The sequence below is a fragment of the Leisingera sp. JC1 genome (genome assembly GCF_001679925.1).
Lineage (GTDB): Bacteria > Pseudomonadota > Alphaproteobacteria > Rhodobacterales > Rhodobacteraceae > Leisingera.
Genome location: NZ_LYUZ01000090.1, coordinates 1 through 53,681, shown reverse-complemented (window position 1 = coordinate 53,681; position 53,681 = coordinate 1). Strand labels below are relative to the sequence as shown.

General features: G+C 63.1%; 49 protein-coding genes, 1 pseudogene and 1 riboswitch. Of the genes and pseudogenes, 30 read left to right on the top strand and 20 right to left on the bottom strand.

From position 1 onward, the window contains the following. The 3 genes and pseudogenes from A9D60_RS26105 to A9D60_RS12415 all read right to left on the bottom strand — a co-directional run. A pseudogene (locus A9D60_RS26105) lies at positions 1-165 on the bottom strand (IS5/IS1182 family transposase); the annotation flags it as partial. A gap of 99 nt (positions 166-264) precedes the next feature. Further along, on the bottom strand, positions 265-720 hold the full coding sequence (locus A9D60_RS12420) for an ester cyclase (RefSeq protein WP_065267903.1): 456 nt from the start codon (positions 718-720) through the stop codon (positions 265-267). Positions 721-882: 162 nt separating this feature from the next. Beyond that, complete coding sequence (locus A9D60_RS12415) at positions 883-1,659, bottom strand: methyltransferase domain-containing protein (protein ID WP_065267902.1); 777 nt, start codon at positions 1,657-1,659, stop codon at positions 883-885. Positions 1,660-1,804: 145 nt separating this feature from the next. Here A9D60_RS12415 and rpiA point away from each other — a divergent pair, with 145 nt between their 5' ends. The 5 genes from rpiA to A9D60_RS12390 all read left to right on the top strand — a co-directional run bounded on the left by rpiA (position 1,805) and on the right by A9D60_RS12390 (position 6,495). After that, positions 1,805-2,593 (top strand): ribose-5-phosphate isomerase RpiA, encoded by a 789-nt coding sequence (rpiA, locus tag A9D60_RS12410; RefSeq protein ID WP_065267901.1) that lies wholly within the window; start codon positions 1,805-1,807, stop codon positions 2,591-2,593. 238 nt (positions 2,594-2,831) lie between these two features. Next, complete coding sequence (gor, locus tag A9D60_RS12405; protein ID WP_065267907.1) at positions 2,832-4,187, top strand: glutathione-disulfide reductase; 1,356 nt, start codon at positions 2,832-2,834, stop codon at positions 4,185-4,187. Positions 4,188-4,268: 81 nt separating this feature from the next. After that, positions 4,269-5,420, top strand: coding sequence for an FtsH protease activity modulator HflK (gene hflK, locus A9D60_RS12400; RefSeq protein WP_065267900.1), 1,152 nt, complete (start codon positions 4,269-4,271; stop codon positions 5,418-5,420). After that, on the top strand, positions 5,420-6,301 hold the full coding sequence (gene hflC, locus A9D60_RS12395) for a protease modulator HflC (protein WP_065267899.1): 882 nt from the start codon (positions 5,420-5,422) through the stop codon (positions 6,299-6,301). Before hflK ends, hflC begins: the two co-directional genes overlap by 1 nt. Continuing rightward, a complete protein-coding gene (locus A9D60_RS12390) occupies positions 6,301-6,495 on the top strand; it encodes a DUF2065 family protein (RefSeq protein ID WP_065267898.1) in 195 nt (64 codons plus the stop codon). The genes hflC and A9D60_RS12390 overlap by 1 nt, the downstream gene beginning before the upstream one ends. Before the next feature lie 88 nt (positions 6,496-6,583). Here A9D60_RS12390 and A9D60_RS12385 read toward each other — a convergent pair whose 3' ends face one another. Beyond that, positions 6,584-8,743, bottom strand: a complete 2,160-nt coding sequence (locus A9D60_RS12385) for a methyl-accepting chemotaxis protein (protein WP_065267897.1) — start codon at positions 8,741-8,743, stop codon at positions 6,584-6,586. Between the two features lie 338 nt (positions 8,744-9,081). Here A9D60_RS12385 and A9D60_RS12380 point away from each other — a divergent pair, with 338 nt between their 5' ends. Further along, positions 9,082-10,518 (top strand): Do family serine endopeptidase, encoded by a 1,437-nt coding sequence (locus tag A9D60_RS12380; RefSeq protein WP_254656687.1) that lies wholly within the window; start codon positions 9,082-9,084, stop codon positions 10,516-10,518. Between the two features lie 371 nt (positions 10,519-10,889). Here A9D60_RS12380 and A9D60_RS12375 read toward each other — a convergent pair whose 3' ends face one another. The 3 genes from A9D60_RS12375 to A9D60_RS12365 all read right to left on the bottom strand — a co-directional run bounded on the left by A9D60_RS12375 (position 10,890) and on the right by A9D60_RS12365 (position 12,696). Continuing rightward, on the bottom strand, positions 10,890-11,558 hold the full coding sequence (locus A9D60_RS12375) for a Crp/Fnr family transcriptional regulator (RefSeq protein ID WP_065267895.1): 669 nt from the start codon (positions 11,556-11,558) through the stop codon (positions 10,890-10,892). An 88-nt stretch (positions 11,559-11,646) separates the two neighbouring features. After that, positions 11,647-12,186 carry a peptidoglycan-binding domain-containing protein gene (locus tag A9D60_RS12370; protein ID WP_065267894.1) on the bottom strand — a complete coding sequence of 180 codons (540 nt, stop codon included), beginning with the start codon at positions 12,184-12,186 and terminating at the stop codon, positions 11,647-11,649. 69 nt (positions 12,187-12,255) lie between these two features. After that, positions 12,256-12,696, bottom strand: a complete 441-nt coding sequence (locus tag A9D60_RS12365; protein ID WP_065267893.1) for an OB-fold nucleic acid binding domain-containing protein — start codon at positions 12,694-12,696, stop codon at positions 12,256-12,258. Between the two features lie 166 nt (positions 12,697-12,862). Between A9D60_RS12365 and A9D60_RS12360 the strand changes: the two genes are divergently transcribed. The 3 genes from A9D60_RS12360 (at position 12,863) to A9D60_RS12350 (ending at position 15,961) form a co-directional block, all read left to right on the top strand. Continuing rightward, the gene (locus A9D60_RS12360) at positions 12,863-13,186 is read left to right on the top strand and encodes a 2Fe-2S iron-sulfur cluster-binding protein (protein ID WP_039187507.1); all 324 of its coding nucleotides are present in this window, start codon (positions 12,863-12,865) and stop codon (positions 13,184-13,186) included. Continuing rightward, complete coding sequence (locus tag A9D60_RS12355; RefSeq protein WP_141117912.1) at positions 13,186-13,992, top strand: FG-GAP repeat domain-containing protein; 807 nt, start codon at positions 13,186-13,188, stop codon at positions 13,990-13,992. Before A9D60_RS12360 ends, A9D60_RS12355 begins: the two co-directional genes overlap by 1 nt. A 244-nt stretch (positions 13,993-14,236) precedes the next feature. Next, complete coding sequence (locus A9D60_RS12350; RefSeq protein ID WP_065267906.1) at positions 14,237-15,961, top strand: DUF1217 domain-containing protein; 1,725 nt, start codon at positions 14,237-14,239, stop codon at positions 15,959-15,961. A gap of 277 nt (positions 15,962-16,238) precedes the next feature. On the opposite strand, the gene A9D60_RS12345 is transcribed toward A9D60_RS12350, so the two are convergent. Together A9D60_RS12345 and purD are read right to left on the bottom strand one after the other, a co-directional pair. Beyond that, entirely contained in the window at positions 16,239-16,724 is a 486-nt protein-coding gene (locus tag A9D60_RS12345; RefSeq protein WP_065267891.1) for a GNAT family N-acetyltransferase, read from the bottom strand. Between the two features lie 227 nt (positions 16,725-16,951). Continuing rightward, positions 16,952-18,217: a phosphoribosylamine--glycine ligase gene (gene purD, locus A9D60_RS12340; RefSeq protein ID WP_065267890.1), complete on the bottom strand. Its 1,266-nt coding sequence runs from the start codon at positions 18,215-18,217 to the stop codon at positions 16,952-16,954. 135 nt (positions 18,218-18,352) lie between these two features. On the opposite strand from purD, the gene xseA reads away from it, so the two are divergent. Beyond that, complete coding sequence (gene xseA, locus A9D60_RS12335) at positions 18,353-19,849, top strand: exodeoxyribonuclease VII large subunit (protein WP_065267889.1); 1,497 nt, start codon at positions 18,353-18,355, stop codon at positions 19,847-19,849. Positions 19,850-19,868: 19 nt separating this feature from the next. Here xseA and A9D60_RS12330 read toward each other — a convergent pair whose 3' ends face one another. Beyond that, complete coding sequence (locus A9D60_RS12330; protein WP_065267888.1) at positions 19,869-20,264, bottom strand: hypothetical protein; 396 nt, start codon at positions 20,262-20,264, stop codon at positions 19,869-19,871. Between the two features lie 131 nt (positions 20,265-20,395). On the opposite strand from A9D60_RS12330, the gene A9D60_RS12325 reads away from it, so the two are divergent. From A9D60_RS12325 to A9D60_RS12310, 4 genes are all read left to right on the top strand, one after another. Beyond that, on the top strand, positions 20,396-21,037 hold the full coding sequence (locus tag A9D60_RS12325; protein WP_065267887.1) for a lysoplasmalogenase: 642 nt from the start codon (positions 20,396-20,398) through the stop codon (positions 21,035-21,037). A 77-nt stretch (positions 21,038-21,114) separates the two neighbouring features. Further along, the gene (gene ftsY / locus A9D60_RS12320; RefSeq protein WP_065267886.1) at positions 21,115-22,323 is read left to right on the top strand and encodes a signal recognition particle-docking protein FtsY; all 1,209 of its coding nucleotides are present in this window, start codon (positions 21,115-21,117) and stop codon (positions 22,321-22,323) included. Positions 22,324-22,359: 36 nt separating this feature from the next. Next, entirely contained in the window at positions 22,360-23,262 is a 903-nt protein-coding gene (locus A9D60_RS12315; RefSeq protein WP_065267885.1) for a DMT family transporter, read from the top strand. A gap of 29 nt (positions 23,263-23,291) precedes the next feature. Further along, a complete protein-coding gene (locus tag A9D60_RS12310; protein ID WP_065267884.1) occupies positions 23,292-23,903 on the top strand; it encodes an inner membrane-spanning protein YciB in 612 nt (203 codons plus the stop codon). Between the two features lie 105 nt (positions 23,904-24,008). On the opposite strand, the gene A9D60_RS12305 is transcribed toward A9D60_RS12310, so the two are convergent. Continuing rightward, positions 24,009-24,698: a glutathione S-transferase N-terminal domain-containing protein gene (locus A9D60_RS12305; RefSeq protein ID WP_065267883.1), complete on the bottom strand. Its 690-nt coding sequence runs from the start codon at positions 24,696-24,698 to the stop codon at positions 24,009-24,011. Between the two features lie 136 nt (positions 24,699-24,834). Then, a riboswitch (SAM riboswitch) is annotated at positions 24,835-24,913 on the top strand. A 61-nt stretch (positions 24,914-24,974) separates the two neighbouring features. Here A9D60_RS12305 and metZ point away from each other — a divergent pair. Beyond that, positions 24,975-26,165, top strand: coding sequence for an O-succinylhomoserine sulfhydrylase (gene metZ / locus A9D60_RS12300; RefSeq protein WP_065267905.1), 1,191 nt, complete (start codon positions 24,975-24,977; stop codon positions 26,163-26,165). 95 nt (positions 26,166-26,260) lie between these two features. On the opposite strand, the gene A9D60_RS12295 is transcribed toward metZ, so the two are convergent. After that, the gene (locus tag A9D60_RS12295) at positions 26,261-27,511 is read right to left on the bottom strand and encodes a M24 family metallopeptidase (RefSeq protein WP_065267882.1); all 1,251 of its coding nucleotides are present in this window, start codon (positions 27,509-27,511) and stop codon (positions 26,261-26,263) included. Beyond that, the gene (locus tag A9D60_RS12290) at positions 27,508-28,296 is read right to left on the bottom strand and encodes a HalD/BesD family halogenase (protein WP_065267881.1); all 789 of its coding nucleotides are present in this window, start codon (positions 28,294-28,296) and stop codon (positions 27,508-27,510) included. Before A9D60_RS12290 ends, A9D60_RS12295 begins: the two co-directional genes overlap by 4 nt. Positions 28,297-28,406: 110 nt before the next feature. On the opposite strand from A9D60_RS12290, the gene A9D60_RS12285 reads away from it, so the two are divergent. The 13 genes from A9D60_RS12285 to A9D60_RS12225 all read left to right on the top strand — a co-directional run bounded on the left by A9D60_RS12285 (position 28,407) and on the right by A9D60_RS12225 (position 44,379). Further along, entirely contained in the window at positions 28,407-29,261 is an 855-nt protein-coding gene (locus A9D60_RS12285) for a LysR substrate-binding domain-containing protein (RefSeq protein WP_065267880.1), read from the top strand. A gap of 112 nt (positions 29,262-29,373) precedes the next feature. Then, positions 29,374-30,477: a GTP cyclohydrolase FolE2 gene (folE2, locus tag A9D60_RS12280; protein ID WP_065267879.1), complete on the top strand. Its 1,104-nt coding sequence runs from the start codon at positions 29,374-29,376 to the stop codon at positions 30,475-30,477. Positions 30,478-30,781: 304 nt separating this feature from the next. Further along, entirely contained in the window at positions 30,782-31,177 is a 396-nt protein-coding gene (locus A9D60_RS12275) for a hypothetical protein (RefSeq protein WP_065267878.1), read from the top strand. Between the two features lie 55 nt (positions 31,178-31,232). After that, entirely contained in the window at positions 31,233-31,601 is a 369-nt protein-coding gene (locus A9D60_RS26605; protein WP_175392958.1) for a hypothetical protein, read from the top strand. Between the two features lie 47 nt (positions 31,602-31,648). Beyond that, entirely contained in the window at positions 31,649-33,097 is a 1,449-nt protein-coding gene (locus A9D60_RS12265) for a TrkH family potassium uptake protein (protein WP_065267876.1), read from the top strand. A 207-nt stretch (positions 33,098-33,304) separates the two neighbouring features. Continuing rightward, positions 33,305-34,543, top strand: a complete 1,239-nt coding sequence (locus A9D60_RS12260) for an aspartate kinase (RefSeq protein ID WP_065267875.1) — start codon at positions 33,305-33,307, stop codon at positions 34,541-34,543. A gap of 268 nt (positions 34,544-34,811) precedes the next feature. Then, positions 34,812-37,052, top strand: coding sequence for a phosphoenolpyruvate--protein phosphotransferase (ptsP, locus tag A9D60_RS12255; protein ID WP_065267874.1), 2,241 nt, complete (start codon positions 34,812-34,814; stop codon positions 37,050-37,052). A 158-nt stretch (positions 37,053-37,210) separates the two neighbouring features. Then, entirely contained in the window at positions 37,211-39,505 is a 2,295-nt protein-coding gene (locus A9D60_RS12250) for a bifunctional salicylyl-CoA 5-hydroxylase/oxidoreductase (RefSeq protein ID WP_065267904.1), read from the top strand. Further along, entirely contained in the window at positions 39,502-40,227 is a 726-nt protein-coding gene (locus A9D60_RS12245) for an SDR family NAD(P)-dependent oxidoreductase (RefSeq protein ID WP_065267873.1), read from the top strand. Before A9D60_RS12250 ends, A9D60_RS12245 begins: the two co-directional genes overlap by 4 nt. Continuing rightward, a complete protein-coding gene (locus A9D60_RS12240; RefSeq protein WP_065267872.1) occupies positions 40,224-40,676 on the top strand; it encodes a MarR family winged helix-turn-helix transcriptional regulator in 453 nt (150 codons plus the stop codon). The genes A9D60_RS12245 and A9D60_RS12240 overlap by 4 nt, the downstream gene beginning before the upstream one ends. Further along, positions 40,673-41,479: an enoyl-CoA hydratase family protein gene (locus A9D60_RS12235; protein WP_065267871.1), complete on the top strand. Its 807-nt coding sequence runs from the start codon at positions 40,673-40,675 to the stop codon at positions 41,477-41,479. The genes A9D60_RS12240 and A9D60_RS12235 overlap by 4 nt, the downstream gene beginning before the upstream one ends. Before the next feature lie 124 nt (positions 41,480-41,603). After that, complete coding sequence (locus A9D60_RS12230; protein ID WP_065267870.1) at positions 41,604-42,764, top strand: acyl-CoA dehydrogenase family protein; 1,161 nt, start codon at positions 41,604-41,606, stop codon at positions 42,762-42,764. A 1-nt stretch (position 42,765) separates the two neighbouring features. Continuing rightward, a complete protein-coding gene (locus A9D60_RS12225) occupies positions 42,766-44,379 on the top strand; it encodes an AMP-binding protein (protein ID WP_065267869.1) in 1,614 nt (537 codons plus the stop codon). A gap of 44 nt (positions 44,380-44,423) precedes the next feature. Here A9D60_RS12225 and A9D60_RS12220 read toward each other — a convergent pair whose 3' ends face one another. Genes A9D60_RS12220 through A9D60_RS12195 form a run of 6 tightly spaced genes read right to left on the bottom strand, consistent with a single transcriptional unit; the run spans position 44,424 to position 50,265 of the window. After that, entirely contained in the window at positions 44,424-45,398 is a 975-nt protein-coding gene (locus tag A9D60_RS12220) for a GDP-L-fucose synthase family protein (protein ID WP_065267868.1), read from the bottom strand. 4 nt (positions 45,399-45,402) lie between these two features. Beyond that, positions 45,403-46,521 carry a GDP-mannose 4,6-dehydratase gene (gene gmd / locus A9D60_RS12215; protein WP_065267867.1) on the bottom strand — a complete coding sequence of 373 codons (1,119 nt, stop codon included), beginning with the start codon at positions 46,519-46,521 and terminating at the stop codon, positions 45,403-45,405. Between the two features lie 52 nt (positions 46,522-46,573). Then, positions 46,574-47,767 (bottom strand): DegT/DnrJ/EryC1/StrS family aminotransferase, encoded by a 1,194-nt coding sequence (locus A9D60_RS12210; RefSeq protein WP_065267866.1) that lies wholly within the window; start codon positions 47,765-47,767, stop codon positions 46,574-46,576. Beyond that, positions 47,764-48,540 carry a glycosyltransferase family 2 protein gene (locus tag A9D60_RS12205; RefSeq protein WP_065267865.1) on the bottom strand — a complete coding sequence of 259 codons (777 nt, stop codon included), beginning with the start codon at positions 48,538-48,540 and terminating at the stop codon, positions 47,764-47,766. The genes A9D60_RS12210 and A9D60_RS12205 overlap by 4 nt, the downstream gene beginning before the upstream one ends. Then, positions 48,533-49,330 (bottom strand): NAD-dependent epimerase/dehydratase family protein, encoded by a 798-nt coding sequence (locus A9D60_RS12200; protein ID WP_065267864.1) that lies wholly within the window; start codon positions 49,328-49,330, stop codon positions 48,533-48,535. Before A9D60_RS12200 ends, A9D60_RS12205 begins: the two co-directional genes overlap by 8 nt. Positions 49,331-49,332: 2 nt before the next feature. Then, positions 49,333-50,265 carry a hypothetical protein gene (locus A9D60_RS12195; RefSeq protein ID WP_065267863.1) on the bottom strand — a complete coding sequence of 311 codons (933 nt, stop codon included), beginning with the start codon at positions 50,263-50,265 and terminating at the stop codon, positions 49,333-49,335. A gap of 391 nt (positions 50,266-50,656) precedes the next feature. On the opposite strand from A9D60_RS12195, the gene A9D60_RS12190 reads away from it, so the two are divergent. Then, positions 50,657-51,808 carry a tyrosine-type recombinase/integrase gene (locus tag A9D60_RS12190; RefSeq protein ID WP_083194186.1) on the top strand — a complete coding sequence of 384 codons (1,152 nt, stop codon included), beginning with the start codon at positions 50,657-50,659 and terminating at the stop codon, positions 51,806-51,808. Positions 51,809-52,033: 225 nt separating this feature from the next. After that, positions 52,034-52,801, top strand: coding sequence for an alpha/beta fold hydrolase (locus tag A9D60_RS26100; RefSeq protein WP_141117911.1), 768 nt, complete (start codon positions 52,034-52,036; stop codon positions 52,799-52,801). A 669-nt stretch (positions 52,802-53,470) separates the two neighbouring features. Here A9D60_RS26100 and A9D60_RS12180 read toward each other — a convergent pair. Beyond that, a partial coding sequence (locus tag A9D60_RS12180; protein WP_141117855.1) for a transposase occupies positions 53,471-53,681 on the bottom strand: 211 nt, incomplete at its 5' end.

The following is a 53,681-nucleotide window of genomic DNA, read 5'->3' as shown; positions in this document are numbered from 1 at the left end:
GGGGCGGCCGAAATCGGTGTAGACCGCCTCGAAATCGGCATCCAGACTGGCCAGCGCGTCGTTGACCACCTGCCTGATCTTGCGGAGAGGGTGCCGTGCTGGGATGCGCTCTTCCAGATCGACATAGCTGAAAAGCGATCCGCTCGCTTCGTCCGTCCCGCGCATCACCATCCCCCGCCGAAATTGTGCTGAGGGTGAATCATGTTCCTCAGGCCGCGTCGAGAGCCGACTTCTTCAGCAGCCTGCTAATGATTGTCGACGAGGTTAGGTTCCCGGAATGGTCGAGCCCCGATAGGACACCGGAATTTCTGTCGCTCCGATTTGGGCAAGCAAGTTGATCATATCGATCACGCTTCGGCGTTCGACAATCATCCCGTCCTTAATGCGCATGATTTGGATTTCATCTACTGCGACGCGTTTTCCGCTGGCCGGTACGCCAAGAAACTCTCCAGTATGAGTACCGCGATAGATCATCTGCGTTGCGACACTGTCGCCTTCGGCAAGTACTTCTCCTAGCGTGATTTCGACGTCAGAAAATGAAGTTGTGAAAATTCGCACGCGGTGTTTCCACTCCTCGGGTCCGACAGGGGGATTAGAGTAAGAGTTGTGCAGGACTGCGTCCCGAGCCACAAATTCATCAAACTTCACTGTGTCACCCTGACCAAGTGTCATTACCTCTCGATAGTAACGTTCTACAAGCGACTTGTTCTCTTCCAACATCTTTACCCTCCAGTTCGCGCATCCAAGGGGTAACATAACCGTTGCTTGAAGTCTGCTTTGTCCCGCACTGCAGGCATTCAGGAAAGCCGCAGAGAACAGCCGTTTCGGGACAGGGTTTCCTAACGCGCGGAGCAACCCCTTGCCCGCTGGACGGACACCGGTTCAGACCCGCCGGGCGGTGCAGACGAAATGGGTGAGGGAGAAGAAGAAGCGGCCCTCTGCCGCCAGTTCCTCCTGTTCCTGGGCCCAGGCGGCGGCGTCGTCTTCATCCGTGGCGCCGGTCTGTACTGCAAAGGCGCGGATCAGGCGGATCATCACGGCGGCCAGCCCGTCCGGGCGCAGATCGGTGTCGCAGATGGTGACAGGGCGCATTGAGACCATTTCAAAGCCGCTGTCGCGCAGTTCCTCAGGCAGCCGGGCGGGCACGGTGCGGTCGGCCAGGTGGTTGTCCCAGATATCCAGGAAGCGCTGCATCCGGGCGCGGTTGTCGCTGTGCCAGGCAAAGGTGTCGAAATGGATGTCGCCGACCACCAGGCGGCCGTTTGGCTGCAGCACACGGTGCACGGCGCGCAGCACCGGGCGGCGGCTGGTGATGTATTCAAACACCTGCACCGAGACCGCCTTGTCGAAGCTTTCCGCCTCAAACGGCAGGGTTGCGGCGTCGCTTTCGGTGAGGGTGGTGTTGGCGCGCCCCTGCAGCCGCTGGCGGGCGGCGGCGAGCATGTCGGGGCTGGCGTCCAGCCCGGTGACATGACCCTGGGGGCCGACGGCGCGGGCGAGTTCCAGCGTCAGCAGGCCGTTGCCGCAGCCGAGATCCAGGATACGGTCGCCCGGCACGGGTGCCAGTGCGTCGAAACTGGCGCGCCGCCGCCGTGTGATATCGCCGCCCTGGTAGCCGTCCTCCAGCACGCGGGTGGTGTCCTCGTCGAATTGCAGCATTGCTGTCCCTCCATCCGGGTTAGAGGACTAGGGCGATTTGAGCGGATTTCCAGCCGGGCGGCGGGCGCAGGGGCCAAAAGCCCTCTCGCGCGCGGGCGGCCGGCCGCCTATAACGGTGTTTGAACCGTATGCATGGAGACCTGAGATGACCGGCGAGCTGTCCCCCATCGACAAGGCGAAATTCGTGGCCGCCAAGCGGGCGGCGGAGATGGTCGAGGACGGCATGCGGGTGGGGCTGGGCACCGGGTCGACCGCGGCCTGGCTGGTGCGCTGCCTGGGCGATCTGGTGCAGAACGAGGGGCTGCGGATCACCGCGGTGCCAACCTCCAGCCGCACCGCGGCGCTGGCGCGGGATGTGGGCATCCATGTGGTTTCGCTGGATGAGGCCAAATGGCTGGATGTGACCATTGACGGCGCCGATGAGGTCGATCCGGACCTGAACTTGATCAAGGGTGGCGGCGGCGCGCATCTGCAGGAGAAGATCGTCGCCACCGCGTCGGACCAGATGGTGGTGATTGCGGACGCCAGCAAGATGGTGGACACGCTGGGCGCCTTCCCGCTGCCGTTGGAGGTGCTGCCGTTCGGCTGGCAGAGCAGCCAGGCGCTGATCGAGGAGACGCTGGTGTCGATGGATGTGATGGGGCGCCGCTCCACCCTGCGCATGAACGGCGAGGCGCCGTTCATGCGCGACGAGGGGAATTACATCCTGGATCTGCACCTGAAGCGGATCGGCAATGCGCGGCAGCTGGCGCTGGTGCTGAACCAGATCCCCGGCGTGATAGAGAACGGGCTGTTCATCGACATCTGCGACACGGTGGTGATCGGCTTTGGCGACGGGCGGGTCGAGGTGCGTGACATCAACGAAGGCACCGTCGAGAAAGACAAGCTGGATTTTGTCGAGAGCGACAACCTGTTCACCGATCTGATGGATTGAGACCCGCGGATCCGCAAATGTCAGGCCCGGCCAGGAGGCCGGGCAGCACCCGTCCCGCCCCCGCCGGGGCGCGAAAGGTGCCGCCCTGAGTGTTCCCATACAGGTTGTCCGCCTCACAACCCTGTGCAAATTCAATGCAAAAGGTTGAATGCGGCGCCGGAACGCCCACTTGGGCATATGGCGTTTGGTGGTCCGTTATGGGATACACCTGATCAAGAAATGCAAAGGGCGGAACTTCATGAGCTTTGATTACGATCTGTTTGTCATCGGCGGCGGCTCCGGCGGGGTGCGGGCAGCGCGCGTTGCGGCGCAGGAAGGCGCCAAGGTGGCGCTGGCGGAAGAGGACCGTTACGGCGGCACCTGCGTGATCCGCGGCTGCGTGCCGAAGAAGCTGATGGTGTTCGCGTCTGAATACTCCGGCATGGTCGAGGATGCCCGCGCCTATGGCTGGGACATCCAGGCAGGCGGGTTCGACTGGGATGCCTTCAAGGGCAAGCTGCATGGCGAGCTGGACCGGCTGGAAGGCATTTACCGCAATATCCTGAAGAACAATGGCGTCGAGAGCTTTGACAGCCGTGCAAAGCTGGCCGATGCCCACACTGTGGAGCTGGCCGACGGCACCCGCAAGACCGCCAAGCACATCCTGATTGCCACCGGCGGCTGGCCGACAGTGCCGGAATTCCCGGGCTCCGAGCTGGCGGTCACCTCGAACGAGATGTTCCACCTGGACAAGCTGCCGGAAAGCCTGCTGATTGTCGGCGGCGGCTATATCGCCAGCGAATTTGCGGGCATTATGAACGGGTTGGGCGTCAAGACCACCCAGTTCTACCGTGGTGCGCAGATCCTGCGCGGTTTCGACGATGAGGCGCGCGGGCTGATCAGCGAGGAGATGTGCCAGGCGGGCATCGACGTGCATCTGGGCACCAATGTGCTGGAGATGCACAAGGAAGGCGACAAGATCCGGGTGAAGTCCACCAACGGCCAGGAGCGGCTGTTCGACAAGGTGATGTACGCCACCGGCCGCCATCCCAATGCCGACAACCTCGGCCTTGAGGAGATCGGGGTGGCGCGCGGCCGCAAAGGTGAGATCATCGTCGATGAGTACAGCCAGACCTCGGTCCCGTCGGTCTATGCGATCGGCGATGTGACCGACCGGGTGGCGCTGACGCCGGTGGCGATCCGCGAGGCGATGGCCTTTGTCGAGACCGTGTTCAAGGGCAATCCGACCAGCCCCGACCATGAGCTGATCCCGACCGCGATCTTCACCCAGCCGGAGATGGGCACCATCGGCCTCAGCGAGGAAGAAGCACGCGAGCAGGAGCCGGTCGAGATCTATGCGACTTCCTTCAAGCCGATGCAGCAGGCCTTTGCGGGCCGGGCGCAGCGGGTGCTGATGAAGCTGATCGTCAGCAAGGCTTCCCGCAAGGTGCTGGGCTGCCATATCGTCGCACCTGGCGCGGGCGAGATGATCCAGCTGGCCGGTATTGCCGTAAAAATGGGTGCAACCAAAGAAGATTTCGACCGCACGGTTGCGGTGCACCCGACAATGTCGGAAGAGTTGGTGACATTGAAAACTCCGGTGCGCTCGGCCTGAACGGGCAAACCGGCAACAACAGACCTCACATGCGGCCCTTTCAGAAGAGGGGAAGGGCGGCAGCAAAAGGATAGGAGACAAATGGCGGGCAATAGCGGTGGCCCATGGGGGGGCGGTGGCTCCTCCGGCGGCGGAGGCGGCAACCGGGGCAACAACGGCGGCAACAACGGCGGTGGCCGTAAGCCGGACGATCCCCAGATCCCCGAAATCGACGAACTGGTGAAGAAAGGCCAGGAACAGCTGCGCGTGCTGATGGGCGGGCGCGGCGGCTCCGGCGGGCGCGGCGGCCGTGGCGGCGGCGCTGGCGGCGGTGCGCCGCTGTTCACCAAGGGCACCCTGGGGCTGGCGGTCATCGCCGGCGCAGTGCTGTGGGGCTTTGCCAGCATCTACACCGTCAAGCCGGAAGAACAGTCGGTGGAACTGTTCCTGGGCGAGTATTCCTCGACCGGGCAGCCGGGCCTGAATTTTGCGCCCTGGCCGCTGGTCACCAAGGAAGTGATCCCGGTGCGGGTCGAGCAGACCGAGAATATCGGCTCCGGCGCCCGCGGCTCTGACGCCGGGCTGATGCTGACCGGCGACGAGAACATCATCGACGTGGATTTCCAGGTGGTGTGGAACATCTCTGACCCGGCGCGGTTCCTGTTCAACCTGCGCGATCCGCGCTCGACCATCAACGCGGTGTCGGAATCGGCGATGCGCGAGATCATCGCCCAGTCTGAGCTGGCGCCGATCCTGAACCGCGACCGTGGTGCCATCACCGCCCGTCTGGAAGAGCTGATCCAATCGACGCTGGACAGCTACGACAGCGGCGTGAACATCGTGCGTGTGAACTTTGACGGCGCCGACCCGCCGGAGCCGGTGAAGGACGCCTTCCGCGAAGTGCAATCTGCAGGCCAGGAACGCGACCGGCTGGAAAAACAGGCTGACGCTTATGCCAACCGCAAGCTGGCAGGCGCCCGCGGCCAGGCCGCGCAGACGCTGGAAGAGGCCGAGGCCTACCGTGCGCAGGTCGTGAATGAGGCGCAGGGTGAGGCGAGCCGCTTCACCGCCGTTCTGGAGGAATACCAGAAAGCGCCGGAAGTGACCCGCAAGCGCCTGTACCTGGAAACCATGGAAGAGGTTCTGGGCCGGGTCGACAAGATCATCCTGGATGACAACGCAGGCGGTGAAGGCCAGGGCGTCGTGCCCTATCTGCCGCTGAATGAGCTGCGCAAGCCGCAGGAGGGCAACTGATGCGGAAATCTACTCTAATTCTGCCCCTGCTGGTGGTGCTGGGCATTGCTCTGCTGTCCTCGATCTTCATCGTGGACGAGCGGGAAAAGGCGCTGGTGCTGCGCTTTGGCCGGGTGGTCGATGTCAAGGAAACCCCGGGTCTGGCGTTCAAGCTGCCGGTCATCGACAATGTGGTCAGCTATGACGACCGTATCCTGAGCCTGGAAGTCGGCCCGCTGGAGGTCACCCCGCTGGATGACCGCCGCCTGATCGTGGATGCGTTCTCGCGCTACCGGATTGCTGACGTGGAAACCTTCCGCCAGGCGGTGGGCGGCGGCGGCATCGGCGGTGCCGAGCTGCGGCTGGACAAGATCATGCGGGCGCAGACCCGTGAGGTGCTGGGCTCGGTGAGCTCCAACGACATCCTGTCCTCGGACCGTTTCGCGCTGATGCTGCGGATCCGCAATGGCGCCATCACCCAGGCACGCCAGCTGGGCCTTGAGGTGATCGACGTGCGGCTGAAGCGCACCGACCTGCCGCAGGCCAACCTGGAAGCCACCTTTGCCCGGATGCGCGCCGAGCGTGAGCGGGAAGCGGCGGACGAGATCGCCCGCGGTGAAGAGGCGGCGCAGCGCGTGCGCGCGCAGGCCGACCGGACCGAGGTTGAACTGGTGTCGGAAGCGGAGCGCGAAGCCGAAGTGATCCGCGGTGAAGCGGACGCCGAGCGCAACGCGATCTTTGCGTCGGCCTATGGCCGCGACGCGGAGTTCTTCGAGTTCTACCGCTCGCTGAACGCCTATGCGAACTCGCTGCTGGCCGGGAATTCCTCGCTGGTGCTGTCGCCGGACAATGAGTTCTTCAACTACCTGAAGTCCTCGGGCGGCAAGGCGGCAACCCAGTAATGGGGTTCATCCTGTTGGCCCTCGGGCTGGTGTTGATTGCAGAGGGGCTGGTGTACGCACTGGCCCCTTCGCTTGTGGAGCGGCTGCTGGAAATGCTGCGCACCCTGACGGAGGAGCAGCGCCGCAATGCCGGGCTGGCGGCGCTGGCGCTGGGTCTGATCCTGGTCTGGCTGGCGTTCCGGCTGGGGATCTGACGGCCCGGTCCCGGCGGTATTCGGGCAAACAAAAACAGCGCGGGCTGGCAGCAGTCCGCGCTGTTTTTTTTTGTGTTCCGGCGGGCGGTCAGGCTGCTGAAGCCAGCCCGGTTTCTCCGTCGTCCTGCGGCTGCCAGCCGGCGGCGGGCTCAACCGTGAAGCCGCCGACGGCCTGCACCAGGCTGCCTGCCTCGCGGCGCAGCAGCTGGCTTGCGGCGGCGGTTTCTTCCAGCATCGCGGCGTTCTGCTGGGCGTTCCGGTCCAGGGCGGTGATTGCCGTGTTCACCTCAGTCAGGCTGCCGGCCTGATCGGAAGCGGCATCGGAGATTTCCCGCACCTTGCCGACGATCTGATCGACAACCTTCTGGATAACCGCCAGGGCGTCACCGGTCTGTTCCACCAGGCCGACGCCGGTGTCGACCTCGCGGCCGCTGTTCCTGATCAGCTCATTGATTTCCCCTGCTGCGCCTGCGGACCGCTGGGCGAGGTTGCGGACCTCCGAGGCGACCACGGCAAAGCCGCGCCCGGCTTCGCCTGCGCGGGCGGCTTCGACCCCGGCGTTCAGGGCCAGAAGATTGGTCTGGAACGCAATGTCGTCGATCAGGTCGGTGATCCTGGCAATGGCCTGCGACGAGTCCGCAACCCGGCGGATTGCGCGGATCGACTCGCTGGCGAGGTCATGGGCCGACAGCGCCTGCTGCTGCGCATCGCTCACATAGCTGTTGGCCTGCCGGGCGTTTTCCGCCGTGCTTTGCACCGCTTCGTTCAGGGTCTGCAGGGAGCCTGCGGTTTCCTCAAGCGAAGCGGCGGAGTGTTCGCCGCGGCGGGAGGCGTCTTCTGCGGCGCCGGCGATTTCATCGGAGGTGCTGAGCAGAGTGCGGCTGCTGTTGGTCAGCTGGCCGACCATTTCGCTGAGGTTCGCATTGAGCGTGTCGATTGTCCCGGAGATCTCCTTGAACACGCCCTGGTGGCCGCTTGGCATCCGGTGGGTCAGATCGCCCTGTGACAGGGCGCTCAGCGCTTGCATCACGTCGCCGACGCCGCGTTCCGCTGCCTCGCCGATCTGGTTCACGCCGCGGGCCAGGACGGCAAAGCCGCTGTCGCTGCCGCCGGTGCTGATCCGTTTGGAGAAGTCGCCTGCACCGCAAGCCGAAATCACCTCGGATACCTCGCCCATCAGCTGGTCCTTCTGCCTGAGGTCGTTGCGGAACACGTCCAGAGCGCTGGCGATGGAAGCGACTTCGGTGATGCGGGAGGCAGGCAGATCCTTGGAGTAATCCCCTGCCATCAGACCTTGCAGAACGCTGCTGGCCCGGGTCAGAGGCCGGGAAATGCCAAGGGCGAGCTTCAGGCTGATCAGGATGAACAGGGCGAGGCCGCCGAGGCCGGCCGCAAGGGCTGTCTTACGGGACGACTGTTCCACCAGGTTTGCCTTAGCATGGACGTCTGCCAGCAGCATGCGGGACTGATCGCGCAGGGACATCAGGACAGGCTCCGCCTCAGCGAACCTGGTGGAAAGCTCCTTGCGCAGCTGCTTTTCGGCCATCGATTCACCGGCGAAGGACTGGAAGGCGTTCTGGTACGTTTTCAGGAGGGTTTCGATTTCGGTGCGTTGCGCCTGATCGGTATAGTAACTGCCCGGAAATTCGAGGAATTCCGCAACACGGGCATCCAGGCGGCCGAGGTACTTGTCTGCGCCGCGCAGCATGAAGTCCTTTTCATGGCGGCGCATCATCAGCATCTTGACTTGCATCTCCGGGCGGTTGAGGTCCTTGAGCCTGGTTTCGACTTCGTGGACTGCGCTGCGGAGGCCGCCCTGCAGGCCGGATTTCTCATCCAGTCCCAGACGGCGGTGGCTGTCCGCAAGCTGCAGGAAGCCGGCGCCATAGGCGTCGATTGAGGTTTTGAGGGCGGCAAACTCCTTTTCATGGCCGGCGAAGCCCTGGATTGCGGCGCTCTGGGTGCGGGCAGACTCCAGGGCTGTGGTCAGATCCGCCATCACTTCGGCGTGGCGTTCGGCGCTTTTTTCATTGCGCCGCAGCAGAAAGTCTTTCTCCGCCCGCCGGGCTGACAGGAATTCGATCTCCAGATCGTCCAGTGTTGCGGCGAGGGATTCGATCCTGTCCATTTCTGATAATGTGCTGCTTCGGGCTGCATCGGTGTAACGGGCAATGCCGAGCTGGGCGAACATGACTGCGGCGGCCAGCACGACGATGGAGAGGATTGCGGTCTTGATAGAGGTCTTCATCAATTTGAAGGCTCCGGTATTGTGAGAGAGTGGAGGTCCATCGGTAGGGCTGTATTCCTAAGAAACGGTGCAAACCCGGTCGGAGTCCGGTTCAATGGCACGCGCAGCGCTGATCCGGCTCCGGCAGCGGGCCCGCGGGTCTTCACGCTGGCTTGAAAGCGTGCATCATTGGTTGCGTGCCGGGCGGAAGTTCCTACATTGGGACCATAAGACTCTGCCCGATGATGACGGCGTTTGCGCCGGTCCGGGACGGAGGCCAAGAATTGAATATGACAAGGAGTAGATCCGTGCAGCCACAGGCAATTGCAATTTCCGGCCGGGCAGGCAGCAGCGGCGCGATGATCCGGCTGGCCTGGCTTACGGTGCTGGCCGCGGCGGTCCTGCTGATGCAGGCGGTATCCGCAATGGCCCGGCCCGAAAGCCTGGCGCCGCTGGCCGATAAGGTCAGCCCGGCGGTCGTCAACATCACCACCAGCACCGTCGTGGAGGGGCGCACCGGGCCGCAGGGCATCGTGCCGGAAGGCTCGCCGTTTGAGGATTTCTTCCGTGAATTCCAGGACCGCAACGGCAATGGCAACCGGCCGCGCCGGTCGTCGGCGCTGGGCTCTGGCTTTGTGATTTCCGAGGACGGTTACATCGTCACCAACAACCACGTGATCGACGGCGCCGACGAGATCGAGATCGAGTTTTTCCCGGGTGAGGGCCAGCCCAAGGAGCTGCTGCCCGCCAAAGTGATCGGCACCGACCCCAATACCGATATCGCGCTGTTGAAGGTCGAGGCGCCGGCGGCGCTGAAATACGTCAAGTTCGGCGACAGCGACACCGCCCGCGTCGGCGACTGGGTGGTGGCGATGGGCAACCCGCTGGGGCAGGGGTTCTCTGTTTCCGCTGGCATCGTATCGGCCCGCAACCGCGAGCTTTCGGGCTCTTATGACGACTACATCCAGACCGATGCGGCGATCAACCGGGGCAATTCCGGCGGGCCGCTGTTCAACATGGACGGCGATGTGGTCGGGGTGAACACCGCCATCCTGTCGCCTAACGGCGGCTCCATCGGCATCGGCTTCTCAATGGCGTCGAACGTGGTGGTCAAGGTGGTGGAGCAGCTGAAGGAATTCGGCGAGACCCGCCGCGGCTGGCTGGGCGTGAAAATCCAGGATGTGGATTCGGATCTGGCGGAGGCGATGGGGCTGGAGAAGGCCCGCGGCGCGCTGGTGACTGACGTGCCGGAGGGGCCTGCCAAGGAAGGCGGCGTGCTGGCGGGTGATGTGATCGTCAGCTTTGACGGCGCCGACGTGAAGGACACCCGCGGCCTGGTGCGCCAGGTCGGCAATGCCGAAGTCGGCAAGACCGTGCGCGTCGTGGTCTACCGGGAAGGCAAGACCGAGACGCTGCGGATCACACTGGGCCGCCGTGAGGATGCAGAGCGCGGGCCTGTCAGCGACAGCGGCAGCGGCGATGCGCCGGGCAGCACCGAGAAGGAACTTCTGGGTCTGTCGGTCGGCGTGCTGACCGAGCAGATGCGCGCTGAGCTGAACGTGGCCGAGGATGTCGAGGGGCTGGCGGTTCTGTCGGTGGATGAGACGTCTGAGGCCTGGGAGAAGGGCCTGCGCGCGGGTGACGTGATCACCGAGGCAGGCCAGCAGAAGGTTGTCACGATCAGCGATCTGGAAGCGCGTGTGAGCGAGGCCAAAGAGGCCGGGCGCAAGTCGCTTCTGCTGCTGGTGCGCCGCGGCGGCGAACCTCGCTTTGTGGCGCTGAACCTGTCGGAGTGATCCGGGTCAGGGACCGCTGATAAACCAGGGAAGGCCGGGCAGTTGCCCGGCCTTTTGCATTCTGCGGTTCAAGACTTTTCTGAAAAGTCTTGGCAGTAGTTTTCAGAAAACTTTTTTGCCCGCTCCTGTCGGAAACGGTCCGGAAAACATGTGTGTTCCGGTGCGGGAAAGACGGCGGGTGTGTATAAGGGGAAGAGCCATGTGCTGGCGGGCACATGGCTCTTTTTGGACAGGCGGCCATTGGGATGGAACGGATAACGGCCGTCTATGAGGCACTTATGGCGCGGTGGGGGCCTGTGTTCTGTGACCGGGATTACAGAGCGCGGATTTTGGTGCGGAAAACCGCAGATTTTCCGGCGGCGGCAGCTGGATCAGATTGAATCCGGCTCCGCCAGCACCGCCAGTTCGCTGCGGTCGAGGATCTGCACGCCGCCGCGGCTGATGCCGACGAGGCCGCTGCGCTTCCAGGCGGCGAGCGTCTTGGACACCGCCTCGCGGGTGGCGCCGACAAATTCGGCCAGTTCCGCCTGCGACAGGGCCACGCGGCCGTCGCTGCTTTCGGGGGCGAGATACAGGAGCTTGCGCGCCAGCCGCACCGGCATCGGCAGGAACACCTGCTCGTTCAATTGGGTGTTCATCCAGCGCATCCGCTGGCCCGCCAGCCGCAGCAGGTCGGCGGCGAGGTCGGGGTGCTGGCGGATCTGCGCCAGCACGTCGCCGCTGCGCAGGCGCAGGACCCGGCTGGGTTCGGCGGCGATCGCGGTGGCGGTGCGCTCGCCGGGGTCAAACAGGGTGATCTCGCCGAACACGGCGCCGGGGCGCATCATGTCGAGCGACAGCTTGCGGCCCGAGGCGGAGAGCACCGAGAACTCCAGCGCGCCTTCGGCAATCGCATAAAGCGCATCGCCCGCGTCGCCTTGCTCGAACAGCACTTCGCCCTGGCGCAGGCGCACTTCGGTGGCCTGGCTCTCCAGCATCCGGCGCAGCGGGCCGGAGGCACCGGAGAGAAAGCCGGTGTCCGGCAGGCGGGTGGTCAGCATGGTGTTTGTCTCATTTATGTCTGGTGCCCGGTGCCCGGACCTTAGCAGAGGGCGGGGCAGCTGGGAACCGGGCAGCGGACCGGGTGGTTCAGCCTGCGACGGCTATCAGCCCCAGCCTGCGGGCGGAGGCCAGCGTCAGGGTGCCGCTGTCCAGCCCCAGCGGCGCCTGGTAGCGCTGCACCGCCGCGCGGGTGGCGGCATCCATCTGGCCATGCACAGGGCCGCGGTAGAAACCGCGCGCGGCCAGCGCCCGCTGCACGGTGCGGATGAAGTCCGGGGTCATCATTTCGGGGCAGGGGATTTCGATCCACTGTTCCCGCCGCGGCCGCACGATCTGCTGGCTGGTCTCGGTGCGGAAGGTGGCGGGGCGGATGACCTTGCCGCTGGCGTCCAGCTGCGCCGGTTCGGCCAGCACCTGGCTGGTCACGGTTTCAATGACGGCGGGGGAGGKGTGCTTGCTCCAGCAGGTGCCGGGGGTGGCACCGGGCGGCGCATAGCGGCCTGCGCGGGAGGTTTCGCTGCCGGGGCTGCCGGGCTGCGGCTGAACGCAGGCGGGCAGCGCCGCCAGGGCCGCCAGCAGCAGGGCAGGCGCCAGGCGCCGCGCGAAAGTCAGGTTGGATGGCATCATGCCCGGTTGCCTCATGCCGGCGCCTCTGTCTGTCCCGCTGGCGGGGGGCGCCGTTGCTTTGGCGGCAGCCTAGCCGAGTTCGGGGGGCGGCGCAAAGGCCGGATCGTCCTGGCGCCCCTGATCCGCCAGCAGGAGGTCGAGCATCGGCGAGATGTCCTCCACGTCTTCGGCGATCACATGGGTGACGGAATGCGCCCGCTGCAGCCGCCCGGTGACCCGCAGCATCCGCCCGGAGATCACCGCGCGGCGGAAGGCCTCGTAGATCTTGCGCCAGACGATCACGTTGACCACGCCGGTCTCATCCTCGAGGGTGACGAAAATCACCCCCTTGGCGGTGCCGGGGCGCTGGCGCAGGATCACCAGGCCCGCGACGGTGACGCGGGCGTTCTCCGGCGGCTCCTGCAGCCGGGCCGCGGGCAGGCAATGGGGCGGGCGCGGCCAGGGGGACGGGCTGGTTTGCGGGCTGGCCTGCGGATTGAGCGCGGCATAGGCTTGAGCGGGGACTGGCATGAGGAAAACGGCCCTGCGGTTGAGAATATTTGAACGTGAACAAATATAGAACATGAAGCGTTAAAGTCCAGCAGCGGCAGGGCTGCGTCGCAATTGGGGGTGGCACCGGCGCGGGCGCTTGGCTACACAGTCGCGCAAGTACCGGAAAAGGGAAGAGAGCTGACGAATGGCAAAGATCACTTATATCGAGCACAACGGCACCGAGCACGTGGTGGATGTGGCCAGCGGGCTGACCGTGATGGAAGGCGCGCGCGACAACAACATTCCGGGCATCGAGGCCGATTGCGGCGGCGCCTGCGCCTGCTCCACCTGCCATGTCTACATCGCGCCGGACTGGGTCGAGAAGCTGCCCGCCAAGGACGACATGGAAGAGGATATGCTGGATTTCGCCTATGAGCCCGATCCCGCCCGCTCGCGCCTGACCTGCCAGATCAAGGTGAGCGACGCGCTGGACGGTCTGGTGGTGCATATGCCCGAAAAGCAGATCTGATGACTGCGGGGCCGGCGGCGCGGCGGCGTCCGTTGCGTGTCCGGCCCCGTTCCGCCCGCCGCGTTTGGCGGGCGTTGTGCTTGGGGCTGGCCTTGGCCGGCCCTTCTGCGCTGGCGGCTGAAGACAGGATTGTCTCGGCCCGCTACAGCGAACCCACCACCCGTTATGGCCATGCGGTGCTGGGCGATGATGTGGAATACGGCGCGCTGGTGCTGAAGGTGGAAAATACCGGTACAGGCTGGGGCACCGCCAAGGCTGTCTATCAGACATCCGAAATCCTGATCCGCCTGCCGCTGGATCATGTGTTTGAAGATATCGCGCCGCGGCTGGCGGATGTGGACGGCGACGGCAATCCCGAAGTGCTGGTGGTCGAGACCGATGCGGCCGCGGGCGCCCAGCTGGCCATTTATGGCGCGCGCGGTGAAAAACTTGCCGAAACCCCGCATATCGGCACAAGCCACCGCTGGCTGGCGCCCATCGGTGCCGCGGACCTGGATGGCGATGGATATGTCGAGATTGCCTATGTCGACCGGCCGCATCTGGCGAAAACACTGCGCATCTGGCGGTTCCGGGACGGCGCGCTGCACGAAGTGGCCAGCAAGCCCGGGCTGACCAATCACCGCATCGGCGAGGACTTCATCACCTCCGGCCTCCGCAACTGCGGTGAGGGGCCGGAACTGGTGATGGTGAGCGGCGGCTGGCGCCGGATCATGACCGCGCGGCTGCGGGATGGTGAAATCACTGCCCGGGATATCGGTTCCTTTGATCCTGACACCAGGCTGACGGACGCACTGGCCTGCCGCTGAACACAACTTGCGCAACCGGGCTGCGCCGCGCCTTGCGCGGCGCCCGGCCCAACGGCGCGGCCCATCTCCGGATGGGCTGAAGCAGGCGGGAGAACCGCGCCCGGCCTCGGATCAGATCTTTGCTGCGTCCTCCGGCGTATCCGCGCTGGCGTTACCGAAATATTCATTCCCTTTGGATAGCCTGCGGCAAATGGGAAAGTGCCGGCGGCGCCGGCCGGGGCATGTTTTCACAGGAGACACGCGCGTGAGTTTTACACCCTATGTGTTCGGCACCGGTATCGCCGGCTGGACCTTCCTGCAGCGGACCCAGGCCCAGCAGCAGGAAGTCTATGAAAAGTCACCCATTCTGGACCGTCAGGTGCAGGATTTCAAAGAGCGCATCAGCAGCATCCAGAGCTCGGAGCAGCTGCTGGATGATTACAGTCTCCTGCAGGTGACGCTGGGCGCCTTTGGCCTGGATGAGGACATCAGCAACCGCGCCTTCATCCAGAAGGTGCTGGATTCCGACCTGAGTGATTCCAAGTCCTTTGTGAACCGCCTCAACGACAGCCGCTATCTGGCGCTGGCGAAAACCTTTGGTTTCAACAGTCCGGACGGCCCGCAGCTGCCCAGTGCCAAGGGCGGCAGCGAATTTGCGGGTATTTCCACCGCGGATGACCTCCTGTCCAACTCTACCCTGCTGAAAAAGGCGCTGGACAACGTGGGCCTGAAGGGGATGGAAAACAACCAGTTCTTCCTGCAGAAGGTGCTGGAATCGGATCTGAGCGATCCGGACTCTTTCGCCAACAAGCTGACCGACACACGGTTTGCCGATTTTGCCAAACAGTTCGAGTTCGGCAAGCCGCCGGAATATGACAGCAGCATCCAGGCACTGGTGTCGGAGTTCAACCAGCATACCGACGGGCTGGCCAGTGCCGATGACCTGCTGGAAGATGAAGAGCTGCTGCAGGCGGTGGTCGAGACCTTTGATCTGGAACGCACAAACAAGGATTTTCTGCGGCGGGTGCTGAATTCGGACACCACGGATCCGGATTCCTTTGTGAACCAGCTGGAGGACACGCGCTATCTGAACGTCTCCCGCGCCTTCGGCTTCGGCTACCCGGACATCGATGCGATGACCGACCCGGATGAACTGCTGCAGAACCCGGAGCTGCTGGCCGATGCGCTGGACCAGTTCAATGTCAGCGACCGGGGCGAGACCTTTTTGCGGCAGGTGCTGGAGTCCGACCTGAGCGATCCGAATTCCTTTGTGAATCAGCCGGACAACATTGCCTATTACGATTTTGCCGAGGCGTTCCAGGGAACCTGGCCGGATCATGTCAGCAAGATGCAGGTGTTCTCCAACGAGATCACCGAAAAGCTGGACAGCTTGTCTTCCGCAACCGAGCTGGTGTTTGACCTGAGCCTGTTCGAGGCCTCGCTGGACATCTTCGGGCTGAGCCACCGCGACAGCGATTTCAATGTCATGATCAAGACATTGGATTCGGATCTGTCTTCGGAAATTTCCTATGCCAATCTGCACCATGATAACAACATGAAAGCAATGGCTTACGCCTTCTCCTTCAACAAGGGCGAGGTCGCGCAGGACTATCCGGACGGCTTTGCCGATGAGCTGGCAGACCTCTACACGACCCGCCAGTTCGAGATCGAGATCGGCAATTCCGATCCCAACATGCGGCTGGCGCTGGCGCTGGAGCGGGAACTGCAGGCGGTTGCGGATGAGGGCGGCAGCGAAAACGCCCATTGGTACAATATCATGGGCTCGCCGCCGCTGCGCACCGTGTTCGAAACCGCACTGGCGCTGCCGTCCGGTTTTGGCCAGCTGGACCTCGAGCGCCAGCTGGTGGAGATGAAGGACCGGGCCTTCTCGTCCTTTGGCATCACCCATCCGGCGGACTTGCTGGAGCCGGACATGCTCGACCAGTTCCGCAGGCGGTTCCTGCTGATGACGGATCTGGGCGGTTTCTGAGGCTGGTGGCAGCCCGCCCCCGAAGTGCCGGCAGGATGATCTGAAACCTGCCTGGGTGCCGCAGCCGGCCCGTGTCCGCGGCGCGCGGGCAGCCCGCTGCGGAACGCCGCCGCATTTGCGGCCTCTTGAAATGCGCCGGTCATCGCATTGCCATCGGCGGGCGGGAAGCGATGCCTGAGTAGAGCCGTCAGGCCGGGATGCAGACTTTTGTCCCTTGCGAAAGGACCGGCTGGGTTCAGAGATGGCTCCGCTGATGAGCTAATAAGCAGCCCGTTGCTCAGCCTTCAGCTCTTCCCCCTTGTACCTCTTTCTCCATGGTCACCGAGGTCGGTCTGGTGAACCCGGGGTGCGCGGTCTCGCCCGTCTTGCGGAACCCCATCCTGGCAAAGGCCGCGTGGTTTTCCGTCAGTTCGACCCTCGTCTGCAGCCGCAGCACCGGCAGGCTCAGCGCCTTGGCGCGGGCTGCGGCCAGCTTCACCAGTGCCCGCGCCAGCCCGGTGCCGCGATGGTTGCCGTCTACCGCGAGCTTTCCCAGGTAGAGGCAATCGGGGCGGGGCGTCAGGAACACGCAGGCCGCAGGCGGTGTGCCAATGGCCCAGACTTCGCCGCGGCGGCATTGTTCTTGCAGTGCAGCGAGGGTCAGGCGGTGCATGGAGGAGGGGGGATCGATGCGCCCCTCCATAAAGGCAAAGCTGCGCTGGATCAGATCCAGCACATCCCTCAGGCAGGGATCGCCGGGCTCAAGCCGACGCGGCGCAGTCAAAGGTCCGGCCCTCCGGCAGCCGATCCGGGCTGCGGCAGGCGGCTGAGGGCGGGTGCACGCGTCATCAGGCTGTCCTTTCCGGCCGGCAGGATATCCCGGTGCTGCACCCCTGGCAAACCGCGGGCGCGGGCGGACAGGCCGCCGGGCGCGGCAGCGCCCGGCCACGCCCAACTGTGAGGATCAATCTGTGATTGGTCCGGAGCAGGCGGGAGGGCCTGCCTGCCGGATTACTTCAGCGCGCGCCAGCCGATGTCGCGGCGGAAAAAGCCCTGGGGCCAGTCCACCCCGTCCACCATCGCATAGGCACGGTCGCGGGCCTCCTGCAGGGTTTCGCCGCGGGCGGTCACGTTCAGCACCCGGCCGCCAACCGCCAGCACTTTGCCGTCCTGCGTCTTGGTGCCTGCATGGAACACCATGTTGCTGCTGTCCTCGGGCAGCGCGTCCAGGCCCTTGATCTCGGAGAACTTCTCGTAAGAGCCCGGATAGCCCTCAGCCGCCATCACCACGGTGATCGCGTGGTCGTCGGCCCAGTTGACCTGCGCTTCCGCAAGGCGGCCCTCAGCCGCGGCGTGCATCAGGTCCAGCGCCTGGGCGCCGAGGCGCATCATCAGCACCTGGCATTCCGGGTCGCCGAAGCGGACGTTGTATTCCACCAGCCGCGGCTGCCCGTCCTTGATCATCAAGCCCGCATAGAGCACGCCCTGATAGGGCATGCCGCGTTCCGCCATCACCCGCATGGTGGGCTTCACGATCTCATCCATCGCCTTTGCCTCGACCTCAGCCGATAGGACCGGTGCGGGGGAGTAGGCGCCCATGCCGCCGGTGTTGAGGCCGGTGTCGCCCTCGCCGACGCGCTTGTGGTCCTGGGCGGAGCCGATTGCCAGCACGTCCTCGCCATCCACCAGCACAAACAGGGAGGCCTCTTCGCCTTCCATGAATTCCTCGATCACCACCTCGGCGCCGGCACCGCCGAAGACGCCGCCGAACATGTCGTCGATGGCCGCCATGGCCTCGTCTTCAGTCATGGCGATGATCACGCCCTTGCCCGCGGCAAGGCCGTCCGCCTTGACCACGGTGGGCACGCCGTTAGCACGCACATGCGCCTTGGCGGCCTCGGCATCGGTGAAATGGCCGTAGCCTGCGGTGGGGGCGCTGGCCGCGTCGCAGATTTCCTTGGTGAAGCTCTTAGAGGCCTCAAGCCGGGCAGCGGCTTCGGAGGGGCCGAACACCAGCAATCCTGCCTCGCGCAGCCGGTCGGCGACGCCTGCCGCCAGCGGGGCCTCGGGGCCGACAATCACGAAGTCGATGGCGTTTTCCTCGGCGAAGGCCACCACCGCGCCGCCGTCCTCAATGTCAAAGGCCGCGCAATCGGCGATCTGGGCGATGCCTGCGTTGCCCGGCGCCACGATCAGCTTGTCGCATTTGGGGTTCTGCATCACGGCCCAGGCCAGTGCATGTTCACGCCCGCCGCTGCCGAGGATAAGGATGTTCATTGGCGCATTCTCCGATCTGCCTGAGCCCTGTAGCCCGCGGGACGCGACCCGGGGCTTGCCTTGCTTGCCGCGCGTTCTATGCTGCGCGCGACTTCAAAACAAGACCGGCCAAAGGCCGCAGGAGAGCAGCCCCCGATGTCCGACCTGTTTGACGATCCGCAGCCGGGCCAGAATGCCCCGGAATTCACCGTTTCCGAGATTTCCGGCGAGGTGAAACGCACGCTGGAGGGCACGTTCGGCCGGATCCGGGTGAAGGGCGAGGTGGGCCGGGTGTTCAAGGCGCGTTCCGGGCATCTCTACTACGACATCAAGGATGACCGCTCTGTGCTGGCCTGCACGACATGGAAGGGGCAGATCAGCGGATTGTCGGTGGTGCCGGAGGAAGGGCTGGAGGTGGTTGTGACCGGCCGGCTGACCGCCTTTGGCGCGCAGTCCAAGTACAATATGAACGTGGATGAGGTTGCGGTTGCGGGCCAGGGCGCGCTGATGGCGCTCTTGGAAAAGCGCAAGAAGCAGCTGGAGGCGGAGGGGCTGTTTGCGCCGGAGCGGAAAAAACCGCTGCCCTATCTGCCGCAGATCATCGGGGTGGTGACCTCGCCCTCGGGCGCGGTGATCCGCGATATCCTGCACCGGTTGCGCGACCGCTTTCCGCGCAAGGTGCTGGTCTGGCCGGTCGCAGTGCAGGGGCAGAACTGCGCGCCCGAAGTGGCCCGCGCCATCGAAGGGTTCAACCGCCTGACACCGGGCGGCGCGCTGCCGCGGCCCGATCTGATCATTGTTGCGCGCGGCGGCGGCTCGATCGAGGATCTGTGGGGTTTCAACGAGGAGATCGTGGCCCGTGCCGCCGCGGCCTCGCAGATTCCGCTGATCTCTGCCGTTGGGCATGAGACCGATACTACGCTCATCGACTTTGTTTCCGACCGCCGGGCGCCGACCCCGACTGCGGCGGCGGAGCTGGCAGTGCCGGTGCGGCTGGAACTGATGGCGTGGAGCGAGAACCAGGGCGCGCGGCTGACCCGTGCTGCGGGGCAGGCGGTGCAGCTGAGGCGCCAGCGGCTGAACGATCTGGCCCGCGCACTGCCCAAACCCGATACGCTGCTGGAAACTCCGCGGCAGCGGCTGGACCGGATTACCGACCGGCTGCCCGGCGCGCTGATTTCCGGTGTGCAGCGGCGGCGGCTGCATCTTAGTGAAACCGCGGCGTCCTTGCGCCCGGCCACCCTGCGCCAGTTGGTCGAGGGGCGGCGCGACCGGCTGCAGAACCTTGCCTCGCGCCTCAGCCTGCGGCCGATCCAGCGGGAAGTTGCGGCGCAGAAAGACGCCTTGACCCGCTTGGCGCAGCGGCTGGATGCGGCGCAGGCCGCGCGTATTGACCGCCAGCGCCAGGCCCTGACCGCCACCGGGCGGCAGCTGGAAATCCTCAGCTACAAGGCAACGCTGGAGCGCGGCTATGCGGTGGTGCGGTCTGGCGATGAGATCCTGACCACCAGGGCTGCCGCCGCCAAGGCGGGCGCCTTGCGGATCGAATTTGCAGACGGCACGCTGGATCTGGAGAGCGGGGCGGCACAGGCGCCGAAGACGGACGCGCCGAAACCTCCGGCAGAGGGCGGCGGTCAGGGTTCGCTGTTCTAGCGGAGCATCTGCAGCGGCCTCAGGTGCCGACCTCGGGGCCGTAACAGAGCATATCCTCGCCGATGTCCTCGGCCTCGTACAGCTCGGTGGCGGCGGGGTCATCCTCGAACCGCGCCGTCAGCCCGCGCGGGGTCAGCTCAAAGGTCCAGCACTGCGGGTCGTCGCGGTTCTCGTAGACAAAGCAGATCTGGCCTGCCTCTTCGTACCAGCTGCCTTCCTGGCATTTGCCGTCCAGGAAAGACCAGACAACCCGGCGGTTCGGCAGGTAGCGCTCAACCCCGTACATGGCGCCGCCGAAGCCATAGAACAGCGTGCGGCCCTGGGTGTAGCGGTCAAACTCGCGGGCGCTCAGCGGCTCCCCCGCCGCCAGCGGGGCGGGCAGGGCAGCGAGCAGGAGAATCATCACAAAGCGCATGAGGGCATTGTGCCTCAGGAGCAGCGGATGCTCCAAGCCTTGCGTTTTCTGAGCAGGCTCCCGCGGGGTCACCTTTGACCGGGGGCAGCGTGCGCGGACAGAGTTGCGGAAAATCAAAGGGGAGGCAGGTGATGACGGCGGAACTGATGCTTTGGGCGGGGGCTGCGGCCTGTGCGCTGATCTACCTGCTGATGGCTGCGCAGCCGCCGGGGGTCCTGCGCAGCCTGTTGAAAACCGCTTCTGTGGCCTTGCTGGCGCTGGCGGCGCTGCTGATGGGGGCACCCTGGCTGCTGGCCGTGGCGCTGGGCCTGTGCGCGCTGGGCGATCTGTTCCTGTCGCGCGACGGCGAGGGGGCGTTCATGGCGGGTGTCGGCGCCTTTGCCGCGGGGCATCTGGCCTATGCGGTGCTGTTCCTGACGCGGGAGGCAAGCGACCCGGCGCGGCTGCTGCAAATGCCGGGGATGGTAGTCGCGGCAGTTCTGCTGGTGCTGGGACTGGTCATGGCACGCATCCTGGCGCCGCGGGCCGGGGCGCTGAAAGGCCCGGTGCTGGCCTATTTCCCGATCATCCTTGGCATGGGGGCGGCGGCGCTGACGCTGCCGTCCGGCTCTTGGGCCTTTGCCGCAGCCTCAGCCTTCATGCTGTCGGACATGGTGCTGGCGGCGGAAACTTTTGTGCTGCCGGAGGACCACCCGCTGCGCCGGATCACGCCATATGCCGTCTGGCCGCTGTACTGGGGGGCGCAAGGGGGCTTTCTGGCGGCATTTTCCTGAGTTTCGCGGCGCCTAGCGCTTTGCACTCCGGCTGAAACCGCATTAGGTGGGGTGCAGACCCTTTTGCGGAGACCAAGATGGCGTTTTTCTCAAAGCTCAAGGAGCGGCTGTTCAAATCCTCCTCCAAGCTCGAGCAGGGGCTCGATGCGATTGTCGAGGAGGGCGCGGAGAGCGGTGCGGCGGATGCTGCAGAGACTCAAGCTGAGGCCCAGTTTGAGGCGCTGGCGGAGTCCCCGGCAGTAACGCCCGAGCAGCCCGCACCGGCACCGGTGCCGCAGCCCGAACCTGTTGCTGAGCCGGAGCCTGCGCCAGAGCCCGAACCTGCGCCTGCGCCGCAGCCGGTGGCAGCGCCCAAGCCCGCACCGGCACCGCAGCCTGCGCTGGAGCCTGAGAAGAAATCCCCGGGCCTGCTGGGCCGTCTGATGGGCCGCTCTGCTGCGGCAGAGCCGCGCCGGGCGCTGGATGACGATATGCTTGAGCAGCTGGAGGAGCTGCTGATCGCCGCCGACATGGGGGTGGACACCGCGCTGCGGGTGACCGCCAACCTGGCCGAGGGGCGGATGGGCAAGAAGGTTTCCAGCCGCGAGATCAAGGAGCTGCTGGCGCAGGAAGTCGCGCGCATCATGGAGCCGGTGGCAAAGCCCTTGCCGATCTATGCCAAGCGCCCGCAAGTGGTGCTGGTGGTCGGGGTGAACGGCTCCGGCAAGACCACCACCATCGGCAAGCTGGCCAGCCAGTTCAAGGGCGCAGGCAAGAAGGTGGTGATTGCCGCGGGCGACACCTTCCGTGCCGCTGCGGTGGAGCAGCTGCAGGTCTGGGGCGACCGCGCGGGCGTGCCGGTGCTGACCGCGCCTGAGGGCTCCGACCCGGCCTCCTTGGCGTTTGATGCGATGACCAACGCGCAGGAGGATGGCGCAGACCTTCTGATGATCGACACCGCAGGACGGCTGCAGAACCGCGCCGACCTGATGGAGGAGCTGGCGAAGATCGTCCGTGTCATCCGCAAGAAGGACGAGACCGCACCGCACAATACCCTGCTGGTGCTGGATGCCACCACCGGCCAGAACGCGCTGAGCCAGGTCGGCACCTTCCAGCAGCTGGCCGATGTCTCTGGCCTGGTGATGACCAAGCTCGACGGCACCGCCAAGGGCGGCGTGCTGGTGGCCTTGGCGGACAAGTTCGGCCTGCCGATCCACGCCATCGGCGTCGGCGAGCAGATCGACGATCTGGCGCCGTTTGATCCGGAGGAATTCGCGGCAGCGCTGACCGGGCTGGAGAAATCCTGAACCGCCGCATTTCCCGGCTGAGCAAGGGCATTTGATTTGAGCGATTGGCTGATCTCCCTGGAAGGCACCGAGGCCGGGCATCAGGCAGCGCTGTTTCTGGCCATCTGGGCGGCCTTTCTGCATGCGGTCTTCGGTGCACTGCAGAAGGGGCGGCATGACCCCTGGCTGTCACGCGGGGCAATCGACTTTTCCTACTGCGTGATGGCGGCGCCGTTTGCGTTTTTTGTGGTGCCCTGGCCCGAGCCGCATATGTGGCTGATCTTCGCGGGTGCCTGGGTGATCCATGTGCTCTACAAGCTGTTTCAGGCGCTGGCCTATACCAAGGGCGCCTATACGGTGGTTTATCCGGTGGTGCGCGGCACCGGGCCGCTGTTTGCGGTGATCGGGGCCTACTGGCTGTTCGGCGAGACATTCACACTCACGCAATGGCTGGGGGTCGGGGTGCTGCTGGCCGGGATCTTCGGGCTTGCCATCTACAACTTCATCTTTCTGGTCACCGCGCGGGAGACGCTGGGGATTGCGCTGCTGCTGGCGGTCATCACCGGGCTGTTCGTGGCGCTGTACACCACCTATGACGCCTATGGGATCCGGGCGACGGCGGATCCGTTCACATTCCTGGCATGGTTTTTCATGATCGACGGGCTGGTGTTTCCGGTGATTGCCTTCACCCGCTGGCGGACCATGCCTGCGCCGCCCGCGCCGGGGCCGCTGATGGTGCGGGGCTTCTTTGGCGGGCTGGTGGCCTTTGCCTCCTTTGGCGCCATCATGCTGGCGACCCGGCTCGACAAGGTTGGCGAGGCGGCGGTGCTGCGGGAGACCTCGACGGTGTTTGCGGCGCTGATCGGCTGGCTGGTGCTGAAGGAAACCGTGGGGCCGCGGCGGATTGCGCTGATGGCTTTGATCGCGCTGGGCGCCGYGATAGTGGAAATGGGCGGCTGAGACCGCGTGCAGAACTGACAGGAGGCCCCATGGCCGAGAAGAAGATCAACCCGACCCTGAAGATGCTGCTGGAATTGGGGCCGATTGTCCTGTTCTTCATCGGCTATCTGAAGCTGAAGGATGAGGTGTTTCTGATCGGCGGCAGCGAATACAAGGGCTTCATCGTCATTACCGCGGCGTTCATCCCGCTGATGGTGGCCTCCACCCTGGCGTTGTGGAAGCTGACCGGGCATCTGTCGCGGATGCAGTTTGCCACGCTCATTCTGGTGGTGCTGTTCGGCGGCATGTCGGTGTGGTTCAACGACGACCGCTTCATCAAGATGAAGCCGACGATGCTGTATCTGCTGTTCGGCGGATTGCTGGGGATCGGCCTGCTGCGCGGGCAGAGCTGGCTCAAGGTGGTGATGGAGGAACTGATGCCGCTGAAGCAGGAGGGCTGGATGATCCTGACGCGGCGGCTGTGCGCGTTCTTCTTTGGCCTCGCGGTGGCGAATGAGCTGATCTGGCGCAGCCAGAGCACCGACACCTGGGTCTATTTCAAGACCTTCGGGCTGCCGGTGGCGATGTTTGCCTTCTTCATGCTGCAGGGGCAGCTGTTCCAGAAATACGGGCTGGAGGAAGAGGCCGGTCCGGCGGAGTAACCGGCGGCTGGCAGGGGCGGGCTCCCGCGCCTTGGCACCTCATCACAGATGAGGCGCTCAAGCCTTGGGCCGGGCAGCGCACCTGCGGTGCGGTGCGGGTGCGATTTAGTTGCCCTGCCCGAAAATCACCTGCTGGGCTTTGGTATCGGACCGGTCGGCGCGCAGGTCCGCGTGCAGCGCCCGGCCGGCCACAACGCCGGGGCGGGACCACATCAGATCCAGCCAGCGGGCCAGATGCGGCTTGTCTTCAAGGGTCTGCTGCTGGCCTTCCCAGAGCGAGGCCCAGGGCCAGATCGCCATATCGGCAATGGTATAGTCGGCCCCCGCCGCATACTCATTCTCCGCCAGCTGCCGGTCCAGCACGCCGTAGAGGCGGGCGACCTCGTTGCGGTAGCGGTCCTTGGCATAGGGCAAGTCCTCGGGCGCGTATTTCAGGAAGTGATGCGCCTGTCCCGCCATTGGTCCGACACCGCCCATCTGCCACATCAGCCATTGATCCACGATGAGCCGCGCGCGTTCGTCCGCGCCGTAGAACCGCCCAGCCTTGCGGGCGAGGTATTGCAGGATGGCGCCGCTTTCGAACAGCGAGACCGGCGCGCCGTCCGGCCCGTCCGGATCCACGATGGCGGGCATCCGGTTGTTGGGGGAGATCTTCAGGAACTCCGGCGCGAACTGATCGCCCTTGCCAATGTCGATCAGGGTGACGTCATAGGGCAGGCCCATTTCCTCCAGTGCGATGGAGATTTTCCAGCCGTTCGGCGTGGGCCAGTAATAGAGCTGGATCGGGTCCTGCATCGCGTGCCTCCGTCAGTGTGCCCGGCCACAGGAGCACGGGGCGCGGGGGCCGGGCAAGGGGCAGGGCGGCTCACATCCCTGTGAAAGCCGGACATGCTGCCGCTTGACCGAATCCCGCAAGATGCGTAAAGCCCAAGCATCACATCGTGGCGATTTGTTACCGGATTGCGGGCCACGTTAAACAATCCCGCTAAAGAGGTCAGGACGTGAAGGACCCCCTTTCGCTTGGCCGATTGGGGGTTTTTTGTGCGCTATGGGCGCGAGGAGACAGAAGAGATGAGCGACAACTGGAACAAGCGCACCAAGCTGGTGCATGGCGGCACCCGCCGCAGCCAGTACAACGAGGTGAGCGAGGCGATCTTCCTGACGCAAGGGTTCGTCTACGACAGCGCCGAGCAGGCCGAGGCGCGGTTCATCGAGACCGGCCCGGATGAGTTCATCTATGCCCGCTACGGCAACCCGACCGTCGACATGTTCGAAAAGCGCATCGCGGCGCTGGAAGGGGCAGAGGATGCCTTTGCCACCGCATCGGGCATGGCGGCCGTGAACGGCGCGCTGACCTCGCTGGTGAAGGCGGGGGATCATATCGTGTCCGCGAAGGCGCTGTTCGGCTCCTGCAACTATATCCTGGCCGATGTGCTGGGCCGCTTCGGGGTAGAGGTGACCTTTATCGACGGCACCGACCTGGACGCCTGGAAGGCGGCGGTGCGCCCGGACACCAAGGCAGTGTTTTTCGAGAGCATGTCGAACCCGACGCTGGAGGTGATCGACATCGCGGGTGTGGCGGAGATCGCGCATTCGGTTGGTGCAACTGTTGTGGTGGACAACGTGTTCTCGACACCCGTGTTCTCCGACGCCATCGCGCAGGGCGCCGATGTGGTGATCTATTCCGCGACCAAGCATATCGACGGCCAAGGCCGGGCGCTGGGCGGGGTGGTACTGGGCTCCAAGGACTATATCCGCGGCACGCTGGAACCCTATATGAAGCACACCGGCGGATCGCTGAGCCCGTTCAATGCCTGGGTGATGCTGAAGGGGCTGGAGACGATTTCGCTGCGTGTGAATGCCCAGGCCGAAACCGCCCTGAAAATCGCCGAAGCCCTGACCGGCCACCCGGCGCTGGAGCGCACCATCTATCCGGGGCTGAAGGACCATGCGCAGAACGCGCTGGTGCAGACCCAGCTGGGCGGCAAAGGCGGCACCGTTTTGTCGCTGGACCTGAAGGGCGGCAAGGAGGCTGCGTTCAAGTTCCTGAACGCGATGACCATCCCTGTGATCTCCAACAACCTCGGCGACGCGAAATCCATCGCCACACATCCGGCGACCACCACCCATCAGCGTTTGACCGACGAACTGAAGGACGAGCTGGGTATCACGCCCGGCCTGGTGCGTTTCTCGGTGGGCCTTGAGGATGCGGACGACCTGATCGCCGACATCAAGGCGGCGCTGGAAGCTGCGCAGGGCTGAAGCTCCGGCGGAGGTTCATCTTTCCTGAAATACTCTCGGGGGTGAATTGAGCCGCTGGCTCAAGAGGGGGCAGACAGCCCCCTTTTTTTGCCGGATCACATCTCCCAGGGAAAACTGTCGAGCCGCAGCGGCCCGTCGGCGGTGACCAGCACCTGGGTTTCCAGCTTGACCGACTCGGAGCCTTTCTCGCCGATCAGGCTTTCGATGCAGATCACCATGTTCTCCTCGAACTCACCTCCGTGGGCGCCGTCGAAGTCCACATGCAGCGGCACCACCGGCCATTCATCGGCCATGCCGACGCCATGCGCGGCCAGCGAGTAGCGGTAGGGTTGATAGGGTTCGGGGATCTGCCAGCTCTTGGTGTTGAATTCGGCAAAGCTGAGGCCGGGCTGCAAGAGCGCCATGTTGTGGTCGATTTGAGCCCGCGCCGCCGTATACAGCCGCTTTTGCGTATCATTCATCGGCACATAGCCGCAGGTCCAGCTGCGCGAGAGGTCGGCGCAATAGCCGTAGGGGCCGATCATGTCCGTGTCAAAGGAGATCATTTCACCCGCGCGGCATTCGCGGGCGGAGCATTCCTTGTACCAGGGGTTGGTGTTGGGGCCGCAGGTGAGCAGTTTGGTTTCCAGCCATTCGCCGCCGGAGCGGGCATTCTCGAAATGCAGATGCGCCCAAAGCTCCTGCTCGGTGACGCCGGGCACGGAGTGTTCGTAGATCCGGGCCATGCCGGCCTCGCAGACGCGGATGGTCCACCGCATCAGTTCGATTTCATCGGCGGATTTGATGGCGCGGGCGGTTTCCGTGATTTGGCCGCCGTCGATGACCTGGATGCCGTGTTCTGACAGGGCGTGCACGCCCTCGGGCTCCATCCGGTCGACGCCCAGCCGCGGGTTGCCGCCGCCGTATTGCTTGATCAGATCCGCGATCTCCGCCGCCCATGGCGCCAGCCTGTCCGCGGCTTTGTCGCCTGCGCACATGAACATCCAGCCGATGGCATTCCTGACCTCGTCAATGCCGGGCAAGCCGTTGTTCAGATGCTCGCAGCCCTTGAATTCGAACATGATGCCGGGGCCGCCGTTCAGGATCAGCGCGTAGCGGATCGGGTTATGGGCGGTCCAGATAGACATGTTGGAACAGTCAAAGGCATAGCGGATGTTGACCGGGTCATAGAGCAGGAGACCCGCCACGTCCTGCCGCGTCATCTCATCGCGCAAGCGTTGCAGGCGGTAGGCGCGGGCGCGGTCCAGAACGTCCTGGCCCAGGGGTGACTTCAGCGGTTTGTCTGAGCCTTCTGCGTTCAGGAAGGTGCGTTTGCGCTCGTCCTTGAAAACGGCCAGTTCGGTCATGACGCGCGGCCGTAGAAGCCGATGTTTTCCTCGTCCGAAAACCGCACGCCCGGGTTTTCGTAGAAGGTGAAGACTGCGATCACACGGGTCTTGTCTCCTTTCACCGTGCCTACCCGGTGGGGCGAGTTCTTGCCGCGGAAGATATTGAGGGTGCCGGGATCAAGGGTAATCACGCGCATATTGGGATCTTGGCCCGCCAGCAGCCGTTCGACGCCTTCGTAGTTCGGGTCGTCATCCGTGCGCAGTTCCGGGCTGTAGATGAATTCGCCGCCTTCTTCAGGCGCTTGCAGCAGCATGGTGGTGGTGAATTCGGAGCGGTCGAAATGCCAGTTCAGCGCCTGGCTTGCGCCGTAAGACATGATGTTCAGCCGCGCCAGCGGGTCGTCCATGGTGTAGAGCGCGGGCTTGTCCATGGTGGCGGCGAGGAATTCTGCAAAGGGCGGCCAATCGTACAGACGCAGCACGGGCGAGTCCGGGAACTGGTCGGCGCAAAGGGTGAAGTTCGAGGTCTCGACCTTTTGCAGCGCCGGGTGGTCCGGTGCCAGGCCGTCGACCGCGTCCTTGAAGTAGATGTTGTGCCAGCGCTTGTGGTGGAAGCTTTCGGTCTCGAACTTGCCCTTCAGCGCATCAGCGGCGCCCTGGGCGACCTCCGGCTTCATCAGACCTTCGAGGCTGAACATGCCGTCGGCGGCCAGCTCGGCACGGCAGCGGTCCACCAGGGCCTGCCATTCCGGGGTGCCGGGGCGGTCGAGCGGGTAACGGTTGAGATCGAGAATATCGCGCATGGGGTGTTCCTTGGGGTCTTTCGGGCTTTTCCCAAGCCTGCGCGCCGGGCAGGGATCTGACCACTATAAAATATCTTGGCGAGCATAAGAATTTCTTGCACTGTGCCGCCATGAAACTGCCGCCCTTGAACGCCCTGCGCGCCTTTGAATGCGCTGCCCGCACCGGGAGCTTTTCGGCTGCCGGGGCGGAGCTGGGCGTCAGTTCTGCAGCGGTGTCGATGCAGGTGAAGAACCTGGAGGACTGGCTGGGGCTGAAGCTGTTCACCCGCCGTGCCAATCAGGTGCGGCTGACCGATGCGGGGCGGGATTATTACCAGAAGGCGGCGATATCGCTGGCGGAGATTGCCAGTTTCACAGAGGCGCTGACCGAGGGCGGCACCCGGCGGCCGCTGGTGATCTCGGCCACGCCCGCGCTGGCGCAGCTGTGGCTGCCGGAGCGGTTGAAGAATTTTGCCGAGGTGCGGCCCGATGTGCCTGTTCGGCTCAGGATCGAGGATGACCGGATTGATTTGGAGGCGGAGGGGATTGATGCGCGGCTGACTTATGGCGGCGAACACCCCGAGCACCGGACGCAGCCCCTGTTCAACGACCGGCTGGTGCCGGTTGGTGCGGACCCGCAGATGGACATCCGGACGGCGCCGCTGGTTGAGGTCAGCTGGGGTGAGACGATTTCCTCGGTGCCGGGCTGGCGGCAGTATTTCGTGCAGCACGGGATCACGCGCGACGGTACAGCGGCGGCGGTTACCGGGCAGTCGGTGCCGTCGGTGGTGGCGCTGGTGCAGGCGGGGCTGGGTATTGCGCTGCTGCCGGAACAGGTTGTGGGCGGGGAAATCCGCGCGGGCAGGCTGCACCGCCTGGACGGCCCGGCGCTGGAAATGCCGCGCCCCTATGTGCTGGTGACGGCGCATTACAAGTCGCGTTCGCGCCGCTTACGGACCCTTGCGGAGGTGCTGGGGGTCCGATAAGGCGCCGGTTCTGCCGCAAATGGCGGATCCGTTTTGAAAATTGCCGCGTAACAGTATATGAGGGTGGCCTGCCGCACCCTATATGGGGCCCGTATCACTGGGGGAAACGCCGATGAACATTCACAACCGCGACGCTGCCGAGGCGCCGGACCGCGAGGCAGCTGCTGCCGCGCTGGATGTGCTGCGGGCCTGGGCCGGCACCGTGACCGAGACCGAGATTGCCGAGCTGGACCCGGCGGTGGCACGCCTGCTGCCCGGCCGTGAGGTTGGCAATTATCCGGAATTGTCGCGGACTTACCCCGAGGATTTCAAATCCGACGAAGCCTATCGTGCGACACTGCCTGACCTGCAGAACGGGCCGACCAGCCTGATCCGCGGCGCTAAGGAGCAGATCCAGCATGTGGGGATTTCGAATTTCCGCCTGCCGATCCGTTTCCACACCCGCGACGACGGCGATCTGACGCTGGAAACCAGCGTGACCGGCACCGTCAGCTTGGATGCGGGTAAAAAGGGCATCAACATGTCCCGGATCATGCGCACGTTTTACAAGCACGCGGAGCGGACCTTCAGTTTTGAGGTGATGGCGAACGCGCTGGATGACTACCTGAGCGACCTGGACAGCCCGGATGCGCGCATCCAGATGCGGTTCTCCTTCCCGGCCCGGGTCAGCAGCCTGCGTTCCGGCCTGAGCGGCTACCAGTACTACGACTTTGCGCTGGAGTTGGTGGACCACGACGGGGTGCGTGAGAAGATCATGCATCTGGACTATGTCTATTCCTCGACCTGCCCGTGCTCGCTGGAGCTGTCGGAGCACGCCCGTCAGGCGCGCGGCCAGCTGGCGACACCGCATTCGCAGCGCTCTGTGGCGCGGATTTCGGTGCAGTCGGTGCCCGGAAGCGACTGCCTGTGGTTCGAGGACCTGATCGAGCTGTGCCGCAAGGCGGTGCCGACCGAGACCCAGGTGATGGTCAAGCGCGAGGACGAACAGGCCTTTGCCGAGCTGAACGCCGCCAACCCGATCTTTGTCGAGGACGCGGCGCGGCTGTTCTGCGAGGCGCTTCAGGGCGACGCGCGGATCGGCGATTTCCGGGTGGTGGCCAGCCACCAGGAAAGCCTGCACAGCCATGATGCTGTCAGCGTGCTGACCCAAGGGCCGCTGTTCAAGGCGATGAGCCTGGATCCGAAACTGTTCTCCACCCTGATCCACCAGGGCTAAAGGGGACTGGCCTGCCTGATTTTCAGGCGGGTTTCCGCTGGGTCAACCGATCGGCCCTCCGGTAATTTCTGCATTGCCGCATTTTTTACGCCGCAACGCAGCGCTTCATGCTAGCGTCAATGCGAATCCCCCCGGCCGTCCTGCCGGGGGTGAGGGGAGCTTGCGCGCAGGTGTCTGCAATTGACGGCCCGTTTTCCGCTGCATCAGGCCCGGGATGCCCCCGGCGGCCGCTCCCGTATTTCTTTGCCCGGGAACCGCAGCAACGTCCCGGAGCAAGTGCAGTGCAGGACTTTAGGAGTAACAAATGACGAGCTTTCACAATATCCCCGGCCTGACGGTCAAGACGCATGAATGGGCAGGCTATGCGGCCGGGCTGCAGCTGAAGCTGTGGCGCCAGGCGGCAGAGGCCGCGCTGCAGGCGCCGCTGGCGCAGATGCAGCTGGCCCAGTCGATGCTCGAAGCTCAGCGGCGGCTGTTGCAAGCGGGTGTTCCGGTTGTGGCAGGGGATGCCGCTGCCGCAGCTGAGGCCGCCCCGGAAGCGAAGACTGCTGCAGCGGTAGAAGCGGAGGAGCCGGCAGCGGCCAAGGCCGGAAAGCCCGCTCCGCGCAAGGCTTCGGCCCGTAAACCCGCAGCGCGCAAAATAACCGCGCAAGACGCCGGCGCGCAAACGGGCTGCTCCGAAGGCCGTGCAGCCTGCTGAAGCGCCCGCGGAACCCAAGCAGGCGGCCGTCAAACCGGCGGCTGCAAAAGCAGAGATGCAGAAGCCGGCAGCGGTCAGTGCCGAAGCCGTCAAGGAAACGGTGAAACCTGCGCCTGCTGTTGAAGCAGTCAAAGCAAACGGAAAAACAGCCGGAGAGAAGGCGGAGGCGAAGCCTGCGGAGTTCCGCAGTGTCACCGCCCGCCGCGGTGAAGGTGCACAGGAAGGTGCTAAGGGCGGCATCGGGGGAACGGCAGCACCCGCGGCAAAGCCGGCAGCGGCCCAACCCCCGGCGGTCCCGGCGGTCCCGGCGGATTCCAAAGTGCAAAAGCCGCAAGGCGAGCCGTCCAAGCGCCCGCGCAAGCCGTCAMCCCCGCCGCAGATGCCGCAGCGCAACGCAACGGGCACCAGCGGCAGCGGCGACTGACGCCGCCCACTTGACACTGACTGCGCGGGGGGCCAACGCTGCGCCGCATGTTGGATCTCCGCCCGGTTGGGTATGTCATCGGCCTGCTGGTCGTCATTCTGGGAGCCATGATGGTGTTCCCGCTGCTGGTCGATCTTTACGATGGCCGGGGCGAGTGGCCCGTGTTCCTGGAGAGCGCCGTGTTCACCGTCCTGGTGGGCGGGCTGCTGTCGCTGAGCTGTGCCAACGGGGTGAAGGAGGGGCTGAGCATCCGCCAGACCTTCCTTCTGACCACGCTGGTCTGGGTGGCGCTGCCGCTGTTCGGGGCCGTGCCGCTGATGCTGGGGGCAACCGAGCTGCGGTTTGTCGATGCGTTTTTCGAGGCGATGTCGGGGCTGACCACCACCGGCTCAACCGTTATTTCCGGCCTGGATGATCTGCCGCGCGGGCTGCTGTTGTGGCGCGGCATCCTGCAATGGCTGGGCGGCATCGGCATCATTGTTGTGGCGATGGTGTTCCTGCCCGAGCTGAGGGTTGGGGGGATGCAGATCTTCCGGTCCGAAGCCTTTGACACCATGGGGAAAATCCTGCCGCGTGCGCAGGCGATTGCCAAGCAGATCTCCTTGATCTACGTGACGCTGACGCTGATGTGCATGATCGTCTACCTGATGCTGGGCCTGGAGGGATTCGATGCGCTGGTGCATGCGCTGACCACCATGTCCACCGGGGGGTTTTCCAACTACGACGCCTCTTTCGGCACCTTCTCGGGGCCTGCCGAATATGCGGCTTCGGTCTTTATGATCATCGCCGCGCTGCCGTTTGTGCGCTATGTGCAGCTGATCAACGGCCATGCGGAGCCGTTGTTCCGCGACAGCCAGATCCGGACGTTCCTGGCCATCATTCTGCTGCTGGTCGCAGTCACGACCAGCGTGCTGGTCTATGTGTTTCCGCACCATCCCGAACAGGCGTTCCGCGAGGCGCTGTTCAATATCACCTCGATCATCTCCGGCACCGGCTATGCCAGCGTGGATTACATGGGCTGGGGCAGCTTCCTGATCATGGTGTTCTTTTTCATCGGGCTGATTGGCGGCTGCGCGGGCTCCACGGCCTGTTCGGTGAAGATCTTCCGCTATCAGCTGCTGTTCTCGGCGATCCGGGTGCAGATTCAACGGATCCGGTCTCCGCATGGGATCTTTGTCCCGCGGTTTGAGGGGCGGGCGGTCAGTGCTGATGTTCTCAGCTCGGTGATCTCCTTTTTCATGTTCTTCGTTGTGACCATCGGCATCGTCGCCTGGATGCTGGCGCTGACCGGGCTGGATTTCGTGACCTCGGTCTCTGGTGCGGCGACGGCGGTGGCCAATATCGGGCCGGGGCTGGGGGATATCATCGGTCCTGCGGGCAATTTCTCTTCTCTCAATGATCCGGCGAAGTGGATTTTGAGCGTTGCAATGCTGATCGGGCGGCTGGAGCTGATGGCGGTTTACGCGATCCTGACGGTGCGGTTCTGGCGCGCCTGACGAAAGGCGGGCGGATCACCCTCCCAGGGATGCAGCCGGATTGGCAGAAATTGCGCAGCTGGCGCCTTGTGGCGCTTTGCCGCGCTGAAATCCCTGGCAGGGCCGCAGCTTCCTTGCCCGGAAGACCCGCGCGCCCTTGCCCTTGGGGGGCGGCTCGCATATGAGGCACGGGACCGAAACCCGCAAGCGCAGGGAGACCCGTTCCATATGCCCGTACTTGTGATGAAATTCGGCGGCACGTCTGTCGCCAACCTGGACCGCATCCGCCGCGCCGCCAAACGCGTCGGCGTTGAGGTGGCCAAGGGCTATGACGTGATCGTCATCGTCTCTGCCATGTCCGGCAAGACCAATGAGCTGGTGGGCTGGGTCGACGAGACCTCGCCGCTGTATGACGCGCGCGAATATGATGCCGTGGTGTCCTCTGGCGAGAATGTGACCGCGGGCCTGATGGCGCTGACGCTGCAGGAGATGGATATCCCGGCGCGCAGCTGGCAGGGCTGGCAGGTTCCGCTCAAGACCAGTTCTGCGCACAGCCAAGCCCGGATTGAGGAGATTCCGCCGGAAAACATCAATGCCAAGTTTGCCGAGGGCATGAAGGTGGCGGTTGTTGCCGGCTTCCAGGGTATCAGCCCCGAGGGCCGCATTACCACTCTGGGCCGCGGCGGTTCCGACACCACCGCGGTGGCTTTTGCCGCTGCGTTCGATGCGGAGCGCTGTGATATCTACACCGATGTTGACGGCGTCTATACCACCGACCCGCGGATCTGCGGCAAGGCGCGCAAGCTGGACAAGATTGCGTTTGAGGAAATGCTGGAGCTGGCCTCGCTGGGGGCCAAGGTGCTGCAGACACGCTCGGTTGAACTGGCAATGCGCTACAATGTGAAGCTGCGCGTGCTGTCGAGCTTTGAGGAACAGTCCGACGAGGCCGGAACCCTGGTCTGCGACGAGGAGGAAATCATGGAATCCAATGTTGTAAACGGCGTTGCCTACTCCCGCGATGAGGCCAAACTGACCGTGCAGTCGGTGGCCGACCGCCCGGGGATCGCGGCGACGATCTTCACCACGCTGTCTGAGGCGGGTGTGAATGTCGACATGATCGTGCAGGACGTTTCGGAGGATGGCCGCACCGACATGACCTTCTCCTGCCCGACCGACCAGGTGGCCCGCGCCGAGAAAGCGCTGCTGGCGATCAAGGAGCAGGGTGAGCTGAACTATGCCGAGCTGCTGGCCGACAAGGATGTCGCCAAGGTGTCGGTGGTCGGAATCGGCATGCGTTCGCAGTCGGGCGTGGCTGCCAAGATGTTCAAGGTGCTGTCGGATGAGGGCATCAACATCAAGGTGATCACCACCTCCGAGATCAAGATCTCGGTGCTGATCGACCGCAAATACATGGAGCTGGCCGTGCAGGCGCTGCATGACGCGTTCGAGCTGGAAAAAGCCGGCTGACCGCGGCCAAGAAGACGTCCAGTTAATCGCAAAGGCGCCGGTCAGGCGCCTTTGTCATTTTTGCCGGATCACGGGCGGTAATCTGCCCGGCGCTTTGGCGTGCCGCTTCGATTGCGGGCAATGGCGCAAAAACTCTTGGACTTTTTCCGCCGGGGTGGGACAAGTGGGTGGAGGAGAGAGCGCTGGCGTACTACTCTGGGCGGTGCCCGTTTTCAGAGAGCAATCAGGGCGGCAGTGTGCGGGGAAGAAACCTCGGGAGAGGGTGAGAATGGCCGATACCACGGAATCCGAAAGCCGGAAGCTTCTGGTTCGTTTGCGCGAGGCGATGGCGGGCGATGATGCCGGCCAAGCGCGGCTCGACAAGATCACCCATCTGATCGCTGACAGCATGGGGACCGAGGTGTGCTCGGTCTACCTGTTCCGCGATGATGAGACGCTGGAGCTGTGCGCGACAGAGGGCCTGAACACCGAATCGGTGCACCAGACCCGGATGCGGATCGGTGAGGGCCTGGTGGGCCGTGTTGCCAAATACGGCAAGGTGGTGAACACACCGGATGCACCGCACGCCAAGGGCTTCCGCTATATGCCGGAAACCGGGGAGGAGCGGTTTTCCTCCTTCCTGGGCGTGCCGGTTCAGCGGCTGGGCGAGATGCTGGGCGTGCTGGTGGTGCAGTCCAAGGAAGCGCGCGAGTTCTCGGCGGATGCGGTTTATGCGCTGGAAGTGGTGGCGATGGTGATCGCCGAGATGACCGAACTGGGCGCCTTTGTCGGCGAGGGCGCGGCGCTGTCGCCGCTGCACCAGCAGGCGGTCCTGATCCATGGGGTTTCCGCACAGGAGGGCGCCGCAGAGGGCCACGTCTGGCTGCATGAGCCGCGGGTGATTGTGACCAACCCCATTGCCGATGATCCGCACAAGGAGCTGGAGCGGCTGAACGATGCCGTGGAGGAACTGCGGGTCGGCGTCGACAAGATGCTGGAAGTGTCCCGAAATGGCGATAAGGAGCAGCTGCAAGTTCTTGAAGCCTATAGGATGTTTGCTAACTCCAAGGGCTGGATGCGGCGGATGGAAGAAGACATCGCCCGGGGCCTGAGTGCCGAGGCGGCGGTGGAAAAGGAACAGTCCCAGGCCCGCGCCCGGATGAGCCAGGTGCAGGACGCTTACTTGCGCGAACGGCTGAGCGATCTGGACGACCTGTCGAACCGGCTGCTTAGGATTTTGACCGGGCAGGGCACCAACACCGGGGCGGAGCTGCCGGAAAACCCGATCTTGATTGCCCGCAACATCGGCCCCGGCGACCTGCTGGAATACGGACGTTCTTTGCGCGGGATTGTGCTGGAGGAGGGCTCAGTCGGCTCTCACGCCGCGATTGTTGCGCGGGCGCTGGCAATTCCGCTGGTGGTCAATGCCAAGCGGGTCACCACCGAGGCGCTGAATGGTGACCACATCATGGTGGATGGTGACCAGGGCGTGGTGCATCTGCGTCCGGACGACACCGTTGTCGGTGCCTTCCGTGACAAGATCGCGATGCACACCAAAGCGCAGGAGCGCTATGCCTCGATCCGCGACAAGCCCGCCGTCACCACTGACGGGCAGCGCATCAACATGGTGATGAACGCGGGCCTGATGGCGGATCTGCCGTCGCTGGATGGCTCCGGCGCCGAGGGCGTTGGGTTGTTCCGGACCGAGCTGCAGTTCCTGGTGCGCAACCAGATGCCGAAGCGGTCGGAGCTGGTGGCGCTGTACAAACGGGTGCTGGATGCTGCGCACGGCAAGCCTGTGGTGTTCCGCACGCTGGATATCGGCTCTGACAAGGTGCTGCCCTACATGAAGCCCACCGATGAGCCGAATCCGGCGCTGGGCTGGCGGGCAATCCGGGTGGGTCTGGACAAGCCGGGTGTGATGCGGATGCAGCTGCAGGCGCTGCTGCGCTCTGCCGAGGGGCGGCCGCTGTCGATCATGTTCCCTTTTGTCGCACAGTTCGAGGAATACCGTTCTGCCCGGGCGGAAGTCGAAAAGACCATCGAACGCGAGCGCATCTTGGGCCATGTGCTGCCCGCTGACCTGAAGATCGGCGCGATGCTGGAGACACCCTCGCTGGCCTATGCGCCGCAGAAGTTCTTTGACGAGGTGGCCTTCATCTCGATCGGCGGCAATGATCTCAAGCAGTTCTTCTTTGCCGCCGACCGCGAGAACGAGCGGGTGCGTCGGCGCTATGACACGCTGAACGTGAGCTTCCTGAGCTTCATCGAACGGATCGTGGAGCGCTGTGCGATCTCCGGCACGCCGCTGAGCTTCTGCGGCGAGGATGCGGGCCGCCCGGTTGAGGCGGTGTGCCTGGCTGCGATGGGCATCCGCACGCTGTCGATGCGCCCGGCCTCCATCGGCCCGGTGAAGTCGCTGCTGCTGCGGGTGGATCTGGGCGAACTGCGCAAGATCATCTCGGATGCCCGCCACCGCGGCGATCAGGCGGTGCGCCCGGCGGTGATGGAGTACCTGCGGGGGCTTTGATCCATATTCTCGGGCGGGCCTTGTTTTCCCGGTCACGTGACCGGGAGGAGCCGGTTTGCCCTCTCAAATACTTCAAGCTTAAAACTTTAGGCTTGAAGTTTTTCCGGACCTGCTTATCCTGATCCTCAGAGACGTGCGCTGAGCGGGAAGGGATGATCATGAAAGTCGTCTGTCTGGGAGGAGGGCCTGCGGGCCTGTACTTTGCGATCTCGATGAAGCTGCGCCAGCCTGAGGCTGAGGTAACGGTGGTCGAGCGTAACAAGGCTGACGATACCTTTGGCTGGGGCGTGGTGCTGTCGGATGACGCGCTGGAGAACCTGAGCGCCAATGACCCGAAAAGTGCGGAAGCTATCCGCGAGAACTTTGCCTATTGGGATGATATCGCGGTGGTGCATGATGGCACCCGCACGGTGTCGGGCGGGCACGGGTTTGCAGGGATCGGGCGCAAGCAGATGCTTCTGCTGCTGCAGGACCGGGCGCGGGAGCTGGGGGTGAACCTGCAGTTTGAGACCATCGCCAAGCCTGCGTCGGAGTATCAGAAAGACTATGACCTAGTGGTCGGCTGCGACGGGCTGAATTCCAGTGTCCGCAATGAGTTCGCGGAACATTTTAAACCGGAAATCGACGTGCGGCCCTGCAAGTTCATCTGGCTGGGAACGCATCAGAAATTCGACGACGCCTTCACCTTCATCTTCGAGAAGACCAAGCACGGCTGGATGTGGATCCACGCCTATCAGTTCGACGCCGACACCGCGACGGTGATTGTCGAATGCTCTGCCGAGACCTGGGAGGCCTGGGGTTTTGAGGGCATGAGCAAGGAGGAGATCATCCGCACCTGCGAGGAGATCTTTGCCGATCATCTTGACGGGCACGCGCTGATGTCGAATGCGGCGCACCTGCGCGGCGCTGCGGTCTGGATCAACTTCCCGCGGGTGCTGTGCGAGAAGTGGCACCACGAGAACGTCGTGCTGCTGGGCGATGCCTCCGCCACCGCGCATTTTTCCATCGGGTCGGGGTCGCGGCTGGCGTTCGACAGTGCGATTGCGCTGGCGGAGCTGGTCACCACGGAGCAGACCTTGGAACGCGCGTTTGAGCGGTACCAGGAGGAACGGCGGCTGGATGTGCTGCGGCTGCAATCGGCAGCGCGCAACTCGCTGGAGTGGTTCGAGGAGGTCGAGCGCTACCTGGATATGGATCCGGTGCAGTTCAACTACTCGCTGCTGACACGCTCGCAGCGGATTTCCCACGAGAACCTGCGCCTGCGCGATGCGGAGTGGCTGCAAAGCGCCGAGAAGTGGTTTCAGGACAAGGCCGGTGCACCTGCCGATGCGCCGGTGCGGCCGCCGATGTTTGCGCCCTACCGTCTGCGCGGGATGGAGCTGAAGAACCGCGTCGTGGTCTCCCCCATGGCGCAATACAAGGCGGTGGAGGGCTGCCCGACCGACTGGCACATGATCCACTATGGCGAGCGCGCCAAGGGTGGGGCGGGGCTGGTCTATACCGAGATGACCTGTGTCTCGGCAGAGGGCCGCATCTCGCTGGGCTGTCCAGGCCTTTATGCGCCGGAGCATGAGGCGGCGTGGACGCGGCTGACGGAGTTCGTTCATGCGGAGACCAGCGCCAAGATCTGCTGCCAGATCGGCCATTCGGGGCGCAAGGGCTCAACCCAGCTGGGCTGGGAAGTGATGGACGCGCCCTTGCCAGACGGGAACTGGGAGACAGTTTCGGCCTCTGCCATCCCTTGGTCGGCAAACAACCCGGCGCCGCGGGAGATCACGCGGGGCGAAATGGATCAAATTCGCAACGAATTTGTTGCATCTGCGAAGATGGCCGGGCGCGCCGGGTTTGACATGATCGAACTTCATGCCGCGCATGGCTACCTGATTTCGTCATTCATCTCGCCAAAATCGAACATTCGCACGGATGAGTATGGTGGTAGCCTGGAGAACCGCCTGCGCTACCCGCTGGAGGTGTTCCGGGCGATGCGCGCGGTCTGGCCGGAAGGCAAACCGATGTCGGTGCGGATCTCCGCCAACGACTGGGTTGGCGAGGAAGGCGTGACGCCGGAAGAGGCGGTGAAGATCGCCAAGGCCTTTACCGCCGCGGGTGCCGATATCATCGACGTCTCTGCCGGGCAGACCTCGACCGATGCGCAGCCGGTCTATGGCCGGATGTTCCAGACGCCGTTTTCCGACCGCATCCGCAATGAGGCCGGGATTGCCACCATGGCGGTGGGCAATATCTATGAGGCGGACCATGCCAATTCGATCCTGATGGCGGGGCGGGCCGATTTGGTCTGCGTGGGACGGCCGCATCTGGCAGACCCCTATTGGACCCTGCATGAGGCGGCGCGGATCGGCGACCGGCATGGCGAGTGGCCGCTGCCCTACCACGCGGGCCGCGATCAGGCCTGGCGCCTGGCGGACCGCGAAGCGGAGGTGATCCGGGCATGACACGCAGGGTTCTGGTCACGGGTGGCGGCACCGGGATTGGCAAGGCAATTGCCCATGCCTTTGCCGCCCAAGGCTGCCATGTCACCATCGCCGGGCGCCGCCGGGAGCCGCTGGAAGCGGCGGCAGAGGGGCGGGATATCGAAATCCGCGTGGCGGATGTGACGGATGAGGCGCAGGTCGAGGCGCTGTTTGAGACGCCCTATGACGTGGTCATAGCCAATGCCGGGACCGGTGTTGCCGCGCGGATCGAGGATGTTGAGCTGGAGGAGTGGCAGCGCACGCTGACGGTCAACATGACCGGCACCTTCCTGATATTCCGGGCGGCGCTGCGGGCGGGCATGGCGCCGGGCGGGCGGCTGATTGCCATCGCCTCCACCGCGTCCTTGCAGGGCGGGGCGCAGATCCCGGCCTATGCGGCCTCCAAACACGGGGTGCTGGGGCTGGTGCGGTCAGTGGCGCAGAGCGTGGCCAAGCGGGGGATCACCTGCAATGCGGTCTGCCCCGGGTTTGTTGACACGGAGATGGCAGAAACCGCGATCACCGGGCTGATGGCCCGGCATGATATACCGCGGGAGAAGGCGCTGAAGATGGTGGTTGGCGGCAACCCGATGCAGCGGCTGATTGCGCCGGAGGAAGTGGCGGCGACGGCGGTGTTTCTGGCGTCCGAGGGCGCGGCTTCGGTCAATGGGCATGCAATGAGCGTGTCGGGAGGGGAAATTTGAGCACGACATCAAAAGACCGGCTGCGGCTGTGGCTGAAGGTGCTGAAAGCCACCAAGGCGGTGGAGAGCGAAGTGCGCGAGAACCTGCGGCGGGAGTTTGCAACAACGCTGCCGCGGTTTGACGTGATGGCGGCGCTGATGCAGCACGAAAAAGGCTTGAAGATGAGCGAGTTGTCGGGGGTTCTGAAAGTCTCCAACGGCAATGTGACCGGCATCGTCGAGCGGCTGGTCGAGGACGGGCACGTGCAGCGCGAGAAGGTCGAGGGCGACCGCCGCGCCAATCTGGTGCGGCTGACGCAGGCCGGCCGGATTGAGTTTTCCCGCCAGGCGGAGGCGCATGAGGGCTGGATCAACGCGGCCTTTGACGGGCTGACCGCGGATGAGGCGCAAGGCATTGCCGAGAGCCTGGAGGCCGTGGCGCGGCGGCTGGACGAAGGAGGCAAGGCATGAATGTGAACCAGGAGCCCAGGCATTTCCTGTGCCGGATCGAGGAGGGTATTGCGACCGTCTCGCTGGACCGGCCGGAGCGGAAGAACCCGCTGACATTCGACAGCTACGCGGAACTGCGCGACTGGTTCCGCGATCTGCACTATGACGACAGCATAAAGGCGGTGGTCTTTGCCTCCAACGGCGGCAACTTCTGCTCCGGCGGCGATGTGCATGACATCATCGGGCCGCTGACGAAAATGAGCATGAAGGAGCTTCTGGCCTTCACCCGGATGACCGGCGATCTGGTCAAGGCGATGGTCAACTGCGGCAAGCCGGTGATCGCAGCGATTGACGGCATCTGCGTGGGCGCGGGGGCGATCATCGCCATGGCCTCCGACATTCGGATTGCCACGCCGGAGGCCAAGACCGCGTTCCTGTTCACCCGGGTCGGGCTGGCGGGCTGCGACATGGGCGCCTGCGCAATCCTGCCGCGGATCATCGGCCAGGGCCGGGCGGCGGAGCTTTTGTACACGGGCCGGTCGATGAGCGCCGAAGAGGGCCACGCCTGGGGGTTTCACAACAAGCTGGTTGCGGCGGACGAGCTGGAAGCGGAGGCGCAAAGCTGGGCCGCGCGGATCGCTTCTGGTCCGAATTTCGGCCACATGATGACCAAGACAATGCTGGCGCAGGAATGGTCGATGTCGATCGAGCAGGCGATAGAGGCCGAAGCGCAGGCGCAGGCGATCTGCATGCAGACGGCAGATTTCGAACGCGCCTACCATGCCTTTGTGAACAAGGAAAAGCCGCTGTTCGAAGGCGACTAAGGTGTGACACCGCTGGAGCCCGCGCCGGAGGAGGGCGCGGGAGCCCCCCTCTCGGCGGCAAAGCCGCCTGCCGGGCAGCGGGACGGGAGTATTTTGGGAAAGATGAAACTGGGAGGGCCGCGCGATGGCGGACAGGACGTTTCTGAACTGGCCGTTTTTTGAGGACCGGCACCGGGCGCTGGCGGAGGAGCTGGAGGCCTGGGCTGCGGCGCATCTTGCGGGCATTGATCATTCCGACACGGATGCCGCCTGCCGGGCGCTGGTCACAGCACTGGGCGAGGGCGGCTGGACACGGCATTCCGGCGCGATGGCGGGCGAGCAGCTGGATGTGCGGACCCTGTGCCTGATCCGCGAGACGCTGGCCCGCCATGACGGGCTGGCGGATTTTGCCTTTGCCATGCAGGGGCTGGGCACCGGCGCGATTTCGCTGTTCGGGACCGAGGCGCAGCAGCAGGAATGGCTGCCGCTGACGCGGGCGGGCAAGGCGATCTCGGCCTTTGCCCTGACCGAGCCGCAATCGGGGTCGGATGTGGCAAACTCCACCATGACCGCGACGCTGGACGGTGATCACTATGTTCTGAACGGCGAAAAGACCTGGATTTCCAATGGCGGGATTGCCGACGTCTACACTCTGTTCGCCCGCACTGGTGAGGCGCCGGGGGCGAAGGGACTGAGCGCCTTTGTGGTGCCTGCGGGCTTGCCGGGGTTCGAGGTCGCCGAACGGCTGGAGACGATTGCGCCGCATCCGCTGGCAACTCTGCGGTTCAGCGATTGCCGGATTCCGAAATCGGCGCTGCTGGGCCAGCCCGGTGCGGGTTTCAAGATCGCGATGTCGGTGCTGGATGTGTTCCGCTCCACCGTGGCGGCGGCGGCCTTGGGCTTTGCCCGCCGGGCGCTGGATGAAGCGCTGCAGCGGGTGACAGAGCGCCAGGTGCAGGGGGCGCCGCTGTTTGATTTGCAGATGGTGCAGGGGCATATCGCCGATATGGCGCTGGATGTGGATGCGAGCGCACTGCTGGTCTACCGCGCCGCCTGGGCCAAGGATTCAGGGGCTGCGCGGGTCACCCGCGAGGCAGCGATGGCCAAGCTGTTTTCCACTGATCAGGCGCAGCAGGTCATCGACAAGGCGGTTCAGCTGCATGGCGGCGACGGCGTGCGCCGGGGCCAGAAGGTGGAGGAGCTTTACCGCGATATCCGGGCCTTGCGCATCTACGAAGGCGCATCGGACGTGCAGCGGGTGGTGATCGCGCGCCAGGCGCTGGGCGCCTTTCAGGGAGGGAATTGAGATGCTGGGACCAACCGCGCATGTGGACACATTCGCCCGGGACAACCTGCCGCCTGCGGATCAGTGGCCCGAATTTCTGCTGGAGGGGTTTGACTACCCTGAATACCTGAACGCCGCGGTCGAGCTGACCGATGCGATGGTGGAAAAGGGGTTCGGCGACCATACGGCGCTGATCGGCAACGGCCGCTACCGCACCTACAAGGAGCTGGCGGACTGGACCAACCGGCTGGCGCATGTGCTGACTGAGGACCTCGGCGTGAAGCCGGGCAACCGTGTGCTGATCCGCTCTGCCAACAACCCAGCGATGGTGGCCTGCTGGCTGGCGGCGACCAAGGCGGGCGCGGTGGTGGTCAACACCATGCCGCTGTTGCGCAAGGGGGAGCTGGCTAAGATCGTCGACAAGGCCGAGATTTCCCACGCGCTTTGCGACACAAGGCTGAAGGATGAGCTGGTTGCCTGCGCCAAGGAATCGAAGTTCCTGAAAACGGTTGTGGGCTTTGACGGCACCTCCAACCACGATGCGGAGCTGGACCGGCTGGCGCTGGAAAAACCGGTTGCCTACGAGGCGGTGAAGACGGGGCGCGATGATGTGGCCTTGCTGGGGTTCACCTCCGGCACCACAGGATCGCCCAAGGCGACGATGCATTTCCACCGCGATCTGCTTATTATCGCTGATGGCTACGCGCGCGAGGTGCTGGATGTGCAGCCGGAGGATGTGTTTGTCGGCTCGCCGCCGCTTGCCTTTACCTTCGGCCTGGGCGGGCTGGCGATTTTCCCGCTGCGGTTCGGGGCGGCAGCGACGCTGCTGGAGAATGCAACGCCGCCGAACCTGATCGAGATCATCGAGAAGTATAAGGCCACGGTTTGCTTTACCGCTCCCACTGCCTACCGGGTGATGCTGCGGGCGATGGAGGAGGGGGCGGATCTGTCGTCGCTCCGGGCGGCAGTCTCAGCCGGGGAGACCTTGCCTGCGCCGGTCTATGACGACTGGATGCAGAAGACCGGCAAGCCGATGCTGGACGGGATCGGCGCGACGGAGCTTTTGCATATCTTCATCACCAACCGGTTCAGCGATCACCGGCCTGCCTGCACCGGCAAGCCGGTCGGGGGCTATCAGGTAAAGGTTCTGGATGCCGCCGGCAACGAAGCGCCCCGCGGCCAGGCCGGGAGGCTGGCGGTCAAGGGCCCGACCGGATGCCGCTACCTGGCGGATGAGCGGCAGGCGGAATATGTGCGGGACGGCTGGAACATTACCGGCGACAGCTTCATCCGGGACGAAGACGGCTATCTGCACTTTGCCGCCCGCAACGACGACATGATCGTCTCCTCCGGCTACAACATAGCAGGCCCCGAAGTGGAGGCGGCGCTGCTGGCGCATGAGGCGGTGGCGGAATGCGCAGTTGTCGGCGTGCCGGATGAGGCGCGCGGTGAGATCGTGCAGGCGCATGTGGTGCTGGCCGAAGGGCAGGTGCCGTCAGAGGCGCTGGTCAAGCTGCTGCAGGATCATGTGAAGGACACCATTGCGCCGTATAAATACCCGCGCTCTGTGGTGTTCACGCCGGCGCTGCCGAAGACGGAGACAGGCAAGATCCAGCGGTTCAAGCTGAAGGCCTGAGGTTTCGGGACCGGCGGCGGGGCTGCTTTGCCAGCCCCGCGGTCTTATTTGCTGCGAAGTGCAGCCGGGTCCTGCTGCAGGAACCAGTCGTAGGTGCCGGCGATCCCGTCTTCGAGGGGGATAGAGGCGGTCCAGCCGAGGCGCGAGAGGCGCGACACATCGGTCAGCTTCTGCATGGTGCCGTCCGGTTTGGACCTGTCGAACACGAGGCGGCCCTGAAAACCGGTGATGCGCGCGATCATTTCTGCAAGGGAGCGGATGTCCAAAGCCTGGCCGGTGCCGACATTGATATGCGAGAGCATCGGGCTGGTTTCGCGCTGGTAGGTTTCCGCGGGCAGGTCCATCACGAACAGCGAGGCCGCGGCCATGTCGTCGACATGCAGAAACTCGCGCTGTGGTGTGCCGCTGCCCCAGATCACGACCACTTCACTCCCGTCGCGCACCGCCTCGTGAAAGCGGCGGATCAGCGCGGGCAGCACATGCGAGTTTTCCGGGTGGAAATTGTCGCCGGGGCCGTAAAGGTTGGTCGGCATAACCGACCGGTAGTCGGTGCCGTACTGGCGGTTGTAGCTTTCACACAGCTTGATGCCTGCGATCTTGGCGATCGCGTAGGGCTCATTTGTCGGCTCCAGCGGGCCGGACAGAAGCTGATCCTCCCGGATCGGCGGTGTGGCCTCCTTGGGGTAGATGCAGGAGGATCCAAGCTGCAGGAGGCTGTGCACACCGGCCTCGCAGGCGGCGTGGATCACATTGCACTGGATCATCAGGTTCTCGTAGATGAACTGCGCGGGGTAGGTGTTGTTGGCATGAATGCCGCCTACCCTTGCGGCTGCCAGAATGACCCGGTCCGGCCGCTCAGCCTGCATGAAACAGGACACGGCCTGCTGATCGGTCAGATCCAGTTCCGCTGAGCTGCGGGTGAGCAGTTCCAGCGGTTCGCCGTTGGCCTGGCGTGCGGCGAGCCGGCGCAGAATTGCGCTGCCCACCATGCCACGGTGACCCGCCACAAAGATCTTCATGCGTTCAGTCCTCCAGAGAGACCGGCATCTCGTAGCCGTGCTCCTTGAGCAGCGCATGGCGGCGGGCGGTATGCAAGTCCTCGGCAATCATTTCCGCGCACATTTCCTGCACGGTGATCTCCGGTACCCAACCCAGCTTTTCCTTGGCTTTGGTGGGGTCGCCCAGCAGCGTTTCAACCTCTGCCGGGCGGAAATACCGCGGGTCGATCCGCATGATCACGTCGCCGGGTTTGAGCGCCGGAGCCCTGTCGCCTTCGATGGCGGCAACGGTGGCGATCTCCTCAACGCCGCTGCCGGAAAATTCCAGCATGATCCCCAATTCGGCTGCGGCCCATTGGATGAACTGGCGCACGGTGTACTGCTGGCCGGTGGCGATGACGAAATCATCGGCGGCCTCCTGCTGCAGCATCATCCACTGCATCCGCACATAGTCGCGCGCATGGCCCCAGTCGCGCAGCGCGTGGATGTTGCCCATGTACAGGCACGGCTCCAGCCCTTGCGCGATATTGGCGAGGCCGCGGGTGATCTTGCGGGTGACAAAGGTCTCGCCGCGGCGGGGGCTCTCGTGGTTGAACAGGATGCCGTTGCAGGCATACATGCCATAGGCCTCGCGGTAGTTCACGGTGATCCAGTAGGAATAGAGCTTGGCCACCGCATAGGGACTGCGCGGGTAGAACGGTGTGGTCTCGCGCTGCGGGGTTTCCTGCACCAGGCCGTAGAGTTCCGAGGTGGAGGCCTGGTAGAAGCGGGTTGTTTTCTCCAGGCCGAGGAAACGGATCGCCTCCAGCAGGCGCAGGGTGCCGATCCCGTCCACATCCGCAGTGTATTCCGGCGCTTCGAATGACACCGCCACATGAGATTGCGCGCCCAGGTTATAGACCTCGTCCGGCTCAACCTCGCGCATGATGCGGGTCAGGTTCGAGGTGTCGGTCAGATCGCCGTAGTGCAGCTTGAACCGGGCATGATCGGTATGCGGGTCCTGGTAGATGTGGTCGATGCGCTGGGTGTTGAACGACGAGGCGCGCCGTTTGATGCCATGCACCTCATAGCCTTTTTCCAGCAGCAGTTCCGCCAGATAGGAACCGTCTTGTCCGGTGACGCCTGTGATCAGAGCTTTTTTCATAGCGTGTTCTCCGCCGTGTTCTGTGAGGGGGCCGATAGGGGGCTCGCGTTTGTCAGGCTGAGGCCGGCTGCATGTCCTTGGGCCGGGCCACCGACGCAAAGACAGATGCAACCCGGCTGGCGTCAGCGCGGCTCAGGTTGTGGTGGTTGGGCAGGTAGATGCCGTATTCATGCACCAGATCCGCATTGGGCAGGATCTGCTCGCCGTATTCCCGCACCCAGAAGGGATGGCGGGCGATGTTGCCGCAGATCAGCGGCCGGCATTCGATCTGATGCGCCTTCAGCGTCTCAAAAACTTCCATCCGGTTCTCGACCAGCGTGCCGTAGGCAAAGGACGACAGAAGCCCGGTATCGCTGGTCTGCTTGTAAAAGCCGGTCAGTGCGTCGGCGTAGCAGTCGAAGTTCTGCGCCCGGACGGTGCAGATGCCGTCAAGCTTCTTCAGCTGCATCCGCCCGATGAAGGCCTGCAGGTCGGTGGAGCGCAGATTGAAGCCCGCATGGTAGAAGGTGTAGAAATTGCGGAATTCGTCGATTTTGTGCTGGCTTTTCAGCCGCTCGCGGCGCTGCGGGTCCAGGTCCCGGCTCCAGCCGTGGGAGCGCAGCGACAGCATCACCTGATGCAGCTCCGGGTCGTCGGTCACGACCATGCCGCCCTCGATGGTGGAAATGTGGTGGCCGTAATAGAAGGAGAAGCTGCCGGCCGCACCGTGGCAGCCCAGTTTGCGGTCGCCATAGGTCGACCCCAGCGCCTCGCAGCTGTCTTCGAGCAGCAGGATGCCGTAGCGGTCGCAGATCTCCTGGATTTCCTTCATGTGGTTTGCGTGGCCCAGCACATGCACCAGGATGAGCATCGACGGCGCCTCGGTCCGGCAAAGCTCCTCCAGGTGGTTGAGGTCGAGGCCCAGGTTGTCCGGGTCGCAATCGCAAAGCCGCACGTCAAAGCCGAGCTGCATCAAAGGCGACACCGTCGTGACCCAGCTCACGGCGGGTGCGATCACCTTGTTGTTGCGCAAGCGGCCCGCTTCCTTGGCGGCATAGATCATCAGCAGGTTGGCCGAAGACCCGGAATTGACGAACACAGCGTGGTTGCAGCCCATCCAGTCCGCGAATTCGCGTTCGAATTCCACTGTCAGCTTGTCCTTGGTCAGCCGGTTTCCAGCCAGCATCCAGTCCGCGGTGGCCTCCAGCTCAGCCTGCGAGATGGTGTCTTCGGCCAGGGTCACCGGTTTGGGGGAATGCATGTTCATGCGCGCGCCTCCCGCACGGCCTGCATGGCCTTCAGTTCTACGTAATAGTGGCGCACCTCGTTATAGGCGGCGGCGATGTTTGCCTTCTTCTGCTGGTCCTTGAAGGCATCAATCGTGATGCTGCCGTCATGGGCGCGGAAGCTGGCCAGCGGCTCCTTGACGAAACCGACCTTGGGGTAGCGCAGCATGGACAGCAGCGAGGCAAAGATGTCGGGGCCAACGCCGTGGTATTCATGGCCTTGCAGCGGCAGGCGGCCCTGATAGAGCGCGTCGATCAGGATCTGGCGGCGGAAAACCGCAGCACCGGGAGAGATCAGCGAGCCGACGATCTTCTCTTCCGCCAAGCGGTTTTCAAAGATGCCTGTATCGGGCAGCCAGTCCAGGAATTGGGTCATCATCTGGTTTCCGGTTGCATCATCGACAACCTCCGCGCCGGTGAAGGCAAAGCCCACATCCCCCTTCAGCAGGCTTGCGCATTTCTCGATGAAGGTCGGATGAATCCAGTCGTCGTCATACTGAAGATGCACATAGTCGCCGGTGGCGTGCAGCACGCCCTCAAGCCAGCAGAAATGCGGGCCGAAGTCGCGCTCGCGGCGCACATAGGTGATCCTGCCGCCATAGCCTGCCGCCACCTCCGGCGTGTTGTCGGTGGAGCCGTGATCCACCACGATCACCTCGCAAGGATGGGTTTGCGCCAGCGCACTGTCGATGGCCTTTGGCAGCATCTCCGCCCGGTTGAAGGTCGGGATAACGATGGAAATCTGTTCAGGCATTACATTCTCCAAGAATTTCGCGGAGGCGCGAGACATCGGCCACCAGATTGTTGCTTTGCCCCAGGGGAGTGATCTTGAGCGGGAACGGCGCCAGCGACTGGGCAAATCCGGCAACCGTCACAGGCTTGCCGGAGGCCACGTTCACCACGCCCTCCGCATCTGACAGCGCCAGCCGCACCAGGTAGCGGGCCGCGTCGCGTGCGGTCAGGAAATCGCGCAGGCCCTCCGCGCCATAGAGTTCAAAGGCGGCCTCTGGGTCGGCCCCAGCAAACCGTTTTTCGAGCGAGGGCCGCAGGTAGCTGCCGGTCTGTTCCGGGTCATGGATCGAAAACAGGCGGCCGATGCAGAGGGACCGGCCCGCGGCCGCGCAGATTTCCAGCGCGGCCTGTTCAGCCATCAGCTTGCTCTGACCGTAGACAGTGACGGGCGTGGTTTCCGCTGTTTCCGCGATCGGGACGTCCTGGCTGGCGTAGACATGGCTGGAAGAGCACAAGAGCATCCGGGCAGAGGAGCCCGCCAGGGCCGACAACAGGTTCATCGTGCCGCCCGCATTGACCGCGTACGCCTTGGCCGGGTCTGCATTGACCTGTGCAACCGGCACCATTGCTGCAAGGTGAATGACCAGGTCCAGCGGCCCGGCTGCCGCTATGGCTGCAACGGTTTCAGAGAGGTTCGTCAGGTCCGCAGTGTTGCGGATCACCTTGGCTCCGGGGGCAAGCTCCGCCAGAACCTTAAGCGCATGGCGCCCGACAATTCCGCCGCTGCCCGTGATATAAATCTTCGCGGCCATTATTATTCCGCAGCAACCTGTTGCGCGGGCAGGCCGAAAATCTTGCGGTAGCGGGCCTCAAACTCGGCGCTTGCCTTCTCAATCTTGTTGAGCGGATGCTTCTTGGCTGGGGCCTGGAGCTTGCCATGCCATGAGAAATCGCCGGTCAGCACGGCGTCGGCAAAGGACCGGGTGCTCAGCCCGTGCGATTTCAGCAGTTCATTGTCCTTGTGCGGCCGGAATTCGGCCTGCGCGTTCGGATCTGAATAATAGCGCCCGATGATCCTGGGCAGCCGGGTCAGTTTCAGCTGCTTGTCTTTCAGGACTTTCCAGAAGATGGCATCGCCGATCGAAAGGACCGGTTCACCGTTGCTGAAGTAAGTGGGATACCATTTGCCCACCATCTCCAGGTCCCACATGGTTCCGGCGCCATAGGTGCCGCGCTCGCCGGACCCGCTGCCCAGCCGCAATCCTTCGCAGGGGCGGGGCGGCCAGTCTGCCACGAATTGCGTATCCGTGTAGCCGGTTACCGGGAAATCCCGGGCAAGGTGCTCCCGGTCGAAGGAAATCAGCCAGTCCCCCCCGATCAGGGCGGACTTGGTCACCATCGCGGTTTCCGCGAGTTCCTGAGCGGCGCCTGTGGCCAGCCGGTCGTCCATGTTGAGGTTCATGACGTACCGGGTGCGGGCCAGCGCGGCCCCTGCGGCCCAGGCTTCGTAGATGGTCAGCGGCTCCGAAAAGGAGTGCCAGGGCGCCTCTAGCCAGTCCGGGGCCTGATCGCCGTTGTCGAAGATGTAGCAGGGTTCAACCGGGATGGATTGCGCTTTCAGGTTCTCCCAATGGGAACGCAGCAATTCCAGCTTGTCTTCCTGTTTGTGCCAGACAGCGCAGAATACGGTCACCAGCGGGCGGGTCTCCCGGTCGGAGTCCGGCTGGTTGTGCGATTCAAAGTACATTCGGCGGATTCTCCAGAACCGGGGTGTCGAGGCTTCTCCTCTTTGACTCCCCGGATATCCGGCAAAAAATAATTTTAGGTTAAGTGGAGAAAGGCGCGGAGGCAGATGGCGGCGGCGCTGCTGGCGGCTTGGGTAGAGCGTTATTCGCGACCGGATTGGCCGCAGTCCGCGTCAGAAAAAAAGTGGAAAATGCCCGTGAGGGAAGTGGAGGCGAGTACCGGAATCGAACCGGTGTACACGGATTTGCAATCCGTGAAATGTGCGTTTCATAGATGAACATAGAAGAGTATGCTCGTTGCATTATTCTTGAAAATAGGGGATTTTGTGACTATGGCTGAACATGGGAACACCTCCTTACGCTCACGATCTATGAGACTAAAAAGAGACTAAAATGAAGCTGCGACTGACCGACATGGCGATCAAGAAGCTGTCTCTTCCCGAGAGGGGGCAAGTAACGCACTGGGATGAAGTCATGCCAGGATTTGGTTTAAGGTGCTCAACAAAGAGCAAATCTTTCGTGGTCATGTACGGGGAAAAACGCCGCCTCAAGACGCTGGGACGCTATCCCAGTCTTACGCTGTCTGATGCCCGTGCGCAGGCCAAGCGCTTCTTTGTTGAGGTGGAAGATGAAGAAGATGCGCCTTCTCGACAGGCTGTACTATTCGAAGATGCCAAGAAGCGTTTCCTCAGCGACTGCGAGAAGCGCAACAAGCCACGTACAGTGGCTGACTATACTCGGCTGCTGAACAGGCATTTCAACTTCAAAGATGATGTTCAGGACGTCACGCGCAAACAGGTGATGGAGGTGGTGTACAGCTTGTCAGGTACACCATCAGAGCAGTCTCATGCCTATGTAGCCATCCGCACCATGATGAACTGGTGTGTGCGTCATGGTTTCATTGAACATTCCGTTGTGCCACCGATGAAGCAGACGATGAAGGCGCGAGATCGCGTGTTGAGTGAAGATGAACTCAAACAAGTGTATCTGCGTGCCTTGGAAACCCCTTTCCCATTTGGATCAATTGTACAGCTCCTGATACTTACTGGGCAGAGACGCACTGAAATCGGGCTTCTGCGTCGGTCCTGGATCAATGGGGATGAAGTGACGTTCCCCGAAGGCTTTGCCAAGAATAAGCGAGAACACCGCATTCCCTTGTCGCCTTTGGCTCAGGAAGTGATTTCAGGTTTGCCGGATACCGGTGACTTGCTGTTCCCAGCAGCTACCGATCCTGAAAAACCGTTTTCTACTTGGGCCTGGCACAAAGCTCGGTTTGATGAAGGGTTAGAGGAAGTTGCTCCCTACACCCTTCATGACCTGCGGCGCACCTTTGCGACTATGCATGCCAAAATCGGTACTCCGATCCATGTTACTGAAAAGCTCCTGAACCACGTAACAGGAACAATCAGCGGCGTTGCCGCCGTCTACAATCGACATTCCTATTTTGAAGAGATGCGAGACGCTGCTAGGCAGTATGATGCATATCTGACATGTGAGCAGCAGGCCAGAGCCGTCACTGGCTCATTTCGTCCAATACATGGCTAACCAATTGAAAAGATTTAATATTAATAAAACTCACCCACACAAAGGTGGGAGTCTCCGAGTCCTCAATAAGGCCTATTGCCATGCTGTTATCGGCTTAGTACAGCTATTGTGAGATTAGATTGCTTGAATGGAGAGTAGCGCGGTAAAGGCACAACTTGCTTAACCGAAATCGTGTGTTACCATATTGAATATTTTATGAATTGGTCGAAAATATAGGGCGGCAAGATGGATGAAATAAAGTTTACCTCTGAGGGTGGTCATAAGGTTTGTGGATCACTTGCTAAATGCCCCGGGCGTGAGAGCGAAGTCGTGCTTTTGTTTCACGGAATTTTCGTAGATAGAAACGAGAATGGAAGGTTTCCTCGGTTAGCTAGGAAGCTGGCGGATATCTCATTGAGCTCTCTTCGAGTTGATTTGCCGGGGCACGGTGCGTCCCCAGTCAAAAGTGAAGATGTAACGGTTGAAATGATGGCGGCGAACGTTGCGGCTACATACCGATGGGCTGTACATCAAGGATATACTAAAATACATATTGTTTGCTCTAGTTTTTCTGGAGCTCTTTTTTCAATGATATTTCAAGTGATTGACAAGAAGTATCTAGCTAGCCTGCACTTCTTAAACCCCGTTCTGGATTTTGATGATGTTTTCGTTCACCCCGGAAAGGAAGAGATGGCTGAGATTTTTTCTACCAAAAGAATAGGGCAATTAACTCAAAAGGGTTACTTCTATCCTCAGCCCCACTTTTGTATGAGTGATGCTTTTTGGTCGGGGCTTCTTAGTGTTGATATTCCAAAAATGTATAGGGATATCGATATTTCGCACAGGGTATTTCATGGAAATGCCGACGAACTTGTTGATTTTGATCGCACGAGGAAAATTGTTCAAGATAATAAGAGTGCCGCTTTTATCGAGGTTGATGGTGGGGTGCATGCGTTTACTCAAAGCGGGCATGAGGAAAATGTCTGGAGTAATATTCTAAAATACTTGCGCTAAAATTTTTCAATGAACCGGAGGCCTGGGTATGGAAATCGGCTCCAGTCTTGGTATAAATTTACTTTCTGCTTTAGTTTGGCTGATTTTGGGAGCTGTAGCTCTCCAGTTAACAAAATTTTTTCTYGCTCGAAAATCTACCGCATTTTCAAGTTTCACTGGAATAAGTAAGGCGTCAAAAGCCATTCATCTTGTCTATGGAATAATGGATAAGGATGGAGATGGAAAACGTTTTAATGTCGATGAAGGTGATGTGTGCGCTATTTGCCTTGGCTTGTCATTCTTAGAGAAAAAGTACGATCCGGAACGAGTTTTTGCTATTAATGGGGAAGCAGCCAAAACAAATTTGCTTACCTATACGGATATTGTTTCAATTAGCGGTCCGGTTTGGAATGACATTACTCATCATTATCTCGGCATGCTGTCTCTGCCAGCAAAATTTGGAGTGAAGAAAAGGCCGAGAAAAGCCAGTATTGATGTGCTGGAGGTTATTGATGATGAAAAGAAATACACATATGAAACAGTTGTAGATGATGGTGAGCCCAGACAATGCTACGCGATTGTTGTGTCAGGCTCAATTCCCACTGGAAGGGTTGACCTGGAAAACCAAAATGTAGTTTTGGCATGTGGAATATCGAGACTGTGCGGAATTTTGTGCCCCGGCGCCATTTCTTACGCCAATGGGAAGCGTTCCTCGAACATGATGGCGAGCTGGCTTTTCACCGCATGCCATTCGCGCACTGACCGCTTCCACTCCGCTGAGGTAGCATTCAGCGCCAGATAGATCAACTTGGCCGCCGCCTCATCGCTGGGGAAATGGCCGCGGGTTCGGACCGCGCGGCGGATTTTCGAGTTCAGCGCTTCAATGGCATTGGTCGTGTAA

What these genes read in the sequence shown, in the direction of transcription:
- A9D60_RS12420 (WP_065267903.1), bottom strand. Translation starts at nt 720, where the DNA reads ATGTTGGAAGAGAACAAGTCGCTTGTAGAACGTTACTATCGAGAGGTA.
- A9D60_RS12415 (WP_065267902.1), bottom strand. Translation starts at nt 1,659, where the DNA reads ATGCTGCAATTCGACGAGGACACCACCCGCGTGCTGGAGGACGGCTAC.
- rpiA (WP_065267901.1), top strand. Translation starts at nt 1,805, where the DNA reads ATGACCGGCGAGCTGTCCCCCATCGACAAGGCGAAATTCGTGGCCGCC.
- gor (WP_065267907.1), top strand. Translation starts at nt 2,832, where the DNA reads ATGAGCTTTGATTACGATCTGTTTGTCATCGGCGGCGGCTCCGGCGGG.
- hflK (WP_065267900.1), top strand. Translation starts at nt 4,269, where the DNA reads ATGGCGGGCAATAGCGGTGGCCCATGGGGGGGCGGTGGCTCCTCCGGC.
- hflC (WP_065267899.1), top strand. Translation starts at nt 5,420, where the DNA reads ATGCGGAAATCTACTCTAATTCTGCCCCTGCTGGTGGTGCTGGGCATT.
- A9D60_RS12390 (WP_065267898.1), top strand. Translation starts at nt 6,301, where the DNA reads ATGGGGTTCATCCTGTTGGCCCTCGGGCTGGTGTTGATTGCAGAGGGG.
- A9D60_RS12385 (WP_065267897.1), bottom strand. Translation starts at nt 8,743, where the DNA reads ATGAAGACCTCTATCAAGACCGCAATCCTCTCCATCGTCGTGCTGGCC.
- A9D60_RS12380 (WP_254656687.1), top strand. Translation starts at nt 9,082, where the DNA reads ATGATCCGGCTGGCCTGGCTTACGGTGCTGGCCGCGGCGGTCCTGCTG.
- A9D60_RS12375 (WP_065267895.1), bottom strand. Translation starts at nt 11,558, where the DNA reads ATGCTGACCACCCGCCTGCCGGACACCGGCTTTCTCTCCGGTGCCTCC.
- A9D60_RS12365 (WP_065267893.1), bottom strand. Translation starts at nt 12,696, where the DNA reads ATGCCAGTCCCCGCTCAAGCCTATGCCGCGCTCAATCCGCAGGCCAGC.
- A9D60_RS12360 (WP_039187507.1), top strand. Translation starts at nt 12,863, where the DNA reads ATGGCAAAGATCACTTATATCGAGCACAACGGCACCGAGCACGTGGTG.
- A9D60_RS12355 (WP_141117912.1), top strand. Translation starts at nt 13,186, where the DNA reads ATGACTGCGGGGCCGGCGGCGCGGCGGCGTCCGTTGCGTGTCCGGCCC.
- purD (WP_065267890.1), bottom strand. Translation starts at nt 18,217, where the DNA reads ATGAACATCCTTATCCTCGGCAGCGGCGGGCGTGAACATGCACTGGCC.
- xseA (WP_065267889.1), top strand. Translation starts at nt 18,353, where the DNA reads ATGTCCGACCTGTTTGACGATCCGCAGCCGGGCCAGAATGCCCCGGAA.
- A9D60_RS12330 (WP_065267888.1), bottom strand. Translation starts at nt 20,264, where the DNA reads ATGCGCTTTGTGATGATTCTCCTGCTCGCTGCCCTGCCCGCCCCGCTG.
- A9D60_RS12325 (WP_065267887.1), top strand. Translation starts at nt 20,396, where the DNA reads ATGACGGCGGAACTGATGCTTTGGGCGGGGGCTGCGGCCTGTGCGCTG.
- ftsY (WP_065267886.1), top strand. Translation starts at nt 21,115, where the DNA reads ATGGCGTTTTTCTCAAAGCTCAAGGAGCGGCTGTTCAAATCCTCCTCC.
- A9D60_RS12310 (WP_065267884.1), top strand. Translation starts at nt 23,292, where the DNA reads ATGGCCGAGAAGAAGATCAACCCGACCCTGAAGATGCTGCTGGAATTG.
- A9D60_RS12305 (WP_065267883.1), bottom strand. Translation starts at nt 24,698, where the DNA reads ATGCAGGACCCGATCCAGCTCTATTACTGGCCCACGCCGAACGGCTGG.
- metZ (WP_065267905.1), top strand. Translation starts at nt 24,975, where the DNA reads ATGAGCGACAACTGGAACAAGCGCACCAAGCTGGTGCATGGCGGCACC.
- A9D60_RS12295 (WP_065267882.1), bottom strand. Translation starts at nt 27,511, where the DNA reads ATGACCGAACTGGCCGTTTTCAAGGACGAGCGCAAACGCACCTTCCTG.
- A9D60_RS12290 (WP_065267881.1), bottom strand. Translation starts at nt 28,296, where the DNA reads ATGCGCGATATTCTCGATCTCAACCGTTACCCGCTCGACCGCCCCGGC.
- A9D60_RS12285 (WP_065267880.1), top strand. Translation starts at nt 28,407, where the DNA reads ATGAAACTGCCGCCCTTGAACGCCCTGCGCGCCTTTGAATGCGCTGCC.
- folE2 (WP_065267879.1), top strand. Translation starts at nt 29,374, where the DNA reads ATGAACATTCACAACCGCGACGCTGCCGAGGCGCCGGACCGCGAGGCA.
- A9D60_RS12275 (WP_065267878.1), top strand. Translation starts at nt 30,782, where the DNA reads ATGACGAGCTTTCACAATATCCCCGGCCTGACGGTCAAGACGCATGAA.
- A9D60_RS12265 (WP_065267876.1), top strand. Translation starts at nt 31,649, where the DNA reads ATGTTGGATCTCCGCCCGGTTGGGTATGTCATCGGCCTGCTGGTCGTC.
- A9D60_RS12260 (WP_065267875.1), top strand. Translation starts at nt 33,305, where the DNA reads ATGCCCGTACTTGTGATGAAATTCGGCGGCACGTCTGTCGCCAACCTG.
- ptsP (WP_065267874.1), top strand. Translation starts at nt 34,812, where the DNA reads ATGGCCGATACCACGGAATCCGAAAGCCGGAAGCTTCTGGTTCGTTTG.
- A9D60_RS12250 (WP_065267904.1), top strand. Translation starts at nt 37,211, where the DNA reads ATGAAAGTCGTCTGTCTGGGAGGAGGGCCTGCGGGCCTGTACTTTGCG.
- A9D60_RS12245 (WP_065267873.1), top strand. Translation starts at nt 39,502, where the DNA reads ATGACACGCAGGGTTCTGGTCACGGGTGGCGGCACCGGGATTGGCAAG.
- A9D60_RS12235 (WP_065267871.1), top strand. Translation starts at nt 40,673, where the DNA reads ATGAATGTGAACCAGGAGCCCAGGCATTTCCTGTGCCGGATCGAGGAG.
- A9D60_RS12230 (WP_065267870.1), top strand. Translation starts at nt 41,604, where the DNA reads ATGGCGGACAGGACGTTTCTGAACTGGCCGTTTTTTGAGGACCGGCAC.
- A9D60_RS12225 (WP_065267869.1), top strand. Translation starts at nt 42,766, where the DNA reads ATGCTGGGACCAACCGCGCATGTGGACACATTCGCCCGGGACAACCTG.
- A9D60_RS12220 (WP_065267868.1), bottom strand. Translation starts at nt 45,398, where the DNA reads ATGAAGATCTTTGTGGCGGGTCACCGTGGCATGGTGGGCAGCGCAATT.
- gmd (WP_065267867.1), bottom strand. Translation starts at nt 46,521, where the DNA reads ATGAAAAAAGCTCTGATCACAGGCGTCACCGGACAAGACGGTTCCTAT.
- A9D60_RS12210 (WP_065267866.1), bottom strand. Translation starts at nt 47,767, where the DNA reads ATGAACATGCATTCCCCCAAACCGGTGACCCTGGCCGAAGACACCATC.
- A9D60_RS12205 (WP_065267865.1), bottom strand. Translation starts at nt 48,540, where the DNA reads ATGCCTGAACAGATTTCCATCGTTATCCCGACCTTCAACCGGGCGGAG.
- A9D60_RS12200 (WP_065267864.1), bottom strand. Translation starts at nt 49,330, where the DNA reads ATGGCCGCGAAGATTTATATCACGGGCAGCGGCGGAATTGTCGGGCGC.
- A9D60_RS12195 (WP_065267863.1), bottom strand. Translation starts at nt 50,265, where the DNA reads ATGTACTTTGAATCGCACAACCAGCCGGACTCCGACCGGGAGACCCGC.
- A9D60_RS12190 (WP_083194186.1), top strand. Translation starts at nt 50,657, where the DNA reads ATGAAGCTGCGACTGACCGACATGGCGATCAAGAAGCTGTCTCTTCCC.
- A9D60_RS26100 (WP_141117911.1), top strand. Translation starts at nt 52,034, where the DNA reads ATGGATGAAATAAAGTTTACCTCTGAGGGTGGTCATAAGGTTTGTGGA.